Here is a 57671-nt window from a genome sequence, read left to right on the forward strand (position 1 = left end):
TTCATGACATCCAATACATCACCAATCATTTCTGGATCCAATGCTGACGTTGGCTCATCAAAAAGCAGCATCTCTGGTTTCATCGCAAGCCCTCTGGCAATTGCGACCCGCTGCTGTTGTCCGCCGGATAACATGGAAGGATAGGAATCTTTTTTATCTAACATCCCTACCCGATCAAGAAGTTTTTCCGCCAAATTGATGGCTTCTTGCTCATTTTGTTTTAATACTTTAATCGGTGCCAACGTAATATTTTCTAACACGGTTTTATTTGGATACAAGTTGAAATGTTGAAACACCATGCCGATGTTTTTTCTAATTTCTGTCATTTTGACATCTTTGTCAAACAAGTTCTTACCATTGACCAATAATTGACCACCTGAAATGGTTTCTAGACCATTAATCGTACGGAGCATTGTACTTTTACCAGATCCAGAAGGCCCGATAACAACAACGACCTCACCTTTTTCAAATTCAAGGTTGATGTTTTTTAATGCATGGAACTTTCCGTAATATTTCTCTACGTTCTTAAATTCGATCATTGCCATTGATTCACACTCCTAGCTTTTTTTAAAATTAAATGAGTAATTGGAAAGATTTGATTCATATTATAGCTCAATCTTTTTTCATTTGTAAAGGTTCTTTTCCAATGTTCCCCCCTTATTTCTGAAAAGACAAGTGCTATTTTACTTTGATGTGAGGTTTTTGTCCATGAAAATTTTTCTCACCCCATCAGATCACAAGGAGAACCGGTTGTTTCTTTTGCTAAAAAAAGGTAAGATAAACCATATAACAAAGGAAAAGGTGGAAAAAAAGTGAATACGATTTTAACTGGCGACCGCCCAACTGGCAAATTGCATCTTGGCCATTATGTGGGGTCTTTAAAAAAACGGGTCGAAATGCAAGCTGACCCTGAAAATCAGCTTTATATCATGGTCGCTGACATGCAGGCACTAACAGATAATGCGAAAACACCTGAGAAGGTCTCAGCGAATATTTTAGAAGTTGCTTTGGATTATTTAGCCGTTGGATTGGATCCAGCAAAAACAACGATGTTTATTCAATCGCAAATCCCTCAGCTCTCTGAATTGACGATGTATTATCTCAATCTAGTCAGTGTTGCTCGAGTACGACGCAATCCAACCGTTAAAGCCGAAATTGAACAAAAAAAATTTGGTGAAGGCGTTCCTTCTGGTTTCTTCATCTATCCTGTCTCTCAAGCAGCGGATATCACCGCTTTTAAAGCAAATTTAGTCCCAGTCGGCGAAGATCAAAAACCAATGCTGGAACAAACGCAAGAAATCGTGCATAGTTTTAATTCTACGTATAGTGAAGTATTAGTCGAACCAAAAGCGGTTTTACCGCCAAAAGGCATGGGACGTTTAGCGGGGATCGATGGGAACGGGAAAATGAGCAAATCATTGAACAACGGCATTTACTTAGCTGATCCAGCCGATGTATTACAAAAGAAAGTGATGAGCATGTACACGGACCCAAATCACATTCATGTCAACGACCCCGGACAAGTTGAAGGCAATATGGTCTTCACTTATCTTGATGTATTTGGTACCGAAAAAGAAAAAATTGCTGAATTAAAAGAACATTACACCCGTGGTGGATTAGGCGATGTCAAAATCAAACGCTATTTGATCGATGTTCTAGAAGCCGAATTTGCACCGATTCGTGAGCGCCGTGAAGCTTTTGCCAAAGATCCCGGTGAAGTGATGAACTTACTAAAACTTGGTAGTGAAAAAGCTGAACAAGTTGCCGCTCAGACGTTAGCTGAAGTCAAAAATGCAATGGGCATCAATTACTTTGCTTAAAAAAACAAGCCTTTACGGCTTGTTTTTTTGTTTACAAATCGGAATGAATTCTTTCATGCAAAACCTATGTACAAACTCTGTGTTAGATTTCACGAGAACACTTCCTCCCCAGACTGACACTTTGTGTATTTTGATTTGATGCTGTTTCTTGCGCAAAAACCAAGAGAGCTGTCCTAAAAAATAACTTCATAAAACGCTGATTAGAAAATGTATTTTTTCAGCCTAGCCAGTGTTTAAAAAAGGTTGTACCAAAAAAACTGGATTGCCTTCTATAGAGAAATCTTTTACGGCTTTCACTCAACTCCTAACATTCTTGTGTCATCTGAGCATCTATTATAATAGTAGAAAACGTTCCCCACCCAACTTCTTTGTATGGTGGAGAACGTTTTTCTACTTATTTGATTAGCGGATTTCTGCTTGAACGTTTTCTTCTAAGTTACGAGTAATTTTCGCTATTGCTTGATTGATCTCTTCATCCGTCAGGGTAGCTTCCGGATTGCTAAAGGTCAGACTGTACCCTAGAGATTTTTTACCTACTTCAATGTTTTTCCCTTGATAAACATCGAATAAACGAATATCACTTAAGAAGCGACCTGCACTTTCACGAATGATTTCCATCACGGATTGGTTATCGATCGTTTCATCGAGCAAGAGTGCCATATCTCGGGTCACTGATGGGAACTTAGAAACTGGTTGATAGACCAATTGTTCTGTTTTAGCTGCTAACAACTGATCTAAGTTCAATTCAGCAACATAGGTTTCACTCACTTCGTAGGCTTTGGCGATCGATGGGTGGACTTGTCCCAAGAAGCCGATTTCTAGGTCATCTAGCAAGATCATTGCCGTACGCCCAGGATGCATCTCTTTGATATCTGCCGTTTTTTGATAACGAATACGGTCGGTTAATGCCAACGAATCAAAAAGATTTTCTAAAATGCCTTTCAAATGGAAGAAATCAACTTTTTGAGCTTGAGTTTGCCAATCTTTCTCATGGATATTTCCTGTCAATGCTAGCCCTAAGTGATTGACTTCTGTTGGCAGTTCGTGTTTACTGTCGCCCGTTTGATAGAAGACGCGACCAATTTCATATAAAGCAACACGATTGTTTTTACGTGCCAAATTGTACGCAACGTCGTCTAACAAACCTGAAATCAGATTCAAGCGCAAGACGGCACGCTCTTCGGTCATTGGCCAATCCAATCGAGTCACTTGGCTCGATTTATCCGTAAATTGTTGCGCCTTCTCTTCCGTTGTCAAAGCATAGCTGATGGCTTCACTGACCCCGTTGCCTTCCAAAAGAGTCCGAACTTCTCTAGTCAGACGTTGCGCTTTGGTTAAATGACCGGCAACCGTTTCTCCTTGCGGTAAAGTCGATGGCAAACGATCATAACCGTAAATACGCGCCACTTCTTCAATGATATCTGCTTCGATCGTAATATCCCAACGACGAGGTGGGACTGAAACAATATAGCTGTCTGCTTCTTGACGATGACCAAAGCCTAATGCATCAAAGATTTCTTGCACTTCTTCATTAGTGATTTCTGTGCCTAAATAGCTATTGATCCGTGCTAAAGTAATCGCAACCTCCACAGGTTCTACTGCTACTTGGGAACCTATTACTGCCTCTTTCAAGACCGTTCCGCCAGCAAATTCCGCAATCAGTGCTGCTGCTGCATCACAAGCTTTTGCAACCGTTGCTTGGTTGATCCCTTTTTCAAAACGAGCGGATGATTCGCTTCTTAAATTGAATTTTTTCGAAGTCAAACGAATCGCTAATGGATCGAATAAGGCCGCTTCTAAAGCGACTGTGGTCGTCGTTTCCGTGATTTCAGAATCAAGACCTCCCATGACGCCTGCGAGCGCAACTGGTGTCGTTCCGTTGGTGATAACGATGTCTTCTGGGGAAAGCTGACGAGTTTCTCCATCTAAGGTAACCAGGCTTTCATTTTCTTTGCCGCGACGTACCAGTATTTCCTTGCTGTCTAGCTTTTGATAATCAAAAGCATGCAATGGTTGACCAAATAATAGTAAGATATAATTCGTCACGTCCACGACATTATTGATTGGACGAATGCCTTCATTCATCAAGCGATTTTGCAGCCATTGTGGACTTGGGGCGATCGTTACGCCATCAATGATTCGAATTTGGTAGGCGGGTGCATCCGTTGCTTCAGTGACCTTCACCTGAATTTTATCGGCAGCAGCTACTTCACTTTCGGTAAGCGCAATTTCAGGAAACTTCGGTGTTTGCCGATAGATTGCACCAACTTCATAAGCAACCCCCCGCATGCTCAACGCATCCGCACGATTCGGAGTGATCGATAATTCGATAATGTGATCATCCATATCAAGATAAGGAAAAACCGGTGATCCTGGTTCTGCTTCTGCTGGTAAATAATAAATTCCTTCTGCGTATTCTTTGGGAATCACGCTATCGGCATATCCCAACTCTTGCAACGAACAAATCATGCCGTTGGAAACTTCTCCCCGCATCTTGCCCTTTTTGATTTTTACGTTGCCCGCGATTCGAGAGCCTGGTAATGCCACGATGACTTTGATGCCGCTTTTGACATTCGGCGCACCACAAACGATCTGTGAGTCTTCATCCTCGCCAATATTTACTTGGCAAATTGATAGATGATCAGAATCTGGATGTGGTCGGCAGTCGGTCACTTCTCCGACAACGATTTTTTTTAAACCCTCTTCAGGCACGTCAATACCTTCGACTTCGATCCCCGTCACTGACATTTTATCCGCCAGCTCTTTGGGTGTGATCTCAGACAGATCAAGGTATTCATTTAACCATTTGTATGATACTAACATTTATTGTTCCCCCTTGAACTGGCGAATGAAACGCACATCATTTTGATAGAATTGGCGAATGTCGTTCACGCCGTAGCGCAGCATTGCCACTCGATCAGGACCTAAACCAAAAGCAAATCCTGAATATTGGGTTGGATCGATCCCTGACATTTCTAAGACGTTAGGATGCACCATTCCAGCACCGAGGATCTCGATCCAGCCAGTTTGTTTACAAACATTACAACCGGCACCACCGCACTTGAAGCAGCTGACATCGACTTCGACCGATGGTTCTGTGAAAGGGAAATAGCTTGGTCGCAAGCGAATTTGGCGATCTTCCCCAAACATTTTTTGCATCATGACTTCTAAGGTTCCTTTTAAGTCACCCATCGTAATATTCTTATCGATTACCAAACCTTCAATTTGATGGAATTGGTGGCTATGGGTCGCATCATCTGTGTCACGACGGAAAACTTTCCCGGGTGAGATCATCCGCAGCGGCCCTTTAGAAAAATCATGAGTCTCCATTGTTCTCGCTTGCACTGGTGACGTATGGGTTCGAATCAGCACTTCCTCTGAAATATAAAAAGTATCTTGCATGTCTCTGGCTGGATGATCCTTTGGCAGATTCATCCGTTCGAAGTTGTAATGATCTTTTTCCACTTCGTAACCTTCGACTACTTGGTAGCCCATACCAACAAAGATATCTTCGATTTCTTCCATGATTTGCGTTAGCACATGGCGTGTTCCTCGGTCCATCTTTTTACCAGGCAACGTCACGTCGATGGATTCTTCAGCAAGAGCTTTTTCCAAGTTTGCTGCTTCGATAGACGTCTTGGCTTCTTCGATCGCTTCTGTCAAGATATCACGAATCTCGTTGGCATAGCTCCCCACCTTCGGCCGTTCTTCCGCAGAAAGATCTTTCATTCCCCGCAGAACTTCTGTTATGGGACCTTTTTTTCCAAGCACTTCCACTCGAATCTGATTTAAGTCATTCATGGTTGGACTTTCTTTGATTTTAAGCAATGTCGTTTCCTTCAATGCTTCTAATTTCTCTTGTAAAGACATGTATTTCCTCCTTCTATGCTGTGAATAGTGTAAGAATAAAAAGACTGGATTGACTGAATAAAGTGAGTATCATTCGTATAAAGACAAAAAAAGACATCATCCCTTAAAAAGGAACGACGTCTCGTGTTACCATCCTCATTCGCGAAAAAAACCGCGCACTCACTTCGGCTAACGACAGCAAAACTGCCGACTGACTGTAATCAGCAAGCTCCAGAAGTGAAATTCATTTTTCGAATACAGGACTTGCTTTCAGTCTGTGACAAGTCTCCCTTTTTCTGATTCAGCCAAATTACTAGTTTCTATCAACGCTTTTTATCTATTCATTTAAGCTTAGTTTACCTAATTTCCGGTGAGAAATCAACTGCATTCTTCCTCACGCACCCAGGTTTCTGCCCAACGCTTCACACTCATCATACTCTTTTCAAGAGCAATACCTCTTGGCGTCAAGCAGTAAAGATTGTTTTCTTTGCAGACAATTTCTTCCCGCTCTAATTCTTTCAAGCGTTCGACTAACACCCGATCACTCACTTGAGGAATCTTGTTTGCTAACTCAACAAATCTTTGTTTGCCGTCTTCAAGAAGGACATCAATGATCAAGCCGTTCCACTTTTTGCCTAAAATAGAAAAAGCTTTTTCAAATTTAGGACAAAGGGCATAATCCGATTCTACTTTTATCATTCTCCATCACCTCTTTTACCTATTATAGCATATGACTTACGAATTGTAAGAAACTAGGATCGATCAGCTAGAATGCCACGATCATTTTAGGTTTTAACAGCACTAAATAGGTCTGTTTCACTTGTTTGCTCAATGCTTTCTCCAATGCTTGGCAGTAGAGTTTCAATTGACCATAATATCGTTCGCGCATTTTCTTTTCAATCTGAGCCTGACTGCCGAAAACATCATCTGTTTTAAAGTCATATAAAATGATTTCATCCGCCAATTCAATATAGCCGTCGATAATACCATGGATCAAAAGCGGCGCATCTGGTTCGTCAAACCCTTCAAAGATCGTATCAGCCTCTTTTAGCATCGAAAACGGCTGCTCCCGCTTCACCACATCAGAGGATCGGTTCAGCAGTTCACCTAGTTCAGTTTGATAAAACCACAAAATGCTCGATCGGTCAATTTTTTTGGCGATTTCTTCAGAAAAAAATTGCTTTTTCACGAGTTCAGCAATCAGGAGCTCCAAAGTATCTTGTGTTGGCGTCATTCCTAATGGGATCATTTGCAAAACCGTATGTGTTGCTGTCCCGATACTGCTGGCGAGAGGCTTCGTTTCTTGCAGAAATTTTGGTTTCGCCAATTCATCCTGTACGTAGCGATACTGCTGAGGATTCGTCTTCTCGGAAACCGACCGCCATTCCAACAAAGTGGTCTGTTGATCATCGGGATCGTTATAGAGTCTTTTCAATTCTGATACAGATTGATAACTAGTCGTTTGGGTCGCTTTTTGATAAGGATAGCGATATGCTAGGCGTTTCAAAAGATCATCGATATTGCTATCTGGCGCAAGCAATCGTTTAGACTCCTCGACTGGCGCAAGGGTCTCTTGGACTTGTTGCGTGATCGTTTCTTGATTCCACCATGACAGACGAAAATGAGCAGGATGATCGATCGTCCGCTTGCGCTCTGACGCTTCAGAGAATACTGCTTCCATATCTGGATGGCGCATCAGGGTCCGTCCGACCCAATCCATCAAGCTCCCCCGGGCAACAAGCCGTAATGCAGGATCAAGAACCATCTCGGCTTGTGTCAGGCCAGATTGCCAAGTCTTAAAGGCATCCGCTTGATTTTTATAGGAGCCCACTAAGAAAAGCTTCTGCTCTGCTCGTGTCAATGCTACGTATAATTTTCGCATTTCTTCTGACAAGGCTTTTTTCAAACGAACTTGCTTGATGGCTTGAAACGGCAGTGTCTCAAATTTAAGGTTTTCTGCTGGATTCACATATTGGATCCCAGCCCCCAGCTGTTCTTCAAAGATATAGCGTTTTTGAAAATCTTGGTAGTTAAAGAATTTTGTTGTATCCAGTAAGAACACAACAGGGAATTCCAAGCCTTTACTTGCATGGACGGTCATCACTCGAACGGCATCTTCTACAGGAGTAGCCACAGGCTCCGCCAAATCTTTGTTTTTTTCTTGCATTTTTTCGATGAAGCGAATGAATTGGTACAAACCACGGAAACTGCTCTTTTCGTATTTTTCGGCTCTGTGGATCAATGCCACTAAATTTGCATAACGCTGCTGTCCTGCAGGAAGTCCCACAACATAATCCAAGTAAGCAGTATCTTCATAGATTTGCCATAATAAGGTCGGGATCGGTAATCTGCGTGCTTCTTCGCGCCATTGATTTAGTTTGGCTAAAAACCCATCCACCGTTTGCCACAAGGGTGACTCTTCTTGTTGAACATGATAATCCAATACTGCATCATAGTAGTCGCTGGAACGATTTGCTAAACGGATCTCAGCCAATTGATCTTCTGTTAGGCCGACGATTGGCGAACGCAAGACCGCCACAAGAGGGATATCTTGGTACGGATTGTCAATGATTTGCAGCAAAGAAACGACGGTTTGGATTTCCGTTGCCTGAAAATAGTTTTGAGCATCATTCACCGCCATCGGAATCCCAAACTGCTTAAAGACATCTAAAATGACAAGATTGTTTTTACGTGTAGGGGTCAATAAGACGATATCGTTGTAAGTGATTGGTCGATTTGCTTTGGCTTTTTTGTCATAGATCATGAATTTTGATTCAATCAACTCTCGAATCTTCAATGCAGTAATCTGCATTTCACCCTCTGTTTTGTCATCGATCAATTGTTCTTCGGATTCATGCTCTTTTTCATATAACAAGAGCTCTGTGGCAAAGGCGTCGCTTTCTGGAAAATGAGGAAAACCGGTAATCAAGGCTGCCGCCTCATCATAAGGGATTTGTCCAACCCGTTCATCCATCAGCTGTTGAAAAACTAGATTCGTAAAATCCAATACGTCGGAGCGAGAACGGAAATTTTCTGCTAAGACGATTCTCCGCCCACCATTCTCCGTTTCAAATGCCAAGTATTTTTCGATAAATAGCGTCGGATCTGCTAGTCGAAACGAATAGATCGACTGCTTTACATCCCCCACCATAAACATGTTGCCGGGGTTATGATCGACTTGTCTCACCCAATATAAAATTGCCTCTTGCAGCCGATTGACGTCTTGATATTCATCGACTAAAACTTCTTCAAAGCGATCACGATAATAGGTCGACGCTTCACTTCCACTACCGTCTCCTTGTAAAATCTGCAAGGTGAAATGTTCCAAATCATTAAAGTCTAAACGGCCTTTTGAAAGTTTCCTTTCTTGGAATGCTTTCATAAACGCTTCGGTCATAGCTGCCATTTTTTCAACGACAGGTGCGGACCGATGAAGCAGCTCCATCATTTCAGCCGGTGGGTATGGAAAGGCCGCTTTCAATTGCTCAACCAATTTTTTCGCATCATCTCGCAAAGGTTTAATTTCTTGAGAGAGTTCCTTTTGTTCTGGTTTGCGAAAAGCTGGGTAGCGAGCAAAACGCAACACTTGGATTTGCTCATAGAAGCCATCAACATCGTCTGAATCAAGCAGAGCCTTTAAGGTTTCCACCATTCCTAATTCGGTATCGATCAATAGTGCCGCTTTTTCCATCGCTTCATCAGAGCGGGCATAGTCTTGCGCCGCCTGCAGCAAATGCGCCGCTGTCTTCAAGTTTTCTTGCAAAGTCGGCTTGATTTGCGATTGGTACAGGGTATTTTCAGCAAAGGTTTCTTTGCCGATATAGTGATCACTTAGATGAGCTAACCAGTTTACTGGATCCGGATTTGCTCGGGCAAAGTCATAAAGAGACAGGATCAGATCCCCGACGCCTTCATCAGAACGATCACTAGAAAAATTTTCTGTCAAACGAAAGAAGGCTTCATCATTGGCTTCATATTGTTGATCTCTCAGCTGTGTCCAGATTTCTTCTTTCATCAATAAAATTTCGGTTTCATCAGTCATCATGCGGAAATTTGGATCTAAATCGATCAAATAATAAAAACGCCGAATCACAGTTAAACAAAACGCATGCAAGGTAGAAATGTTAGCTGTCGGCAATAGCTGCAACTGACGGACGAAGTGCTGACGCTTTTGCTCGTCACTTTCTTGATTGATGGCCTGCTGCAATGCCGCTTGAATCCGTTCTTTCATTTCTCGAGCAGCTGCTTCGGTAAAGGTCACGATCAGTAAAGAATCGATCGTCGTTCCTGCTTTTAGCTTTTCAATCACTCGCCGAACCAAAACGGTGGTTTTGCCTGAACCCGCTGAAGCGGAAACGAGGATATTATCCCCTTTATCAAAAATGGCTTGCCATTGGGTATCCGTAAAGGTTTCATTTTGCGGTTTTAAAGGGATCTTACTCATCTTCTTCCTCCCTTAAGCGATGGATAATCTCATCTTTAGATAAGTTTTCTAAACGGTGGTACTCATTTTCTTTCAACAATACATCAAAGTCACAGATGCTGCGAAACGGACAAAACTCACACGCCCTTTTTTTGTCTTTTAATTTATAAGACGGGTTTAAGGCGATTTCACCGCTCAACAGCTTCTCACCACTTTGTTGCATATTTTTCCGATTGTGTTTTCTTAATAGTTCAAGCTCTTTTTCTGTATAAAACTTGTTTTTCGCCTGTGTTGTTTTTTGATAATTGCCGTTTTTGTCTTTCCGAACAGGAAATACCGGCGAATTTTTGCTGGCTTCAACTTCCTCATCGAGTAACGGGAAAACAGCCGGTTCGTCAATAAACAACCCGTCATACTTGAAACGTTTTAAACGTTCTTCTTCACTGGCTTCTTGTCCGTCCAAAAGCGGATTATGCACATGCAGATAATATGCCCCCGCTGGTCGAACCTTTGGCGAACCAACCAGTTGGACAGCATCCGTCAATGCGACGTCGAGATACGTGATCAACTGCATCGCAAGTCCGTAGTAGGCTTCAGAAAGGTCAAAATCTCGGCTGCTAGATTTATAGTCAACAACGGAAAGCCATTGTTCTTCTTCCGTTTTCGCCGTATCGACACGATCAATCTTCCCCCGCACATGTAGTTTCCCGCCAGAACTTAATGGTAATTCGATCCCGTTAATCCCATTTGAGCCAGCGATCTGGCCGAACAGCACCTCCGTCTTTTCAGGACTAAAATGCATTTTTTGTCCTTGTTTCGCTAATGCCCACGCTACTCGCTGAATCGTCTTGCCTAATTGATACCGAATAAAATTCATCCGAGCAGAACTCGTCAGTAAGCGATAACGGCTTTCGCCAAAAATTTCCTGCAAAACGACTTCCACAAATTGCACGCGTTGGTCAGCAGTTAACTGGGTCAAGGAAATATTTTCAGCAATTAGGACTTTGACAAAGCGGTCCAACGCATCATGGAAAAACTCACCGGTCATTGCTGGATTTAAGCCATAAACTTCCCGTTCTTTTAACCGTAATCCGTAGCTGACGAAATACTTGTATTCACACTGATAGAACGTCTCCATCTGAGAAATGGAGCTGTAGATCGACGGGCCATATAGCGCCGCAGCTTGTGCTTGAGACAAAGGAATCGGAATATTTTGATGGGTTTGGCTTTCAAATACTTGGGCAGCTAAATCTGTCCATTCCGAACGTAACAGCGCTTGTTTCAGTTGCTCCCACACTCGAGGCAAATTCTCTTTGTTTTTTTGCGCTTGCTGACTGAGATTATTGATTTGGTAGATCAGGCCACGATAACTGCCAACATAGTCTCTCGGGTCACTGACTAGCGTCAAGATCCCCCGCTCTTGCAGTGGTACATCCAAATGCTTGACCACGCGGTCTAAATAAGGCGACATCTTGATGTTTTGCTGTGTATCAAAATTAACGGCATAGGACAGTGATAAGTGCTCTGTCGCTGAAAGCAAGACAGAATAAAAGGCAAATGGTTCTTTGACACTGCCTTCCACCACTGTATCTCTAAGGTATTTTTCACCATTAAATAACTGATTGAAATGCTGACGTTCTTCATTCGTCAACAATGTTTTATTTTCCATTTTTCTTGGCAAAGCCGTTTCATTCAATCCCGGTGCAAATGTGATCTTCGCTTGTTTCGGACGTGCCAAATCAAGGCGGTTGATGTTGACTTGGTCGATCGCTGTTGGGATCTTTCCGAATGTGACATTTTCTAAGCCAGTCAATAAGACATCTTCAAAGAGCGCAAAATCAAAGGGCTCATCTCCATAGATCGTGGCATACTCATCCAGCAGATCCATTAAAGCTTGCCATGCTTGTTCATGATTGCGGGCTTGATCTAATTTTCCTTGTTGGATTGCCTGGTCTCGCCAATGCCTCAGCTGTTGCTCGACACCCGCATTCAGTAAAAAGCGATACAGCAGTTCTACGGCATCTCGATTTGTTCTAGCTGCTGTCAGCCAATCGAGTGTATCCACGACATCTTGCTTGAAAGCCCTGCGAAGCTGATTGGTGTACGCCGTCAAATCCACTTTGTCCACTGCTTCTTCTTCCGATTGTAAATACTCGATCAGTTCCCAATCTTCGTTTCTCGTCCAACTCGCTCCTTGGAAATCATGAGCCAGCGCTTTGTTCTCGGTAATATCCACCAACTTACGAAACTGGTCACGCCCAACAAGCCAATCTGCTTCGGAGCGATAGGCTGCCGGTAAGTAAAGTTCCGTTCTAAGCAACCGTAAAATATCATTTAAGCGAAAGCCATAGGATTGACAAGCAAAAAAAGCATTCAAAAACTCAACCAATGGATGTTGCGCCATCATCTGCTCTTCATCGATATAAAAAGGAATCTCAAACTCAGTAAAAATTTTAGGAATATACTGATGATAGACTTCTGGTTCGGCGATCAGTAATTGGATATCACGATACCGTAATGTTGGGTACCGTTTCTTATCACTCATCATCCCGCGGATCGACGCTGCGATTTGACGAATCTCTTCTTCGGGATTCCCAACTTTCCAGACAGCCAAGAAGTCTTTGACGGACGTTTGCTGATGATAATTGGCTTGTGATTGGGTCTGCCGCCAAAAAGTTTCTACTTCCTTGTATGCCTGCGGGATCGATCCCTCGTCTTCTTTGTCCACCTCTTGGTTGACGGAAAGTTTCTGATCTAAGTAAATGTTCACTTGATTGTCACGAGCAGAACTGATCAACTGATAATAGGTCCGTCCTGCTTCGTAAAATAAATTCAATGGCGTGGGCATCTCTTGTGGGTACCCGCGATCCAAAATAAGATCAATCACTACATGACTTCTCATCATCAGTACTTGAATCAACTGTTGCTCTTGTGTTGAAAAAGCGGAGAAACCGCTGATAATAAATAAGGCGTGGGAAAGATCTGGCGCTTTGTTCAAAGAAACAGTGGTTGGCATTGCATGATCCACCGAGGAATCGCCCAGCAAGGAACCTTCCAGAAAGCGTGTCAGTAAGGTGATCGGTTGTTCGACTTGCAAGGCACGCTCTAGAAGTTCTTGTTCAAATCGTTGAAAAATTATCGCTAATTCACTGTATTTTTTTTCTTCGTCTTGGGTTGCGCTTGGTGCAGCACCACCTGCTAATAAATCTTCGATCCCCAATCGACTTGTATGCATTTCTTGATAGAAAGCCAACAATTGTTGGATAAAACCCGCTTTGTTGATCTCACCACGGTATAAGACGAGTTCTTCTTCTAGTTCCAAAAGCAGCTTACGCATGATCATGGAGGCACCATTTTCAGTGATGGCATTTTGAGAAAGCAAGCCGGTTTGCTGCAGATAAAACCAAGCCAAACGGTGAAAACTATACACTTGCGCGCGAATAGAAGCAAAATCTTCTACGCGATCCTCTTTCAGTAATTGAAGGATCTCGCGCTCTCGTTCAAATTTGTTGTAGTTAGGTACCAGGAAAAATACTTCTTGATGGTCTTTTTCTAACCAGCTTTTTGCATTTTCTATCACTGCTTGATCATGACGACAACGGCCATCGCCAAGAATAAATCGTAAACTCATGAAAGGACTCCTTTTCTCCATCGTCTTTTAAAAAAATCCACTAAAAAATCAGCGACACGCTTTTTCGAATGCGTCTTTATTTTTAAGAGACTCTCCTTAAAAACAAAATAACAATCGCAGAATTTCATTCTTTGCCTACCATACCAAAATCGGCAATTGGCCAGAAAACAAATTTTACATCCCCCAAAATTGTTGATTCATCGATCAGACCTAATTGACGACTATCTTTGGAAATTCGACGGTTATCCCCTAACACTAAAATTTGACCTTCAGGAATGACTTCAACACCAAATAACCCCATATCAAAATCACTAGTCAACGGAAAGCCATCTGCGACAGCTGCTTTGAATTCATCCAAGTAGGGTTCATCATATGCTTGTCCATTGATATAAAGGGTATCGTTTTGATAGGAAACCTGGTCGCCAGGTAATCCGATTACGCGTTTGATATAGTTTTTGCCTGCTTCATCCGGTGCTTCAAACGTTATGATATCGAAACGTTCGATCTCGGTATTTTTCAAAGCAATCACCCGCTCACCATCATGTAATGTGGGGTCCATCGAATCTCCTTTTACGATCACAGGGGTAAAGACATACTGTCTTAATAACAAGAGGAATAAAGTAAAGATCACGACAAATCCTACTGTTTTTAAAAGCTCTTTTACTTGTTGCACGCGTCCCTCACTCCTTGAATGTTTTAACTATATTTTCCAAGAATCGAACAAACATTCTTATTTTTCTATTCTACCATAAAATGAAAGGAGCAGGACATCTCCTCTCTGGTTCTTTATGAAAATTTGGGGAATCATTGGACTTGCGTATGAATTGTCATCTTATCTAATCCGTGCTACGGTTGAAATAGAACCCATTATTGAAAGGAAGTGCCAAAATGAACCAACAGTTACCACAAGTGCCCACGAAGTTATTGATTGACGGAAAATGGCTTGAAGGAACAAAAGAGTCGGTTTCGGTTACCAATCCTGCCACTAATGAAGAACTGGTAAAAGTCAGCCAAGGAGGCATCGATGAAACAAAGCAAGCGATCGATGCCGCCGCGAAAGCCTTCACAGATTGGTCAAAACGTTCGCCTCGAGAACGAGCCGATTTGATGAACAAGATTGCTGATTTAATGGAACAAGAAAGCGACCGTTTGGCAAAAATTATGAGCATGGAACAAGGAAAACCATTAAAGGAGGCAGAGGCAGAAATCCAATCCAACGTAGACAATTTCCGTTGGAATGCCGCCGAAGCACAACGGGTCTACGGCGAAGTGATTCCAGCTCCTGCACACAATCATTGGCTGGTGCGAAAAGAAGCCATCGGTGTTGTTGGTGCGATCACGCCTTGGAACTTTCCTTCCAATATGATTGCTCGAAAAATCGCTCCTGCCATGGCAGTTGGCTGTACCCTTGTTATGAAACCATCTAAAGAAACACCCCTATCAGCATTGGCTTTAGGTGAACTTTTTCAACAAGCGGGCCTTCCTGACGGAGTCGTCAATATCGTCTTAGGGGATTCTTCTGAAATCGGGAAAGAGTTGACTGAGAACAAACAAGTTAAAAAAATCACCTTTACCGGCTCCACGAAAGTTGGGATGAAATTATACGAACAAGCTGCACCAACTCTGAAAAAAGTTTCATTGGAGTTAGGCGGCCATGCCCCGTTTCTTGTTTTTGCTGATGCTGATTTAGATTTAGCTGCTGAAAAATTAATTGCAGCAAAATTCCGCAACAACGGTCAGGTCTGTACATCCCCCAATCGAATTTTTGTCGAAGAATCCATCAAAGAAGCCTTTACTAAAAAGCTATTAGGGCAAATGGAAGCCGTAACTGTTGGTAATGGTTTAGAGAACCCCACCGTTGGTCCTTTGATCAATCAAGCAGGCGTTAAAAAAATCATCGACCAGCTGGAAGATGCGGTAAATAAAGGGGCTAAAGTCTTATTCGGTGGGAAGAAGCTTACTGAAGGTGAATACGAAAAAGGCAACTTCTTTGCACCAACGGTCATCGACGGCATCACTCCTGACATGACTATTTACTATGAAGAAACCTTTGGACCCGTGATTCCATTGATCTCATTTACGGATCGACAAGCAGTCATCGCTGCGGCAAATGATACGGAATTTGGATTAGCCTCTTACTTCTTTTCAACGAATCTGCAAACAATCTCGGATGTAGCCCAAAACCTCCAATATGGGATGGTTGGGGTCAATGACATTGCGATTTCAAACCCAGCGGCTCCCTTCGGCGGCGTCAAACATTCCGGTTTTGGTCGTGAAAACGGCAAATATGGTCCTGAAGAATACGTGACTGTCAAATTTATCGCCATTGATGCCCAGTAAGAAAAAAAGTCAGGCGCGTTTGCCTGACTTTTTTCTTACAAAGCATTTTGTTTTACTAACATTAAGTAAGAATGTATACTTCATTCTATGACAATAGAAAAGGTGGGAATACTATGACAAAATTTCTTGATACGATCAAACAGCGCCGTTCAATCTATGGATTAGGCAAAGATGTTTCACTCTCAGATACAGAAATCGAAGCCATCGTGAAAGAAGCAGTAAAAAACAGCCCAACTGCTTTTAACGCACAATCGCCACGTGCCGTGATTTTATTTGGCGATGCCCACGAAAAATTATGGACGTTAACGGAGGTTGCTTTAGAACCATTGACACCACCGGAGGCGTTTGAAGCAACGAAACAAAAACTTGCTGGCTTTAAAGCAGGTTATGGGACCGTTCTATTCTTTATTCACACAGATACCGTTAAGAACTTGCAAGACCAATTTGCCCTTTATGCAGATAACTTCCCGGTCTGGGCAGAACAATCGAATGGGATTGCCCAAGCGAATGTTTGGGTAGCTTTAGAAGAAGCCGGATTAGGCGCCAACTTACAACATTATAATCCAGTAATTGATGATGCTGTTGTAGCTGAATGGTCAATTCCTGAAAATTGGCAGCTGCGGGCCCAATTAGTTTTTGGTTCAAAACAAAGCGAACCAAATGAAAAAGAATTTTTAAATGATGACGAACGTTTCCGCGTTTTCCATTAAAAACGATTCCCGATTTTAAAAAAAAGACCCTTGATTACGGCCACATACGGCAGCAATCAAGGGTCTTTTAGTCATTTTTTCCTTGATCATGATCGACCAGAATATCGATCGGTGTTCCTTCATTCAAGTGCTCCGACAAAAAAACTACCAATTCAGCTAACGGTTGTTTGAATTTCATTAATGGTCCCCGCATCCCTTTTCGAAAATAGTTCATCTTGATGGGCTGCCCTTCCTTTTCTTGAAATAATACGACCCGATCAATGTCTTGGTACAGTACCCCTTTAATACTCATTGGATGGACAATAATTCGATCTAGGGCTAACCCGCGGCTGTCTAGCACAAAGCTTAAAAAGACAAAACCTGAAACGATTCCTCGCACCTGATTATCCAATTGGTCATCCATCATCAACATGGATAGGATAATCATTACTGAAAAGATCGTAATAGCGATTTTGCTTAGTTTGCGCTCAACAGCAATAAAGTGAATCTCTTTGCGTACCACCAATAAATAGAGGTACAAAACGATCGTAAAGGCACACATCAATAGCGTTAACCCACTCATAAAACTCTCCGTTCTGTTTTCTTTTCCCTATTTTACCAAAAAATGATCTGTTACAAAAGACTTAGCCTATTTCCTAGGTTTTTTGATATCTATTTTCACCAGAATTCGGTACAATAAGAAAAAAAGGAGGAATTATCATGAATGCATTTTTTGATAAATTACAACGCTATGACTTGCTTCGTGCCGTCGTATATATCGTCTTCGGCTTCATTATCTTGATTGCACCACGATCTGTTTTCAACACGATCGTTTATCTCGTTGCCGGATACATCGCATGTCTAGGGATTATCAGCTTGTATACGAGCTACAAAGAAAAACAAAAGGGCTATCGCAATGTGCAGTCGGTCTCCGGTATCTTACTGTTGATTGCTGCAGCTGCGATTTTAGTTTTTGCTAAAGGATTACTTGCCATCGTGCCATTTTTCTTAGGGATTATGATCACCATCAGCGGATGCACCCGCTTAATGGCAAGCTTTAACCAAAAACGCATTGGTTTACCTTACATCACGAGCTTAATCATCAGTCTTTTGATTATTGCTGCTGGACTCGTTCTCGTATTGAATCCATTCGCCACTTGGCTACTGTTCTTCCAAATTTTTGGCGGTATCTTGATTTTCATGGGGGCATCCGACGCTATTAATCATTTTCAACGAAAAAGAGCCTAATAAATGAGAATGTTTTAAAATTTTCTACGAATCTAACATCTACATGTAGACTTTTCCCGCTATTCCTTTTAAAATAGGAGATATCAAACAGTCAGTCCATTGAGAGGCGGGAGGTGCGACATGAAGAAAATTAAGCAAGAAGCAAAACATCCAAATGATGTGCCGGTAATTTTTTTGACCGATGCAACTGGCAAAGTCGTACGAAAAATCTCGATCAATGAGTGGCGTGCGTTAAAAGCGAATCCAGAACAAATCGAAGAACTCGATATCAAATTGTATCGTGAAGCGATCAGTTTCTATCTTCAAGAAGACTATGCGAAAGCAAAAGATCTCTTGCACTTCTTGATCAATAAAACGGACTATAGTCATTACGAATATGTTGAACGATTAGCCAATATCTATCGCATCGAAAATCGTCCTGCTAAAGAAAAAGTCCTATTGCTGACTGCTTATCATGCAATCAAACCGTTAGAATCCTCTGAAGGAATTCTAAGAAGGATCGAAAATCGATTACAAAAAATCGATGCCTTTGATTTTCCAACTTCGACACAATTCAGTCATTAAAAAAGCAGCTATCTTTCGATAGCCGCTTTTTTTATGCTTCTGGCAGTTTACGCAAAAGACGTAACCCGTTAAACAATACGATCAATGTACTGCCTTCATGGGCAAATACCCCCAACCCAATGTTCATCATGCCGAATAGATTCAAGCCGACTAATAACGCGACGATAAACATGGAGAAAAAAATATTTTGCCAAATGATCCGATCCATCTTCTTCGCTAAGCGATAGGCATATGCAAAACGCGAAAGATCATTCTTCATGATCACTGCGTCTCCTACTTCAATCGCAACATCTGACCCTTCCCCCATCGCAAAGCCGATGTCTGCTTGAACAAGTGCAGGGGCATCATTGATACCATCACCCACCATGGCGGTTTGTCCGTATGCTTCTTGGAGTGCTCGTACCGCTTCCGCTTTGTTCTCAGGCAAAACATTGGCAGCCACTTGGTCAACCTTTAAGCGCTGACCGATTGCTTCACCAGCAGAAGCACTGTCTCCGGTGATCATAACAGTATGGATACCTTCATTTTTCAAATAATGAATCACAGAAGCTGCCTGTTCGTTCGGCTCATCCATCAATGCGATGATCGCCGTAACCTTTTCGTTGATGGAAAACACGACCATTGTTTTTCCTTGCGCTTCCAATTGACGGTACTGTTGCTCCATCAAACCTGTTAACTGGGTGTTTTCGGTTCTTTTTCCTAATCGATAGGTTTTTGTTCCTGCGACGGCACCTAAACCGGAACCAATCTCGTTTGTGACAGTCAACTGTTCGATTTCTCGTATTTTCTCTGTCTTCTCGAAATAAGAAACGATCGCATCTGCTAATGGGTGGTTGGCTTGCTTTTCCATCGAAACGATGACCGCTGCTGCCTCTGCTCGATCGATCGTATCAGCGAAAACGGCTTCCGTGACTGTAGGTTTTCCGACGGTCAAAGTTCCCGTTTTGTCAAAAGCCACCGCTTTGATCTGAGCGAAATTGGTCAAGTAATTGCTCCCTTTAAAAAGAATCCCTTTTTTCGCTAGATTCGAGATCGCCGATAAACTAGCAGGGACGGCGCTTGCCGCTAAAGCACAAGGAGAAGCCGCAATCATCATTACGATCCCACGATAAAAACTTGTATACCAATCCCAACCAAAGAGAAACGGTGCAGTCAAAATGAACAAAGGGACTGCAACGAAAACAACTGTTACATAGATTGGTTCGATTTTTTTGATTCGTGTTTCGGTCGGTGATTGATTTGATTGCGCCGCTTCCACCACTGAAAGAATTTTTGCGAAGACTGTTTCAGAGCTGTCTTTCGTGACTTCCATCAAAAATGTGCCGTTTCCATTAATCGTACTCCCATAGACTTCGTCTCCTGTAGTCTTTTCTCGAGGAATACTTTCCCCATTGATCGAAGCTTCATTGATGGCACTCGTTCCAGAAAGGATTACGCCATCTGTTGCTAACTGATCACCAGGTAGCACTTGCAAAATATCTCCTTTTTTTATCTCAGAAGCGGCAATTTTTTTGGTTTTCCCATCCGGACCCATCAAACGGGCTTCCGTGGGATTCAATTTGAGAAGATTGGTGATTTCTCTTCGACTTTGTCCCTCGGCGTATTCTTCTAAGAAGTGAGCGCCTGCAAAAATCAAAATCAACAAAGCTGCTTCATTAAAATTTCCTATGACCATGGAACCAATCGCTGCCAACAACATCAAAAGATGTACATTCGGTGTGAATCGCCGATTGGCTCTGGTACTCTTTATGGTATCCTCGATTCCTTCCCACGAAATGTGATAACCTGCTAATAAAACCGCAGCAAAATAAAACCCATCTTTCACCCATTGGTTCGGAACAAAAAGTGTCAGTATAAAGAGCAGTAAGCCTACAAAATAAATGTTACGTGGGAGAGTCCCATGATCGTGAGTATGAGAATGCCCCTCCGTTTTTGTGTGATCATGTTGACAAGTATGTTCAGCCATCATTAAAACCTCCTCTAGTCCATCTTTCATATGAACGATCAATCATATTTATAGACTTATTATATATGAATAAACAATCATATGTCAACTGAAAGAAGTTTTTCTTGTGAAATGTAAGCGTTTTGGGTTTTGTGATTCCTTATGGCATGCTAGAATAAACTTAGGAGAGAAAGGAGTGTTGGTTATGAGAACATTTACTGGCGGTATTTCACTAAGTCCCCCATTAAAAATGTTAAAAGAAAAATTAATGATCGAACAAGATGAAATTCTTACCTTTTCACCCACGATGGTCTTTATCCCTTTAGCACAACATATTGGTGCTCCGGTGGAACCGATTGTTTCCGTTGGTGATTACGTCAAGCAAGGGCAAGTGATCGCTGAGTCTGATGCGTTTGTATCTGCCAAAATTCATGCATCTGTTTCGGGTAAAATCGTCGACATGGTCGATTGGCCGAATCAAAACAATGAAGAAGGAAAAACCATCATCATTGAAAATGATTATGCTTATCAAAATGATTTTTTGTCAGCCCCCTTCGACTGGCAATCTGCTGCTAACGAAACCATCCTCAACAAAATCCGTCAAGGCGGCGTCGCCGGCAAAGGCGGTGCAACGTTTCCCACCCATGTCAAATTCAGTATTGATGAAACCAAAAAAATCCATACTTTGATCTTAAATGGTTCTGAATGTGAACCGTTCTTACGCAGTGATGCTTTCTTAATGCAAAAAGAAGCCCAGAAAATCATTCACGGTGCAAAGATTGCCCAAAAGTTACTGGATGGTCCAAAAATCATAATAGGCATCGAAGATGACAAACCAAGAGCCATTTCAGCCATGCAAGCCGCAAGTGCAGAGGATGACACGATAGAAGTCGTTACTGTCCCAACTGTTTATCCAACCGGTGGTGAAAAGCAGTTAGTAGAGTTATTGACCGATCAAGAGGTGCCGTTAGGTGGTTTGACTGCCGATATCGGTATCGTCTTGATCAATGTTGCCACCAGCTTTGCCATCGCCGAAGCGGTCTGTTATGACAAACCGTTGATTGAACGCTATACAACCGTTACCGGCGATGTTCAAAATCCCTGCATCGTCAAAAATCCGTTAGGAACACTCGCAGGAGAATTGATCGACTTTGCCGGCGGATTTCAAGGAGCCCCCAGCAAATTGATTCTTGGTGGACCAATGATGGGAAAATCCGTCAAAACCTTGAAAGTTCCGGTCACCAAAGGCAGCAACGGCATCGTTGTTTTTAATGAAGAAACCGATTGGCTCTATGCCGAAAACCCCTGTATTCGCTGCAACAAATGTGTCGAAGCTTGTCCAATGCGCCTCATGCCAATGGAGATCGATCAGTTTTATCGAGCGGGGGATTATCAAAAGTGTGAAGAATTATTGGCAGAAGCATGTATCAATTGTGGTGCCTGTACCTTCGTCTGCCCAGCTAAACGTTCCTTAGCTGCCAATATCACTGCCGCAAAAGGCAAAGTTGCCCAGTTGCAAAAGGAGGCGAAGGAAAGTGCCTGATTATTACAAGGATTCCGATAGCGAACGTCTCTTTCAGCAAAGGAAAAATCAAGAAACACCCCCAAGCCCCCATATTTGCAGCAATGACGAGACCATTAAAATCATGGGGTGTGTGGTATTAGCCTTGCTGCCAGCAGTTTTATTCTCTGGCTATCTTTTTGGATTGAAAGTTTATGGCTTGTTTTTCATTGCACTAGCCACGGCGTTTTCTGCCGACGGACTTTGGTCCTATCTTGTCAAACGGCCGTTTCGCTTCGATTTAAGCATCGTCGTGACGGCCTTGCTTTTAACGATGAACCTCCCACCAACCGCACCTTGGTATTTTCCCGTGATTGGGGTGGCGTTTGCCGTAATCATCGTCAAAGAATTTTTTGGCGGTATTGGTTATAATTTTCTAAATCCAGCCCTCGGCGGTCGAGCCCTGTTGATTGGCTTGTTTTATAACCAAATGTTTCTAATCAGTTGGCCTGATCCACCTTTTGGCAGCATCGCACCTGATGTCGTTTCGCAGGCTACAGCGAACGATGTTGTTTCTGGTGCCACACCATTAGCTGTCATGAAAGCAGGAGAAACGTTGAGTGGCTCTGAACTAGTGGATGCCTTTTTAGGATTTACCGGAGGACGAATCGGTGAAACCAGTGCCTTACTTTTACTGTTGGGTGGGATTTTTCTCGTTTACAAGAAAATCATCTCCCCTCGTATCCCACTGATTATCTTTGCGACGATCGGGCTCTTTGCTTTTATCCTTGGTCCAGAAGGACTTTTTACTGGCAGTTGGCAAACGGTGATCGGGCATATCATCAGTGGTGGTGCCATGTTGGGTGCGATTTATATGGCGACTGATTATTCTTCGACACCAGGAACAAAAGCAGGAGAAAATCTTTTTGCCTTAGGCGTTGGCCTCCTCGTTGTGCTCTTCCGTTTCTTTGGTTTTACAAATGAAGGCATGAGCTATGCCATCTTGATCATGAATTGTTTCACCCCACTTATTGATCGCTTCTTACGCCTTCGCATATTAGGGGAAGGAAAAAAGACCCCGTTCAACCTTAAAATCATGAGCTAAATCGTAAAAAAGGAGGGTTCCTTATGATGATCGCCAATCGGCTAGTGGTCTTTCTAGTCATTCTACTCACAAATTACGCCTGTCAAAATTTGGCACCAACCGTCAAAGAGAAAAAACCGAACGTGACGACACGGGTGGTTTTCCTCTCAGGGATCATTGCGGTCGCTTACTTGTTCAGTGGGTTAAGCTTTTATCTTTTACTTCAAAATCGTTTCGTCTATGGCAATCAAGTGGTCACCAACTTGGTAAGTGCTGCCATCATTGCCTTGATTGCGGGGGGCTTGTGTTTACTGATCGTTCCTGCAAAAAAACGTTTCTTGACGAATGATCTAAAAAAGACGACCCTAGTCAGTGTCTTCTTGCTGACGATCGCCACCGTGACCCAATTTCCCTATACCGATTATTTAACCAATTTATTTGTTGCTGTAGGCATGTATTTCCTCTTTTCTTGTGCTTTGTCAGGGGTTCATACACGGAATCAAATTGCCACGATTCCGCCAATTCTAAAAGGTTTACCACTGGATATCGTAACACTTTTTCTATTCTATCTAAGCTTTTCCTTTCTCAATGGTGTCTTCTTCAATTATTTATTCTAAACAAAAAGCAAGTCCCGCTTTGGCAGCGGAACTTGCTTATTTTTTGCGGAATAACTCTCTGAAGGAACCGATCAAAAAACCAGTCGAAAAAGCATTTTGTGCTTTTTGCTCTTTTTCAGCAGCGATTTTTTGTCGGGTTCGCAGCCCCTTATTGGCATTTTTGGACTTCTTCCCTTCACGGAGTTCTTTCGAAGCCTTTTGAAACTCATTTGAGAAACGATTATACCCAACCATGTCGTTTCCCTCCTTTCTTTGTGCTTGACCTATAATAACGAGGATTTATTATAGGAATTGCCTTTCTGATGCAAATCAGGTAACATAACAGACAGAAAGATGATTTATCCCAGGTTTATCAGAAAGGAAGATCCCATGAACGAAACCCACACTGGATTGTTAGTCAATAGCCGCGTTTTTCAAGAAACGCCAATGATGCTGACAGGTATCCAACTTTTAGAAGACCACAAAATCGTAAATTGCATTATTAAGGATCGCTACTTAGCCAGCTATGTCTTACGCCTTCCATTAAATAAATACCAATTAGAAGTTGAAGGAAAATGGAACAAGCGGGAACAGTTAGTGATCAAACATATGAAGATCAAGAATATCGATGAATTTATTAAAATCGTCGGTACGCCAGAATAACAGGACTCACGAAAAGCAAGTGCAGACAACTGCCCTTGCTTTTTTTCTGAAAAAATCCAACTAATTTTCCCGCGTGTTCCTCCGATGTTTATCGCGACATTCTGGTAAACCGATCGATCAAGGCTTTTTGCTCCTCTTTGATACCGATCGCCAACGGTTTGATCATTAATTTGACAGTGGACGAAGGTGTCTGAATCTGAACTTTTTTATTTACCACACCGCCTAGTTGTAATTTTGTGATCTCATGGATCATAATTGTCTGCATCCCTTTTTCATGAAATTGCAGATCTAACTGAATCAAGTGGATTTTTTCTTCGTCAACCACCACGATAAAATACTTTGGTGTTGGCAGGGCAATCATTTTGGCTTCCTCGGCATAACCAGCCAGTTTTCCATGGAACTTCGCACGGTAGCTTTCTAAATCATCTTTTTTCACGATCCATTTCATCAAAAGCCACATCCTTCCTTAGATACCTTAAGGATACCTGCAGAAAACGCTTTTGCACAACAATATGCCTGCTTGTTTCCTCACATAGCCCCATTCAACACGTTTGATCATCAAAGACTTTTCCTCTAGACATAGACGTTTTTGTCACCACGACTGCTGAGTCAAGCAAAAAGACAGCGAGGCGCTTAGTGCCCTTCGCTGTCTTTATTTGGATAGTAGTGTTGGAAAAGTCGCAGAAAAATCGGTGCCAGCATCAAATAAAAGATGCCATTCCCCGCTGCATGCAACGCATCAAAGCTCACTCCTTGAAAATAGTAAGCCCAAAAGCTAGGAAACCCATAAAGCTTGACACTGATCCAAGATATCACAAAGCCATACGCAAAACCTGCAAATACACTATAAATGACTTGTAAATACAACTTTTTCATAAACAGTTTGCTTTTTGATAATAGATACATTCCAAAAATTACGACGGCATAGCTAATCAATTGGGCAATCGTCCATACCCCCATTCCCATGTAAAAATTGGTAATCAGCATCGAGAGCAGACAAACGATCAATCCACGACTAAGACCTAAATGGATGGTTACTAATAAAAAGATCACCGTCATTGGTTGAACATTGGGTAAAGGTTGAAAAAGTGTCCTGCCGACGACGGCTGCTGCTACAAGCAACCCTAAATAAGCAATTTCTTTTCCAGCAAATACAAGTGGTTTATTCGAATTTTTCATAGGTGAAAACCACTTTATCGTTGTTTCCTAAAAAGGTATCATCTGCCCCAGTCGTAATCATTTCATCATTGATCGTATATGTCCAATAATAGCCAGCTTTTTCATCTTGGGCTAAACCGTCGATGCTGGTGATCATCCCTTGATTTTCTTCCAAGTCAAAGTTCTCTTTCATGATAGTCATCAAAGAAACCCCTTCTTTAAAAGTGACCGTTTTGGTTTCGATCTCCTGGTCTTGCTCTTCACTTTTATTATTGAAGCTGATTTGGGCAGTGCGCTCTTCGGCATTTTGTTGGACTGACGAAGAGTCACTAGAGTAGTCACCCGCATCCATCGATGGTTTGGCACATCCGGCAAAAACCAGACTTAGTAAAAAAATATAACTAAAAATTACTGTTTTCTTCATAATAATGGCTCCTTTGATTTTTTTACAACACCTTATTGTACTAAAAATAAATAAAAAAGGCGAAATTTTTTTGTTCCCCTCTATAGAAAGCATTGTAAATCCATGTGACTATGGGTATACTAGCTTCAATCATTCGTAAGAAGAAATGAAGGAGTGTTGGAAAGATGGATAGAAAAAAAGCGTCCTGTACCACTTTACTAGTAGGAAAAAAAGCATCGATTGACGGCTCGACCATGATTGCCCGTAATGAAGATTCGGGGAGCGGTTCGGAACCGCAAAAATTCGTCGTCATCACCCCAGAACAGCAAGGAAATGAATTTAACGCCGTTTTAAGCGGCTGTCGAATCCGTTTACCTAAGGATCCCTTACGTTATACTTCGACACCTGAAGCAGATGAATCCCAAGGAGTCTGGGCAGCTTCAGGAATCAATGAAGTAAATATCGCCATGACTGCGACAGAAACGATTACGACCAATTCACGCGTTTTGGCCATTGATCCATATGTGGAAGATGGTATCGGGGAAGCTGATTTTGTCAGCATTGTACTGCCTTACATTCATTCCGCTAAAGAAGGTGTTCTTCGCCTAGGGGAACTCTTAGAAATCTATGGGACCTACGAAGCCAACGGGATCGCGTTTTCTGATGCCGAGGAAATTTGGTATATGGAAACCATCGGTGGACATCACTGGGCAGCTGTTCGCATACCAGATGATGCCTATGTCGTGGCACCCAATCGCTTAAACATTGATCACTTCGATTTCGCCTCAGAAATGACGTTGTGTTCGCAGGATCTCGAACAGTTGATTGAAGACTATCAATTAAATCCTGATTTTGAAGGCATTAATCTACGCCATATTTTTGGCAGCTCCTCAGAAAAAGATACCCGTTACAACAACCCGCGGGCATGGTACATTCAAAAACACTTTAGCGGAACAGTTGCTGAACCGATCGATCAAGAGCTCCCGTTTGTATGCTACCCAAAACAAAAGCTATCCGTGGAAGATGTAAAATGGGCATTAAGCTCCCACTTCCAAAATACGCCTTTTGACCCTTACGGTACAGGGACCGAGACACAAAAAACACAATTTCGATCGATTGCTCTCAATCGCAACCAGCAAGTCCATATTTTGCAGATCCGCAACCACGTGCCTGCAGCAATCGCTGGCATTCATTGGCTCGCCTTTGGCCCCAATACCTTCAACGGCGTTGTGCCCTTTTATGCAGCTATCACTAAGACCCCACTTGGCTATTGTGATACGACAAAGACCTACGATCCAACAAATAGCTATTGGTTAGGACGCACCTTGGCGTTGATTGGAGACAGCGACTACGATCGCTATAGTGATCTTGCCAACCGTTTTGAAATGGAAACGATGGCGGCTTGTCGCCGCATCCAACAAGAAACTGATCGTAAATCTTCCGCTGAAAAGGAGCCTACTCGTCTGCTTGAAGAAGCCAACGCTGAGATGGCCGAACTGTATTTAAAAAATGCAACAACGTTACTAGGAAAAATGGTGGAGTCTGGCAGTAATAAAATGGCCTTGCGTTTTTCTTTAGCCGATTAGTCAATCGTTGAAAATAAAAGGATTAACAAAAACTTTACATGGAATTGCAGCAATCTAAACATTGCTCTCCTATACTAAAGATACCAATTCGTTTTCTTTTTCCTTGCTGGTACAAATCAAGCAATTGATTTGTACTGGTCCCCCTATTGAAGACCAGTTGGGAAAAAACGTTGGGAGGAATGAGCATGACTGCAAGTATTTATCGGACTGTCACCAACGAAATTGTTAAAGGTGAAATCATCAAGAGCCAGAGTCAGCAAGATATGCTGATCATTCAAGACAAAAAAGGCTATTTCCATGTCGTTGAACCAATCCCCGCTACTACTACATCAACTCCCCACAGGACCAAAGACTAAAAAATCCACTGGCGATCAGAAAGAATACAGGATCTTTCTGATTGCTCAGTGGGTTCTTTTTTGTTATGTCAAACTCAATGTGAATCGGTTCAATCCATCAATGAGTTTTTCTCGCGAACAGCCAACGTTTAGGCGTAAAAAATTTCTCCCTTCATTCCCATAGATTTCCCCTGACATAATCGCGACTTTTCCCTTACGAATCATTCGTTGCTGCAATTCCACCATCGTTAAATCCAGTGCTGTACAATCAATCCACATAAGATACGTGGCTTCGCTTTTCGTGACCACGAGTTCTGGATGATATTCCTGTAAATAAGCAATCACATAAGCAATGTTATCATCCAGATAGTCATTGAGCTGATCCACCCACTTACTTTCACTATCGTAGGCAGCAATCGTTGCGGTCATGCCAAAAATACTGGTGGAGCTCAACCCATCGGCTTCTTTCAACTGAGTTAAGAAGCGATCACGCAACTTGGAATCAGGAATAATTCCATAAGAATAAATCAACCCTGGGAAATTAAACGTTTTGCTACCCGAAGTAACAAGGGCTACTTTTTTTTGCAACAAATCAATGATTGGTTGATGCCTTTGTCCTTTTCTTACAATATCCATATGAATCTCATCAGAGATGATAAATACATCATGGGTTTTCGCCAATTCGATCATTCGTTGCAACTCATCTTTTTGCCAGACTCTCCCAGTTGGGTTATGAGGACTACATAAGAGAAGAACTTTGTTTTCAGGCTGTGCCATCAATCTTGTTAGCTCTTCAAAATCAATGCGATACGAGTTGGCATCATAGATGAGTGCATTAGGTACGATTTTTCTTTTGTTCTCTTTGATCATTTTATAAAACGCATCATACGCTGGCGTCTGAATAATGATCCCATCTCCTGGATTGCTGAGTAAGGTGACGAGTAGTTTGATGCTATACATGACGGAAGGACTGTAGACCAGCCAATCGCTGTCGATCCTACTTTTAAAGCGTTCAGAATACCATTTGCAGACCGCTTGCTTGAATTCATTATGATTCCAACGTGTATACCCAAATACCGGGTGCTGCATCCGCTTGATAAGTGCCGCTTCAACTGCAGCTGGCACCTTGAAATCCGTATCGGAAATCGTAAATGGCAACAAGTTTTTTTCACCAAAACGGTCTTCCACATAATCCCACTGGGTACAATGGGTTCCTTTACGATTGATTGGCTCATCAAAAAACATTTTCTTCACTCCTACTACTTGACAATTTTGCTAAAGAATCGCATCAAGTTGATTTCTGACTGTTGTTACTTTCGTTCCAATGATTACTTGAACGTTCGTATCATCTAAGTGAACGACCCCAAGCGCACCTAGTTTTTTTAGCCGTTCATCATCAACCAATGTACCATCGTTTAGAACGAGGCGTAGCCGTGTAATGCAATTGTCTAAAGAATCAATATTGCTTGCTCCCCCTAAAGCTGCCAAAATACCATGGGCATCGTAGCCACTCTTTCCAGAATAGGTCATTTCCTCTTCCAACTCATTCGTTTGATCGTTGTTCTCTTCTCTACCAGGTGTCTTCAAGTTCTTGCGAAGGATCACTGTTTTAAAAACAAAGTAATACAGGGCAAACCAGCAAGCTCCTACGATCAGAACGAGCCACCATTTTGTATATGCGCCTTGCATCACGCCAAAGATAAGAAAATCAAGCACGCCCCCATCGGTATTTCCAATCGTGACACCCAATAGACTCATTACCATAAATCCAGCACCTGTCATGATGACATGAAAAATCCATAATAAAGGGCTGATGAATAAGAATAAAAATTCGATTGGTTCAGTAATTCCTGTCACAAAAGTTGCAATGACGCCTGAAATCAACAAGCCTTTTATCTTTGAACGATTCTCAGGTTTTGCTGTCTGGTACATAGCTAATGCTGCTGCCGGTAAGCCAAACATAAAGGTTGGCATTTTCCCTTGAGACAAGAACGCCGTTGCACTTGGTGAGATGCTTAAACCGTTTTGTAATTCCGCATAAAAAATATTTAACGCCCCAAAGACTTGCTGACCATCGATCAGCTTACTTCCCCCTGCTTCGGTAAAGCGAATCATGGAAACCAAAATATGGTGTAACCCAAATGGCAGTAATAAGCGCTCACCTGAACCAAATAAGAACGGACCGAAAGGACCAGCTTGTTGGATCAAATGTCCGATTCCTGTGATGATCATAGCAAACAATGGCCAAATCATCGGAATGATCACCCCGACCACAGCTAAAGTAAGCGAGGTGATGATTGGAACAAACCGGGCTCCTGAAAAGAAGGCAAAACTATCTGGCAATTGAAAATGGTAGAAGCGCGTATGCAATTTATAAACGATCAATCCTGCGATAATACCACCTAGAACACCCATTGATAATGTTTGAATGCCAAAAACGATCTCTTGTCCTGCTTCTCGAAGTTGATCTGCAGTAGCTAATTGATTCGTTTCTTGTAAATAAAAATTGATGGATAAATGCATCACGACATAGCCCACAAAGCCTGAAAATGCCGCAACTCCCTTCTCTTTTCGTGCTAGACCTAAAGGAATCGCCATCGCAAACATGACGGGTAAGTAACTAAAGGCAAACCCACCGATCGTTGACATGAAACGAAAAACCACTTGAAGCCAAGAGGCACCTAAAAATGGGAAAACGTCGATCGTTGAAGAAGATGAAAATGAACTACCAATCCCTAAAAATAAACCCATGAATGCGAGTAAAGCGACTGGCAACATAAATGTTTTCCCAAGTCCTTGAAAAATTTCCATCCAGCTTGCTTTCTTTCCTTTTTGCATATCATTTCCTCCTAACACTTTTATCTCTTAAAATGTAAACGATATCAAGAAGGCTTACAATACAGTTACCAAAACAAGAATGACCATTCACAAAATGGAATGGTCATTCAGGATCAAGTCCTGGTTCGATTTGATTGGCGTATTGAATAATTAAAATATCCAGTAACGCTGCTAAAGAGATCCGTGGGCTCAAATCGACTTCATGATGATAAATCGTTGTCATTTCAACAGAAAAAGAGAAGGTGGCAAGCTTTTCCAACGTGCTTGTTGATTGACCAATACAGGCTAAAATCGGCACACCTCTTTGTTTCAACCGGTTAGCATAATTTAGCATCCCGATTGTTTCCCCACTATGACTAATAAAAATAGCCATATCTTTTTTTGATAGTTGATTAGCGATGGTTGTCAATTCATCCCAATCCGTTGAAGCGCCAACCGTTTTTCCTAAGAACCGCAACTTTCGACTCGCAGATAATGCAACCGGCGCACTTTGCCCTAAAGCAAAAAATTCGATTCGTTGTGCTTGCTGCAACATTTCCACGGCACGCTGAAAGTCAGCCTCTTCAATCATTGATAAGGATGTCGTCAGCTGGTCAATCATTTGCTTGATCAGTGGGGATAAGCCAAGAGAAGCTTGAGTAGATGATTTTCTTTCAAGAGTTTGATAATTCTTCAGTGAAAATTTGAATTCTTGAAAACCGGTAAAGCCAAGCTTTTTTGCCATTCTGCTGATCGTCGCTTGACTGGTGTACGTTTGGGAAGCTAACTCATCGGCCGTCATTTCTGAAACTTTCTCGGGCGCCCTTAAACAATAGTTAAGGACCGTTCTTTCTACTCGGTTCAGCTCTGGAATTTTGTATTGGATTCGTTTATATAAATGATTCATCACCTGCTTCTCCTCCCTACTATTGCTTCATTCTTCCGTCTCCACTATGCTTCATTTACTCATTATACCTTCCCTCAACAAAAGTACAAACTGATGATGAATGGCTTGAAATAAAAAAAGGACTCACCCTTTGAGGAGTGAGCCATCTTTGTTATTTTCTTTGCATCGGTCATCTGTAGACAGTCACTTCAGTAAACTCTTGCCCGTTGCCGTAATCATTTTCTTTCGTTTGACGCTTTCCATCAATTCGTTGTTTGCAACTGGCAAGTCCATTTTCGACATAGTTCACTGTATTTGCAACGATCCTTATTATAGTTGCTAGACCTTTCATCAAGGGATCATTTGATTCCATCCTCTATTCCCCCATTTCTATCACGCTTAAGCCGCTACTGGCTTTTTCTTATAACAAGTATAAAAGAAGTACCTTAAACGAAACTAAAAGAGAAGAACTTCGACAAAAAGAAAAGCAGACTAGTTTCTCTTTTTGGTAAAATATGGTAAATGTAATAGGAAAGGATGATCAGTCTCATGATAAAAACTTTAGTGGTAGCCAGCCATCCGGATTTCCACAATTCGCTTTCCCAACGATTCTTTAGTGAAAGTGCCAAGCTTCCTAACGTCACCATGCATTTCCTTGATGATCTTTCTGATTTTTCTCTCGCCAATGAACGGATGCTGTTGCAAACATGCGATCGTTTGATTCTACAATTCCCCCTATATTGGTACAGCGTTCCAGCAAAAATGAAAGCTTGGATCGATACGGTTTGGGAAAAATGTGCCCCTGCATTGGTGGGCAAGGAAATCAGTTTCGCCGTTTCTACCGGCGTTGCCGCCAAAGAATTTCAGCTAGGCGGCCGAGAAAATACGACCTTCAATGAAATTTTGCACCCACTGGTACTCATGGCAAAAAAACACCAAATGACGGTACTCCCCATCGTTGTCCTCGATCAACTGATGTATAAATCAGAACAAGAGAAACGAGCCTTTGTCATTGCCTATCAGCAACTTTTATCAATGCCGGCTCCCTTTACATTTGATCAAAAGCAACAATGGTTTAGCGAAAAGCTGGCGCGTTTGGTTTCTGAAAAACCGCAGCTTGCTCCTTTGCTATCCTTGTTGCAGGAAAACCATGAAACGTTGATCGAATTAGATGACGCTTTAACTGAGTTGGAGGTGCTGTGATGGATCACGAATGGCTGAAGCCACTGATAGAGCAGTCAATAAAAGAAACAGCTGACTATCACGAAAAAGCATTTTTGCAAGAACTAGAGAAGTTGCTTCATCAGCAAGAAATTCGAATCGAATTGAAACAAGGAGAACTTGACGGAAAATTGTGGAATCCTAGTGAATGGTAAAATCTGCACTTGTATCCAAGAAAAAACTTTGGTCCACCTAGCTATAAAACATGCTGGGTGGGCCAAAGTTTTTTTGAATCGTTTCTTTTGCTTGTTAACTAGGATTCGCACATACTCTTTGTAGCAGCGATATAGGCTGCTTGCAAACGTTTCGTGATCGAACCCAATGTACCATTGCCAACTGATTTCCCATCTACTTTGACGATAGGCACAATTTCCCAGACAGAATTGGTCAAAAAACATTCTTGCGCGTTGTTTAGTACCTCAACAGGGACAGGTTCTTCTCGATAAGGAATTTCTAATTGCTGACACAACTGTAGCACCTTCATTTTCGTGATACCTGGTAATACCAAGCGTCCATCCGGATGTGTATAGACGATACCATCAATGACAAACCAGAGATTTGATGCCGAAGCTTCCGTGAAACATCCATCTCGTTGCAGGAGTGCATCATCGAACCCCGCTTCGATCGCTTGATCTAGCGCTAACAGATTTCCTAACAAGCTCAATGATTTGATATCACAATGCAACCAACGCTCATCTGGAAGAACGGTCGCAGATAGCCCTGCATGCTGCATTTCCAGAGTTCGTTCAAAGGGGATCACATTTGCGGTCACGACTCCTTTGACTGCTCCAGCAGACGGAAACTCGTGATTGCGGGGAGAGGCGATTCCTCTGGTGATTTGAAGATAGATCTCTCCTTCTGTGATTCCTTCGGTTTTAACCAGTAACTTAAGGTTTTCAGTTAATTGGGGAATTGTATAAGGCAACGTCAGTTTAATTTTTTGCGCACTACTTTCTAAGCGAGTCATATGCTCCCCTAACATAAAGCAGCGACCATTATAGATTCGAATCACTTCATAGATTCCGTCACCATACTGATAACCGCGATCTTCAATGTCAATTTTCACCGCTTCTCGATCAACGATTTGATCGTTCCATAAAACCTTCATTTCCTCACTCCTATCGTCCTTCTCGTTTCAATAAGTATAGCATTTGTCTTGAGGCCTTGCTACGTAGTGCTTAAAAACAAAAAAACCTGCTGATGGAGACCGCTCCAACAGCAAGGTAGAACATTTTCGTTATAATGAATCTTTATCAATTACAGATCGTTCTAATTTTCGTTCTTGAAAAAAACGCAACAATGTACCAGACATTGCCATCACGATCGAATACACTGGCAGTGCCACGATCATGCCTACAAATCCAAGCAAGTTGCCGGCAATCAATAAAAAGAAAACCGCAATGATTGGATGGATATGCAATACTTTTTTCATCACTAATGGTGAAACAAGATACGATTCACCTAACTGAATGATCGTGATTCCGACAATCAGAAAAATAGCTGTTCGAATGTCTTGACTTAACGCAAATAAAAAGGCTGGTGCTGCTCCGATAAAGGGGCCGAAATAAGGAATAATGTCCAGAACGCCGCAAATTAATCCTAATAGTAAGGCATTTTGTAAGCCTAGCAAAGAAAAAATGAAATAGCTTGAAACCGCAACATAAGAACAAACCAGCAATTTCCCACCGATGTACGCTGACGCTGCTTGATGAAAATCACTACAAAGTTGTCGCATTAAGCCTTGATAGTTTTTCGGTGTCTTACTTGCCAAAAAATCAGGAACTTTCTCACCGTCTTTAAACATATACACTAATAACAGTGGGATCGTAAACAAGACGATCGCTGAATGAGAAACGATGGAGATCAAACTCGTCAGACTATTGGTTGCCCCGGTAATAAACTGTAAGGCAAAGTTGCTAGCTTGGGAAATATCAATCGAATCAATAAAAGGACCAAATAATTCTTCTAAATAAGAATGATCAATAGTATCGATCACCAAATTGATGATGATGGGAATTTGATTGATAAAACGCCCCATCTCATAGGCTAATGCTGGTCCAATCACCTGAACGATCAAATACGCTGCAAAAACGATCAGCAGCAATGTCGAATATAGCGCAATGCTTTTCTTTTTCGTTCTTTTTTTTACCCAATTAAAGAAAGGTAAAAAGATGTAAAAAATAAAAATTGAAATCAATACTGGTAAAAAGACACTAGAAAAGATGGCTTCCAGTGGTCGAAAGACAAACAGTATATTTGAATAGATCCAGACCGCGATCCCTAAGAGACAGACGATCACTAGACCTGCAAAAATTTTTGATTTTTTAAGAAACTCCAATAATAAATCCTCCTGATTCTAGAAAGTAATTCAACTTCTTTCAGTTTAGCATAATTTTAAAAACGAAGGATGATTTCAAGAAGAATTTTTCAAAAATCCATGTTTTTCATAGCAAACTTTCAATTAATTTAATTTTTTTCATCTCTATATCTCGAATCTAATCAATTTTGATGAGCTGAAAACGGCAATGGAATATGCAACCGTCTGACAAAGTAGACTGCTGAAGCAAACTGGAGCAACCCTAGCAAAAAGAAAATCACATGCAAGACATTCCATTCTCGTAATAAGATGACCTGCACGATGATCCAGACAACTAAACTCATGCCTAAAAGCATTACCCCGTGGTACCCTTTGTTAAGCCGCAAGAGGAAAACAACAATCAGATTACCCAAACCTAAGATAGCGAACAAAAACAAGCCGGGAATTAAGAAGGTCGTGAAGGGTGTTCCTTGCAGCATGGCCGCTTCCAAACCAGCAAATGTCTCCCCTTTGCTTAACGGCTCAATGCTTTTAAACGCCAATAGACTTCCTCCACAAGCGCCAACACCAATAAAGAGACACAAAAAAAGTAACGCAAAGCGCATCTTCATTTTTCTCCACTCCTTCATCAAACCCAACGCAACTAAAAAAATATTCTCAGTGACACATCGATTTTCTTATTCCTTATTCGCTTTTTGCTGAATAGATGAATGCGGCAATTTGCTGCTCTTCCACAGAGGAAAAGCCACACGCCTCATAAAAATGACGCGTTTTTTCTGTGTTGTCCGTAATCAAAACCTTTTGCCGTATTGATGGATGATTCGCCAGCATTTTTTTGAGTAATCGCTGACCAATTTTTTGACCTTGGAACTCGGATGCTACTAATAGATCTTGAATATAAAGAATGGTTTGTCCATCGGTTATGCAACGGATAAGCCCCACTAGCTGCTCTTCAACATAGGCCGTGATCACCTCTGAGTGGGCTAACGCTTTTAAAAGACGCTCGGGATCTTTAGTATAGGCGCTCCAGCCAACTCCCTCATACAAAGCGAGTACTTGATTTGAATCAGATGGTAATTGGTCTTTAAAGACGATCTTCATACTTTTCCTCCTTGTAATAACTTAGCGACAGGGTGGAACAATAGAAATAGAGATGACAGCTCTTTTCCAAACAAACTCTTGTTATTAAGCCGTAATGCATTGCTTGACTAAAGAGTATCCTGAGGAAAAGCGACTGTCAACTCTAATTACGAAATACTTGAAGAACAAAATTGAACTGGTTCTGTTTCTAAGCCAGGACGTTAATCAATCAACAACTCATTTTTTAAACGTTGGCTCGTCGTCTGTTGCTCTTCAGGCGTTACTTCTTGATAGGAAATTCCATATTCTCCTCTGAAGCCATCGCCGGTGAACCCACTGCCAGCCATTTGGTAAGACTCGACAGTCCCTAATGCTGATTGATATTGGATAAATAATTGACTCATTTGCGAAAAAGTTAGATCGGTTTCGCCATTTTCTCCAATGATCGTTAGCAGATCCTGAATCCGCATCACGCTGGAAAGTGAAACTAACTCTTTTGCCAGAATCTCAGTCACTTCTCTCTGACGGCGCTGACGGCCATAGTCACCTTCTGGATCATCCTTTCGCATACGAGTATACTGAAGCGCCTCCCAGCCATCTAAATCGAGGACCCCCTCTGGGTAATCGATTTTCTCAGCAGTAAAAGCAAATTCATTTTCAACCGTGATGCCACCAATTGCATCAACAAGATCTGCCATCCCATCCATGTTTAAGGAGAAATAATGATGGATCGGTATATCAAGATATTGTTCGACGGTTTCAATCATCATCTTTGCTCCACCAAAAGAATGGGCATGATTGATTTTATCGTGGTACCCTTGTCCCACGATCTCCACATAAGCATCTCTAGGAATACTCGTGAGGGTGGTTTTTCTTGTGGCAGGGTTCAACGTTGCCACCATGATGGTGTTGGCGCGAAAATCGGTTTTGCGGCGGGAGTCATTGGCGATCCCTAACAAAAGAAGGCTTAGTGGCTCGGCATTTTCGATGACTTCCGCCTCTTCTCGTCCTTCGATTGGACGATGGATCGAGTGAGCAACATCCTCTACTTGAAAATACACCCTAACCGCATAAACGGTTCCTGCTGAGATAATTCCCGTCAGCAATACCATAAAAATGATTATTAGTTTTTTTGCTGTACCCAATTTATCTCCCCCTAAGTACATGTTTTTTGATTGAAAAGACGGAAGCATAGGTGATATAACTGATCCCACTTGCCAATAAAATACTTGCTAGCAAGTCGCTGGGATAGTGAACCCCGAATAGCAACCGACTCATCATAATCAGCAACAAATAGATCAATCCTAGAAATAGTGCCATGTTTTGGATAAAGTGACGCTTGCCTCTTTTGGCAGGAACTGTTTGCCCTAAGAAAAAGAGAAGAGAAATAATCAAAGTGGTCGCTAATAATGTATGTCCACTCGGAAAACTTGCTGATGCCCGTTCCATACTGTCAGCAAAATCCGGTCTCGGTCGATCAACTACTTTCTTGATCACTTGACCAACACCACTGATCACAATCATATTCCCCATCAACCAAAGACTTTCTAACCGCTGCTTGCGCATAAATAAAAAACTTGCTAACAGGAAATGAACGAAAGCTATGGGAATGATCGTGGCCGTACTGGCAAGTGGGAGAAAAAGCGATTCCACAGCAGGTGTCCGCCATTGAGGCAACTGGGAAAAAAGGTTGTCGATACTTTGGAACCAGCGTGGTTCTAATGCAACGAGGAAAAACAGCCATGCAAAACAGCTGCAGAGTATTCCGCCTATCACTCCTTTTTTTGCTGTTTTACTCATGTTAAGCCCCTACTTTCTTTTAATGTATACGACCTATTTTTGGCTTTTATCGGAAATTTGTCTAACCCAAAGATAATTCCCATAGCAATGCTGATCGCAATCAGAGAGGTTCCTCCTTGACTTAAGAATGGTAAGGGAATGCCGGTTAAAGGCAGCAAACCGATCGCCGCTCCGATGTTTTCAAAAATTTGAAAAACCAAACCAAACACATAGGTAATCGCAATATAGACCGATGCTTTGTTATTTGTTTTTAAAGCAGCAAAAATGATTTGATAGATCAGATAGAAATAAAGGAAGATGACTAAAGTACTTCCTAAAAAGCCATACGTTTCTCCAATGACTGTAAAGATCATATCTGACTCCCGAACCGGCACATACACCGTTGTATGGGTATCAGGTGCCCCCAATAAGCCGCCAGAACCAATCGCCCACATACTGCGGACTTGTTGGAAAGCGATGGAATCTTGGTACGCGAGTGGATCTGCCCAGGCTCTCACCCGATCCAATTGATATTGTGAAAAGTGAAGGCGAAACAACACACGATTGCCCCATTCCGTGAATACGAGTAGCAACAAAATAGCACCAAGAGCGGCAATCAAACCGATCACGACGGTCAGTATTTTCCAATGAACACCGGAAATGATGAATAAGGCACCTAACATCACGATAAACACCAAACTCGTTCCAAAGTCCCGCTGCATAAACATCAATAAAAATGTGGGTAAGCTGTATAGCAGGATCTTAGTAACATAGATCAAATCGGATTTGATTGTTCGTTCTGCTTTACGTTTCTCATAGACTAAAGTGAGATAGACCATAAAGAGCATAAAGGCCACTTTCATAAACTCAGAAGGCTGAATCGTAAACGCACCAAATCTGATCCACCGTTTGGTGTGCGTTTGTTCAAACATCGTTTGATCGTAAAACCAATGAAGAGAGGCCATCAAACCAAGTGATAGTAAGTACAAAAGACCAGAAAAGCGGAGGAGTAAATTCGTAGGAATCAAACTCGTTACAAAAAGAGCAATCGCCGAAAGGATACAAAAGAGGATCTGCCGAAAAACAATCCCTGAAGGATCATTGCCATCCATCACAGAAGCCTGATGTTGTACCCAGATACTTAACAAAAACAGCAGGAAAATCGGCAGCAATAAAGCATAGTTTGCTTCATGTCGTTTGAGGAACTTCATTAAGTATACCCTCCTCTCGTTCTAGTTTCAGGCATAAACTGAAGGCAAATGAAAGAATAAAGTAACTGGAGCCACCATAACTAATGAATGGCAAAGGTACCCCCGTCATCGGCATCAACCCTAAAATACTGGCAATATTGATACTTGTTTGTAATAACAGCAACGTGCTGGTTCCCAATAATATTAAGCCAATCTGAGGATTTGCGATTGCCGCTGATCGTATAAACAGACGTAAAATGATTACGAATAATAAAGCGATGACAAAAATGCCGAAAATCAACCCTAATTCCTCTACTAAAACGGAGAAAATAAAATCAGTCTCTGCTACTGGTAAAAAGCCTTTCTTGGTGATGCTATTTCCTAAACCAAGGCCCGTAAGACCACCATTGAACAAAGCATAGTAGGAATGGATCATTTGGAATCCTTGATTATATGGGTCGGAAAATGGATCTCCCACTAATCGAATTCGGTTATACACATGCATAAACATGTGGGGCAATAAATCATTGTTTCCTAAAAAGAGGATCAACATAGCAACCAAGAACAGACTGATTAATAACCCGCCAAACAAAAGAGCCGTGAGTTTAACGGGTACCTGAACCGTGGTAATCATGATAAAAGCCAAGAAAAGTAAAATCATCACGCCGGCTACTTTTGGTTGAATGAGGATCAACACACAGCACAAAAATAAAACGAAAAGCGGACGTTTCATTTCCTGCAAGGTAGTTTTTGCTGATTGAAAGTAATGAGCAAGGTATAAGACCATGCCCACATTCACGATCTCTGAGGGCTGAAATTGTATCCCTACAATCGAGACCCATCGTTGCGCTCCATTGACAGAAACACCGAAAAACGGCAAACGTGCCAATAGTAAAGTAAAGACGCCAAATGCCAACAGACCGATCGCTAAATATTTACTGAGCAGAATCTCACGCCGTGTTCGCTGAATAATGAAAAGGAGCACCCAGCTGAGTAACAGAAAGACAAGCTGACGCATAAATAAGCTTGCTGGCGGCTGATCTCTCGTTAATAAACGATAAGAACTTGCACTATAAATCATTAAAAGACCGATAAGGCTCAATAGCAAATAAGCTATGATCAGCAGCCAATCGATCTTCTTTTTTTCTATCATTGCTTCCACTCCTCTTGCCTTGGAGTAGGTGTTCAGACGGTACCAGTTATTATGCCCTTTGAGCTTAGTCATCCATCAAAGAGAAAAGCAAAAAAGTCTCACTTCTCTTAGGACGTCAGACTTTGCTAGCAATCTCATCGTCCGAGTTTTAGCACTATACAACGTAAAGAAAGTTGTTCCCTTTCTTAGCTATTTTATGAAAAGCCTTAATCCGACAATTCCTGTTTTACACATTGGCGTCTTTCGACGTTTCTGCGCAATAGCTTATGTTTGTATAGGAGCCTCACCTAACAAGGTTATATGTTATTTTCAATCCACTATGAATGGTACCCTTCCTCGTATAAAGATACAACCCATTCTTTGTTATTTTTATTTTTCTTTAACTTTTCTTAAAGAATTTAGATATTTCGAGTAATTTCCGATATTTAAAGAAAAATCAATGGAAATCATTCGACCATCACTGGATTCCCTTCGATCATACACGTTATTAAAAAACGGTCATTTTCAAAAAAAGACAGCTCTTTTTCTAAAACTCGAAAAAGAGCTGCTTTCTTGATTTTATACTCCCGCTCTAAATATATCTGTGCCGATCAATCCAATGATCGTTTGGCCTGACGCTCTTGCGCTGCTTTTCGTAACTGCTTTTGCGCTTTTTTAGACCCACGTTCAATATCTCGGGTAAATTTACGTTGGTCAAAATCGGAAAATAATTGATCTAGATCATAGCCGGCTGGATAGAGTGCTTCTCGTTTGGTGAGCAGTTGCAATCGCCGAGCAGCAACAACGAAACATTGTTTCTCAATATAAATCTTCGCTTGTCCCTGTTCCAAGTATTCATAAAAAACTCCCCGTTTTTCATGCTCTGCTGAAAAGACCTGGTCTCCCTTTTGAAAAATGTGCTCAGACTTTGTTTCCTGAGGATCGGTTCGTTTTCTGGATGTCTCAAAAGGCTGCTTCTCAAAAGAATAAGATTTATTCTTTAAATAGTCCTTTGCCGTTTGCACGACCTCAGCAGGAATCGCCATTTTTTCGGCGATCCAAAACGCATTACTTTCACCGACCGCATTGGTCAACAAGCGGTATTTCGGCGTCAGGGTCTTGGCATCAAAAGCCATCGCCGCTGTTTCAAAATCTTGGTGATCAAGAGCAAACTGCTTGATTTCACCATAATGAGTCGTGGCGATCATTAACGCCCCCGATCGATAGATCGATTCCATAATGGCGATCGCTAAAGCTGCCCCTTCATTTGGTTCAGTCCCGCTGCCAATTTCATCTAACAAAACGATACTGTTCCGGCTGGCATTCGTCATGATCTGTGCAATATTCGACATGTGTCCAGAAAAGGTACTTAAAGAATTTTCTAGACTTTGCTGATCCCCGATATCCATCCAAAGACTTTTTAAAAACGGCACGCTGCTGTTGCCATTATGCGCTGGAAACAAGCCGTAATGTGCCATCGCACAAACGAGTCCGACGGTTTTTAAGACAACCGTCTTACCACCAGCATTCGGACCTGTGATGACCATACATCGGTTCTCTTCTCCTAGTTTTAAAGATAGAGGAACAGCATCAGTGCCCAGTAAAGGATGCCGGACTTGATCAAGAAGCAAAACTTCTTCTTCAATAATTGCTATCGGTTGACCATTGATTTCCCGACAATACTTTCCACGAGCAAAAATAATATCTAGTACCACTAAAATATCAAGACAGGCAAATACTGCATTCATTTGTTCGGCGATTGCCCCGGTCAATTCTGATAAAACTTGGTATTGGGCGGCCGTTTCTTCCGCCTGTGCCAAAATCAATCGATCATTCAGACGGGCAGCTGCCTCTGGTTCAATAAAAACAGTCGCGCGTTTATTAGAACGTTCGATGATCGTCCCTTTAATTTGCTGTTGAAATTCAGCACGTACCGGCAGCGTATAACGGTCGTTCTTTTTGATCACACGGTTTTCTTGCAGATAGCGACTTTCTTTAAAAAACTTTGCAAAAACTTTTTTTAAATCGGCCTCATATTTCTCGATTGTGCCACGAATTTTCCGTAATTCTCGGCTGGCGTTACTATCTACCTGACCATTGCGAATTTTTTGGAAAATCATTTCGGCGATTTCAGAAAAGTCGGCCAACCCCTGAGCATAGTGATGCAATCTTGGGGCAATTGATTGATTTTTTTCAAACAATTGACGGATGATTCGAAAAGACCGTAAAAAGTCTCCGTATTCAATCAATTCCTGCGGCTCCAATACAAAGCCTTTTTCAATCTTCTCCGTATGATGTAAGACATGCTGCAGCCCCATGAAAGGGACTTGACGTCCGGCGTCTAATAGCGCCATCGCTTCAGTTGTCTCAGACACTCGTTTTTGGGCGGAATGGATCGTAGCTGCTGGTTTTTCATTGGCAAAACGTGCTTTACCATAATCGCTGATTATTTTTTTACTTACTTGTTCTTTAATTTGTTCAAATTCAGTTGCTTGAGGTATCTTCATGAGTGATCCTTTCTTGTGCCTGAGGATCCCGGTAACATCCCCGTCCAAAAAAGTGTACAAAAAAAGCGATAGTCTCCCATCACCTGATTCATCAATAACGATTTTTATCGGTATCTACAGGCACAACAAATAAACAGTCTGTTTTTGCTTATTTGTTTTAATTAGCTGATTAGATACCTACGACACTCATTAATATACCTCTTTCTTTTTTGAACGAGTTTTTTTCATTGTAATATAGAAACTGTCCTTCTGTCAACTTCCTTCAAATCTCCTTCCCCTCAAAGAAAAAACGTCTCAGAAGCTGCTAGAAGCTCCTGAGACGTTTCTGATCTAGATCAAATAATAAGCTACTTACCTACTTACGAGCGAATCAGGTAATCAAACGCACCTAATGCAGCAGTGGCACCTGAACCCATTGAAGTGATGATCTGTTTGTATACACTATCGGTACAATCTCCCGCTGCAAAGACCCCTTCAATGTTGGTTGCGCCATGTTTGTCCACCACGATCTCATTGCGTTCATTTAAGACGACACGATCTTTTAACCATTCAGTATTCGGCATCAAGCCAATCAAAATGAAGACACCCTCCACAGCTAAAGTGAATTCACCATTCGTTTCACGATCAACGTAGGTCAATTGTTCGACATGATCGGATCCAACAATTTCCTTCGTTGCCGCATTCGTAATAACAGTCACATTATCTAACGTGTTCAAACGGTTTTGTAGCACAAGGTCCGCTTTTAGTTCTGGTAAAAATTCAAGAACATAGACATGTTTCGCCATGCCAGCTAAATCGATTGCTGCTTCGATCCCAGAGTTTCCGCCACCAATGACGGCAACTTCTTTCCCAGCAAATAACGGACCGTCACAATGCGGACAATAGGCAACACCTTTATTTTTGAATTCTTTTTCTCCCGGAACATTGATGTTGCGCCAGCGAGCGCCAGTTGCTAAAATGGCCGTTTTGGTTTTTAATACTGCACCATTTTCTAATTCAACTTCGATGACGTCATTGCGGCGAATATCTTTCGCACGCTGACCTTTCATCACGTCTACATTGTATTCGTTGATATGCTCTTCTACCTGACGCATTAATTTTGGACCTTCGGTATAAGGGGTACCGATCATATTTTCGATCCCCAGGGTTTCCATTACTTGTCCACCCATTGTTTCGACGACCATCCCAGTATTGATACCTTTACGCGCTGCATAAATCGCTGCGCTTCCGCCTGCAGGTCCGCCACCGACAACTAATACATCGAAAAGCTCTTTTTCAGCAAAGTCATCTTTACTCGTCGGACCAGCTGCTTTTTCCAACAACTGCTCGATCGTTTGTCGGCCGCTTGCAAATTCTTCACCGTCTAAAAAGACGGTTGGCACAGCCATAATTTTTTTCTTGTCAATTTCTTCTTTGAACATCCCACCTTCAATCATGGTGTGGCTGATGGAAGGATTTAGCACTGCCATGATATTTATCGCTTGAACAACATCAGGACAGTTATGGCAGGTCAAACTGACATAGGTTTCAAAATGTAATGGCTTATCGATCGCTTTGATACGCTTTTGTAGTGCTTCATCAATTTTCGGCGGACGACCGCTTACTTGAAGCAACGCTAAAATAAATGAAGTGAACTCATGTCCTAACGGTAAACCAGCAAAAGCGATGCCGCTTTCTTCACCGGGACGATTGATCGAAAAGCTTGGTGTCCGTTCACTTGCTACAGCTTGAATCGTGATTTTTGACGACATTTCTGCGATTTCTTCTAAGAATTCACGTACTTTCGTTGAAGAATCATCCTCACCTAAAGTCGCCGCAAAAACAACCTCTGATTCTAGCATCGCTAGATATTGCGTCAGTTGGTCTTTGATTGCCTTATCTAATGCCATGAGAGCCTCCTAAATCTTGCCTACAAGGTCTAAGCTTGGCGTTAAAGTTTCTTCGCCTTCTTTCCATTTTGCAGGACATACTTCACCTGGATGGGTACGGACATATTGTGCGGCACGGATTTTATCGATCAAACCACTAGCATCACGACCGATACCATCCGCATTGATTTCAACCGTTTGTACCACACCATCCGGATCGATGATAAATGTACCACGTTGAGACAAACCTGATGCTTCGTCTAATACATCAAAGATTTCTGAGATCACATGAGAAGGATCAGCAATCATGATATATTCGATTTTATTGATGGCATCAGAGTGGTCATGCCACGCTTTATGTGTGTAGTGGGTGTCAGTTGATACAGAATAAACTTCTGCGCCTAATTCTTTTAATGATGCATATTGGTCTTGCAAATCCTCAAGTTCTGTCGGACAAACAAATGAGAAATCTGCAGGATAAAAACAAACAACGTTCCATTTTCCTTTAAAATCTTCTGATGAAACATCGATAAATTTTCCATTGTGGTAAGCTTTCGCTTCGAATGAACCAATCTCTTTTCCAATTAATGACATATCATTTCCTCCAATTAGAATAATTATTTGAGAATAATCTCTATTAATTATTAGTATATCTAACTACAAAATGCAATAGTTTATTCAGAAATAGTCAAAAAAAATGTTATCATCCTCAGAAATGAGCATATTTATTTTTTATCGAAAGCAAATGGAGTATAGTAATAAGTTTGGCTAATCATTTCTAAGCAAAGTTCCTACCTGTTAGATTCTCAATTACATCTCTTATTCTCAATTAAACAAAAAAAGATTGCCTCTTCCTATGATTCCTCACAATGGAAAGTGAGTCATAAAAAAAGACAATTTTTTTATTTAGTATTGAAATAGTTGAACAATCCACCGATCGTTCGCTCCTTCAATGTAATCCGCTTGCCGTCTAGAAAAACTTCTTCGACTGGGTAATGATCTTGAAAAGGTGGAACTTCCAAGTATTGACTTGCGAGAAAGCGCTCTGGGGATTCAATTGTTGTTATTTCTTTGCTACCATTTTTCAGATAATGAATTTCTAACATATCCATTGCCTCTTTTCTTGTATTCTGAACTTTTGAAAAAGCATTGAGAGGATCTTATTTCTCGCTGTTCTTTTTGCTTGGTTCAGTTACAAGCCGTATTATAGTCTTCCTTTTTTTAAAAGTAAAGAAACCACTCTCGGTTGAAACATCTCTTATTTTTTGGCTTTTGTCTGACCGATAAAGTAGTCCTCTAAGACACCACCAATCACAAAAATGACCCAAGAGTATGCCCATGCATGAAACATGAAGGACCAAAGCATATAAACGACCAAAATCACTGGCCAGTAGACTGTTCGAAAAAAGGTAACTCTACCAGCGGATTCGCCATATTTATGACGTGTTGCTCGATCACCAAGATTCTCTTCGTCACGAATAAAATACGTCTCAGTTGCCAGCTTCGCAAAGCCTGTACGAATAATACTTACATAAATAATAAAGAACACACCCACTGCAACTGTCAAGAAAAACAAGGAAATACCAAACTCAACAGAATAATAAAACAATTCACTTAAAAGTACAGGCGCAATTGATAAAATACAGGCACCAATTCCTAAAACAAGACCAATACGAAAACTTTTTTCATAATTTGCTAGTTGCTGAGCGGCTTCTCGTTTGGCATCCCTTTTGATTGGTCGATCATCTAACTGCTTACGAGCACCGGAAAAGTGCAAACTGCTAGAGATGATAAAACCAACCCCGATGGCGATGAAAAGAAACATCACCATTATTCCAAAGGTCTCAGCATAAACACTAACAAAGAGCATTAGGGCTGCTAGGGAGGCGATACAAAAGCCGATTCCTATCGACAACGAAAAAGCAAAGTGCCGCACAGTTCCCCAATAATCAAACGCATCGTCTTCTGTGATGGCATCGGACCAATCATCAATCGGCTCTTCTTCTTTTGAAACATCTAACTCTTGCAGCAGTTCATCCACCGAACCAAACTCGCTGATCACCGCACCGATGGCTTCATGCTCACTTTTCCCTTGGTGAATCAGTTCCAAGTAATGGTCTTCCATAATCGCTAAAAGATCTTCTTTTGCCTTCTTCGTTTCCGGTGTGATGGGTACTGATAAAAATAAGCTGTCTAGATAGTCATGAATGGTTTTCATTTGTCTCCTCCTTGTAAGAACTGGTCAACGACGATCTTCGTCTGCTGCCACTCCAATAGTTTCTCCGAAAGGCTTGCTTTTCCGTCTGCAGTTATCTGGTAATAGGTCCGCTTTTTGCCATGTGTCACTTCTCCGGGATACGAACGGATCAATCCTTGTTTTTCTAACCGAGTAAAAGCGGAATACAACGTCGTTTCTTTGATCACATATAAAGCATCTGTTCCTTCACGAATACGCTTGGATATTTCATATCCATAAGAGTCTTCTTTCGAAAGAATGGATAAAATGATTGCGTCGTTATAGCCGCGAATTCCGTCACTCGAGATCACGCAATCGCCTCCTAAATTACTTCATCTGTCGTACTAATTATAAATCAATTACTACGACAGGTAAAGTAAAGCTGGATAACTTGTCAAAAATCAGTCGCAGGTCCTAGAAACAGTTTGAATAAAAAGACACGCTTTCTCAGTAAACTGATAAGCGTGTCCCTTATTACTTAATTTTTTTCACCTATTTATTCAACGGCTGGCTTGACATCATCCATCATCAATTGGATCGACTCCAATCCGGAACCAGCTAAATACCAAACCGCAGCATCCAATTCAATCACTTGATCGTTTTGCCCTGCATTTGTTTCTTGAACAATTTCATTTGCAACAAATTCACTTTCGCTTTCATTGCCACCGATCGCTTTTGTCCGGTCGATCACGAAAATGACATCAGGATTTTTTTCAAGCAAGTACTCATAAGAAATACTTTGTCCATGTGTCGACGCCTCTAATTCCTCATCTACTGCTGGGAAACCAAACGTGTCATACAAGATACTGTAACGAGAACCTGGACCAAAAGCAGAAAGATTGCCTTCATTTACCATAACAACCAAGGCTTTCTCGTCAGCATTTTGCGCTTTCTCCTTCAAGGTATCAATCTGACCTTGTAACGATGCTAGTTGTTCTTGCGCTTCCTCTTCCTTACCAAAAATTTGACCAATGGTCGTAATGTTGGCTTCGATCGATGCCCAAGTATCACTATTGTCAACGCTTAAGAAAACGGTTGGCGCGATTGCAGACAATTCCTCTTGGAAATCACGTTGTCGACCAGAAATAATGATTAGGTCTGGCTGCAGTTGATTGATTTTTTCTAAATCAGGCTCTTTGATTCCCCCTGCTGATTCAACATCCGCATACGCTGATAAATAATCTGGCAAATTGCTTGTTGCGGCAGCAACGATTCGATCCCCAAGGCCAAGTGCATCCATCGTATCTAATGCACTGTTGTCAAAGACAACAACTTTTTCCGGCGCATAAGGAACAGTGACAGTCCCATTGCTGTCCGTAATCTCGACTTCTGTCGGCGTTTGTGTACTTTCTTCTACTTGGGTTTGAGCTGCACCCGTTGAATCTGTTGTCCCTGTATTATTCGAGCCGCAAGCGGTCAACCCCGCTAATACGAAAATACTCATAAAACTTACTGCTATTTTTTTCATTTTTTCCTCCTTTGAAACATATTTTTTATTGGAAGGTGTAGCAAAATTGCCGCCCATCCACTTGTACCAGTTTGATTGGAATCTCATACAATGATTCTAATAGTTGTTCTTGAATCACTGCCTCTGTGTCAGCCGCTTTAAAAATCTGACCATCTTTCATCGCGACGATGTGATCGGCATACCGTGCTGCAAAATTAATGTCGTGCAAAACGATCACAACAGTTTTCTGATAGTCTTCCACCAAGGTTGTCAATAGCTTCATCAGCTGGTTGGCGTGTTTTAAATCTAAATTGTTTAACGGTTCGTCCAAGAGTAGATAATCTGTATCTTGGGCTAAAATCATCGCCAAGTAAACTCGTTGTAACTGACCACCAGAAAGTTCATGAATCGATTGATCACTATATTCGGTTAGAGATAACTTAGACAAAGCGTCATCAATGATCCCATCATCTGCTGCCGATTGTCGCCCCCGGTTATACGGATAGCGACCAAATGCCACCAGCTCTCTTACAGTCAGATTGACGGCATAGCGATTGCTTTGCTGCAAAAAAGCCATTTTTTTTGCTAGCTCTTTGGACTTCCATTGACGAATCTCCGTTCCATCCAGATAAATATCACCGGTGCGTTGATCCAACATCCGACTGACTAAAGAAAGCAAGGTACTTTTTCCGGCACCATTGGGCCCGATGAAGGCAATCATTTTCTGTTCCGGCAACGCTATGGAACATTCCGTCAAAACTTGTGTTTTTGCATAATTCTTGGATACATTTTTGGTTTCGATCATGATTTTTTCCTTTCCAGCAGCAATTTGCTTATAAAGAAGATACCGCCTAATAATTGGATCACGGTGCCGATGGTCGTTTGCCATTGAAAGACCTGTTCCACTAGGAATTGACCTCCTACCAACAGGAGAAAACCAATCAAACTCCCACCGAAAAACAACCAGCCGTGACGATAAGTTGGGAAAAGCTGATAGGTGATCGTTGCCACCACAAAGCCTAGAAAAACTGCTGGACCAACTAAAGCAGTGGCGGTGCCTGTCAGTAAAGCAATCAAAAATAAAACACCTTTATGAAGCCATTGAACAGATACACCTAAACTTTTGGCTTGCCCACTTCCTAAATGGAGCAAATTCAATTCTGGAATCAGCAGAACCAGACAGATACTCCCTAGCAAAATGATCGCGGCAGCAATCAGTAGATGCTGGGTATTGATATTGCCAAAGCTGGCAAACAAACGACCTTGTAGTAAATCATATTCATTTGGATCCATCAACACTTGCAGAAAGGTGCTGAGACTACCGAACATCGTGCCACAGACCATCCCTGCCATCAATAACAAAAACAACCCAGCGACTGCTTTTTGATAGAAAAAGCCAATTAAGAAGCTACCTAGAACGGCAGTTAAGCCGACAGAAAACAAAAACATCGTTGCTGTTTCTTGGCTCAGCATCTGAATTCCGCCGATAAAAAAGAAACAAAGGGTTTGAACAAGAACATACAGTTGGTCCAAGCCTAAAATTCCAGGGGTCAGATAGCGATTGCTTGTCAGTGTCTGTAAGGTGATGGTACTAAAGGAGATGGCGATTGCAACTAAGGCAAAAGCCAAGATTCGGCGTCCCCTTAATGCAAAAGCAAATGACCAGTTTCCATAGGTGTTATAGGTCAGATAGGCACCACATGCACAAAGGATCAGAAACAACAAAAGAAAGAGTTTTTTCTTCATCGAAATTTCCTCCCCAGAAGCAAAATCAAGAAACAGCAGCCACCCAGTACGCCGGCAACAACACTGACCGGCATTTCATAAGGTGCGATGACGATTCTCGCCAATACATCACACAATAGCAAGAACGAGCTTCCGGCAAAGCTGATCAAAAGCAGATTGTTTTTCAAATGATCCCCAAAAACCATGCCGATCATATTTGGGATAACGATCCCTAAAAAAGGAATTTGCCCCACAGTCAATAAAACGATACTGCTAGCAAACGCCACCAGCGCAAATACAGCAAAACGCAAGAACAAGTAATTGATTCCCAGACTCTTAGCCGCACTTTCTCCTAAACCGGCGATCGTGATCTCATAAGCCAAGAAATACAATAGACCGAAAACGGGAATCGTCAAATACAAAAGTTCATACTGTCCAACCATAATGGTGGCAAAATTTCCTTGCAGCCAAGAAGAAACGTTTTGAACCAATTGGAAGCGATAGGCTAAGAAGCTACTGATAGCCCCGATGATATTACCGAACATCACCCCTGTTAAAGGCAGCATCATTGGATCTTTCTTTGGTAGAAATTGGCTTAAAAATAAAAAGAACAACACACCTGCGTAGGCAAACACAAATGCTGCTGTAGTGCGAATCAAATTTGAGGCATTTGGTAGAAAGAGCATAACCAGCAAAATTCCTAAACGGGCGCTATCCGTCAGTCCAATCGACTCCGAGGCCACAAATTTATTTTGCATCATGTGTTGCATAATTTTTCCACAGATACTAATGATCCCACCTGCAATGATCAAACTGATCGTCCGTGGAAGCCTAACTTTTACCAAAACAAGCCAATGATTCGGATCACCCTGCTGTAAACCTGATAAAGACAATTCATGGGTGCCTGCCAACAAGGAGCAACCCACTAGAAGAACAAAGATCAGCAGTAATCCGATTTTTTTAAACATGCCCCGCCCTCCTTATTGAGAATGATTCTCACTCTCTTTAATAGGGTAACGTATTTCACTTAAAATCACAAGAATTTTTTTAAAAAATCCCTTTCCTATCGCAATTTCGAAAAAATGAGTGTGTAAAGAAAAGGATTATGTGATGTTTTTCTCTTATATCCTTGCGAGAAAACTTATTTTTATCTCAATATTGTCTATTTTATTGCTTTAATTATAAAATGCTCGCTCATACTATATTCATTTTATGAGGATCATTCAATAACAGATCACTTAGATTTGCAATTATTTTCATCTATTGAAACCCTTGTAAAGCCAGCACTTACTGATGCAATGGTGATGTAACTTTTCAGATAAAAGCAAATGACGCGCCGTCTCCTCCACCTAAACACCATTCGTCTATCGATAAGAAATTGTGAGTAAAAACAGTTTAGTCGTGGAACGAGTTTTATAGTTTTCGTTTTGAGTTTCTTCTTCCAAAAAATCATGATACCAGTTGAATTCAATCTCCGACAAAAGCCTACCTGTTTTCAATACGCGATACCAGTCACTGATTGTAATCGATAGTCTTTCCCGATTATCTGTAATTAAAAAAAATAAACCTACGATCATCGCAGGTTTATCAAGAGTTATTATTTTACTTTAACAAGCCATCAAGGGCTAATTGATTCAAAAAGTGCAAAGGGAAAGAAATGGTTGGATTGAAAAAGTAATCCATTGTCGCTAGTTGGTGCAAGGTCGTCTTGCTATTGATCAAGGTTGAGATCGTATTGATGATCTCCAAACTTCCACGATCACTCGTAATGATTTGTCCCCCCATAATCACTTTCGTTTGCTGATCAAAAATCAGTTTTAACGTTACTTCAAAATCCTCATCTGTCGCGAAAAATGTCCGAGAATGAAATGTCTGCGTCACTGAATCTACTTCAAAGCCGTAATACGGTGCCTCGGTCTCATTAATACCTGAACTGCTGACGAAATAGCCAAACAGTTTACTAACGACGGTCCGTTGCATTTTTGGAAAAGGAATTTTCGTCGTTCCCCGTTCATTTGCCAATAAATTGGTGGCAGCTACGATCCCCGTCCGATAAGCATTAGTCACTAAAGGGATATACAAAGAGCTATCCGAATGATTGAAAGGAATCGAAACCAGGTCACCAATTGCATAAATCGCTGGGTCAGACGTTTGTAAATATTCATTTGTAAATACCGTGCCATCGAGATTTAGTTTTAAAAAGTCTTCAACCAATGCGACATTTGGACGTGGATTGACAGCATAAACGACCACGTCAGCTTGAATCTTCGTTCCATTTGACAGCTCAATTCCTTGATATTCACCCTTCTCGTCTTTGATCGTATGGGCGACATTGCTGTTAAGATAGATTTGTAAGTTCTCTGGAAAGCGCGCCATCAAAATTTCAGCAATTTCTTGATCAAAATAACGGAACAAAAGGGTATCCATTCGATCAATCAAATGAACGGCTTTTTGCTGGCCACTTAAAGATTCCGCCAATTCAAACCCAATCAGACCCGCGCCAACGATCGCCACGGTTTGCGCACTTTCGATTTTTTCTAACGCTTGCTTTGATTGACCAATGGTTTTGTAGGTCGTTATATGTGCTTCGACATCTGAGGCAAACTCCGAACGGAAAGTACTCGATCCCATCGCCAAAATCAAGCCATCATAACTCACTTCGTCTTCTTGCTGATAAGATTCCGTTGATGTGACAAAATGAACCGTTTGTTCTTGCGGAAAGATTTTTGTGACTTCACTGTTTAACATCACATTGATTCCTTCAGAAAGAAGCTCACTCGCAGTTGCCGTTCGGGAATCTTCCAATCGTTGAATGTAGCCTTCCAGCACTAAATTCAAACTGCTAGCAACATAACCCAGAACGCTTGATTTTTCAATAATTATCACATCGACTTTTGGGTCAACTTTTTTTAAATGACGGGCAGCAGCAATTCCTGCATGAGAGCCTCCAATAATCACTATTCTCATATCTTTTCCAACTCGCTTTCAAGGTTCTCATTGCGTATTTCATCCACGATTTGATGAAGCCGCTCTTCTTCAAATGGGGTTGCCCCACCTGTTAAAATCAATCGTTTTTTATAACGATAGCCTTCCGAGATCTCAGAATGATCAACGATCAATAAATCATAATCCTTCTCCTTCGTCCCCTCAAAATGAATATTCGGATAGCCAGCCAATTCTTTGATCAAAAAACGCCGCAAAAAGCCACTGCGTAATCGTGATTGAGTCAACAAAATGCCGACCGTAAATGCTTTTTCCTGTTTTACTTGAATCCATTGACGGATCAAAAGCAATTCATTGGTCAAATGCTGCTTTTTCTCAAGAGAAAAGGACTGGTTTACGTTTTTCTCCAACTGTTCGATTGCTTGCTGTGCCACTTCAATCAAGCTCTCATTCGCAACACTTTGCGGCTGAAATTCAGCAAAGGCAATAATGCCGCCATGAATATACAACGCTTGGATCGTCACACTCGTCAAGAAGACGCATAATTCCGTAGAAGTTTCTGTAGTCTTTCTCTCACTATCACCAATTGCCTGCAGCAGCTCCCCATTTAACGCATCGATCTCTTGGAAGAAAAGTGATTTTTGCAAGGAGTCATCCAGTGAAGGGCGAATCAAGCCTTCAGCTAATAAAAATAAATAGAAATAAACCGTTTCATAATCGCTCCAGGATACGGCAAAACGACTGAGATAGCGTCCTAATATATTCCGCAAAAGCTGGAACATCGCTTCATTTTCCAATGACTTCAACAATGGATACGATGCTTCATGCTGCTGCGAGCCACGATAATCAAAACGGGCTTCCATAATACCTAACCACAGCCCGACTTTCCAGCGTTCGGATTGACTAAACGTTGTCTGTAGCTGTTTTTCGATTACTCGAATCAAATTGTTGATGGCTGGTGCATTCAAGCGAGCGATCAATTCTTCATTGGGATAACTTTGTGAAAAAAACTGATAATAGAAAAAGCGAATCTGTTTTTCATCCCCAAGCAATTTTTTATTTTTTAATTGGATGTCGAATTCTTTCAATAACTGATTGATGGCTTTGAATCGACGAAACAATGAAGCTTCACTCAACATCAGTTCTAACATCATTTTCGTCGTTGACTCATCTCGATGAAAAAACAAATACGACAATATCTGAAAATCGATTGCTTCTGAAAGATACGCATAAAAGAATTTTTTTAGTGAGAAATCAAGCGGAAGTGTTAACTGTACTTGATCATTTTCTAAATAAGTCAATGCCGCATCCTCATGGAAAGCGACTAAATTTTGATGAAGATTTTGAAGTTCTTTTTGCAAAGTGGGTGCGGAAATGGATAATGTTTTTGCAAGTTTCTTGTAAGAGATTTCTGAGCCGTTCTGAAAAAAAACAGCTAAAATTTGAAAATGAACCTGCTGATTTTTTTCAAGCAGCTGCATAACATTCATTTTTGAACCTCCTTCACCTTTCACATACTAATTTCCCAATTAATGGGTCGTTTGTCAACTATAAAAATTGCCTGAATGCCTTTGAGTTATATGGAAAAAGCGTTATTTATTGTTCCTAAAGCGCGGGAATGGTAAAATTCTTGAGAAGAAAGGTGGTGAACTATGGGAAAACGAATGTTAGCATTTTTTCGAACGGATCGATTATTTTCGATTTCCCTGTTACTAGCACTCATTGCGTGTTTTTTCGGCACCTTCCGTTTGTCATTTATTGACTTTAAAGTGATTTTATCACTGTTTGGGTTGATGTTAGTAATCAATGGGTTAGAAGAAGCTGGTCTTTTACGAGCATTTGGACAAAAATTAGTGGAAAAAAGTCGCAATCTGCGTGACTTGATCCGTTCAATCGTCTTGCTAAGCTTCTTCAGTTCGATGTTTTTAACAAACGACGTGGCTATCTTAACATTATTGCCCATCTACTTACTCTTAACGAGGAAAGAACAACAGCGCACCAGTGTCTTATTAGGCGCTGTCTATTTGATTGTGGCAGCCAATTTAGGAAGCAGCCTGTTTCCATTTGGAAATCCGCAAAATCTATTTTTATTTTCTTACTATCAGATTTCGCTGCCACAATTCATGTGGACTACCGGCACCTTTGTGGGACTTTCTTTGCTATTACTCCTTGTTTCGATCCAGCTCATCCCAAAGACTCTATTGGAAATCGCCCTGCAAGAAGAGCCCTTTGAAAAAAAGCCAGCGCTGCTCAATGCAGGATTATTTGTCCTTATGATTCTTGGTATTTTTAGTGTTCTCCCTATTTCAATCGCCGTGCTTGTCGTCGCAGCCGTGGTTTGGTTTAGCAACAAACGATTATTCGCAAAAGTTGATTATCGGTTACTACTTACCTTCCTCTGCTTCTTCTTGATCGTTGGGAATATTCAAGACCAATCTCTGGTCACCGATCTCATTCGACCGTATTTTCAAGAAACGCATCGCGCTTTTTTAGGTAGTATTTTACTCTCCCAAGGAATATCTAACGTTCCAGCAGCAATTTTGATTGCTCCTTTCACCGATTTAGAAAAAGCCGTTCTTTTGGGCGTCAATGTGGGTGGTTTGGGTACATTGATTGCTTCTTTGGCGAATTTGATTGGGTACAAATTATTGAAACAAGCCAGACCCAAAGAAGCGGGAACATTTCAAAAGCTGTTTTTTATCGTCAATGTCATTTTTTTACTGTTATTAGGCAGCATCGTCTACCTTTTATTGTAGCAAACTCTCTTTAAAACGAGATTCCAGCATAAGATGTTTCCAGTCAGCAGTCAACAGAAGCTTACCTGCTGTCCTGTTTCTTGATCTTATGTCAGAATCTCGTTTTTTGATGTCCTTTGTGTGATTTCTCCTAGGCTAAGAGAAGCTCAAAGGTGATTTTCGTTTGGCTTTCGACAGTCAATGCCTCACCAAAGACATGTTGAACCATTTCTTGCCGCTGTTCCAATGAATAATCCTCCTCAAAATAAAGATGAAATAATTCTTGATCGATCTCTTCCTTCAAAATATACTCGAATTGCCGACTCTGCCAATCGATCGCTTCTTCTGTAAACCACTTCTTGTAACAAGTATTTAGGTTCAGATCGTTCTTCGCTGAATGATTTTTTTCATAAGGCTGAAACACGTTCTCTTCTTCTGCGATCATTCTTAGAATAATTAATTGATGGGCCTTTCTTTGAAACTGAAGCAAGGTTTCTTTGTCTCTGACTGCTGGATTCATTGCCATAAAAATACAGGGCCAGTGCTGGTCTGCAGATAAAAAGTCTTTTTGGCTCTGCTGAACCAGATGGAGCTTGCTCATCGGATCTTCCATCGTTTCTTCGATGATTTTTAACATTTCTTTTGAAAAATCAATTGCGTAATACTCATCTACATAAGGATAAAAAGCTGAAATGTAGCGACCAGTGCCCGCAGCAAAGTCAACGAAGGTCGATATCGGAAACACTTTCTGCTCCACCAAAAAAGCTGCTGCCTCTTCGGCGATTTTCAATTGGGATTCTCTTTGAATTTGCGCATATTCTTGCGCGAATTCATCCCAAAACAGCATCGCTTCCTCTTCTTCCATTTAGCGGACGCCTCCAGTGATCACTGTCTTTCCTTTCGTTCCTTGCTCAACCGCTTTTGTAGCGTGCTTTAAGGTCTCGATGGTAATTCCTCCATCAAACGTTTGGACCGCAGTCGTATGGATCTTTTTGTCAGCGAGCAACGAGGCGATCCGTTGCAAAATGCCCCCTTGTGTTTCAATCATCAACTGAGCATCTGTTTTTGTGAACATATACTCCCAATAAAAATCGATGCCGAGGTTTTTAAATGGATTTAAATCTAGCGCTTCTTTCGTATTCACGATCATTCCGACTTTGCCAAATGGCAAGATTGCTTTTGTTAATTGTGGCAAATAGGCAGAGGCGTCATAAAAAAGTGCAACGGCTGAAAAAGGTTCAGTGATTTGTTCAGCTAACGGCAAGCGGTGATTCAGTACCTGATCCACTTGATTGTCTTTAAGCCACTGATCGTTCTTAGGACTCGCAGTGCCATAGACTGTCAATCCTGCCCATTTTGCTAGTTGCGCCGCAATCGAGCCAACACCACCGCTGGCATTGACCAATAAAATTGATCCTTCATTCGCGTTCTCTTCAGGCACATACCCAAATTTTTCAAAAAGCAATTCCCATGCCGTAATACTCGTTAATGGCATAGCTGCAAGATCACCGTCAGAAAAGCCGGCTGGCGCCTTTGCTGCGATTCGAAAATCAACGACTTGAAACCTTTGATTCGCACCAGGTCGTTGTGTGGTTCCAGCATAAAACACCCGATCACCAACGGCAAAGCCATTAACTGCTGAACCAATTTCCTGTACTATACCTACTGCATCATATCCCTGGATATGGAATTTCTCACTTAAAGTGGTTGTTTGGCGGCGTTTCGTGTCAATTGGATTCACAGAAACAGCTTGCACTTCCACCAATAGATCGTTTGCCTGACAAGTTGGCATTGGAAATTCCTTTTCAATAAATACTTCTGGATCATCTAAAGATCGTCCTTCATAAAAACCTAGTGCTTTATTTATCATCATACTGCTCCTTCCAAAAAAAGTGCTGAATAGTTATAAAAACCATTCTAGCACTTTTAACCAATTTAGAACATTTATTCTTC

54 protein-coding genes and 1 riboswitch (2 of these 55 only partly in view) are annotated in these 57671 nt (G+C 41.5%); of the genes, 14 read left to right on the forward strand and 40 right to left on the reverse strand.

Translation table 11 applies throughout. The annotated features are described in order from the left end of the window. Positions 1-545: the 5' portion of an amino acid ABC transporter ATP-binding protein gene (locus tag IGI88_RS16515; protein ID WP_008381909.1), read on the reverse strand. 193 nt of this gene lie to the left of the window's left edge; only the first 545 of its 738 coding nucleotides appear in the window; the start codon lies at positions 543-545; its stop codon lies beyond the left edge, outside the window. Between the two features lie 267 nt (positions 546-812). Between IGI88_RS16515 and trpS the strand changes: the two genes are divergently transcribed. Then, complete coding sequence (gene trpS, locus IGI88_RS16520) at positions 813-1820, forward strand: tryptophan--tRNA ligase (RefSeq protein WP_005236112.1); 1008 nt, start codon at positions 813-815, stop codon at positions 1818-1820. Between the two features lie 402 nt (positions 1821-2222). Here the strand turns inward: trpS and pheT are convergent, their stop codons facing one another. The 6 genes from pheT to lepB all read right to left on the reverse strand — a co-directional run bounded on the left by pheT (position 2223) and on the right by lepB (position 14396). Then, positions 2223-4643 (reverse strand): phenylalanine--tRNA ligase subunit beta, encoded by a 2421-nt coding sequence (pheT, locus tag IGI88_RS16525; protein WP_429960811.1) that lies wholly within the window; start codon positions 4641-4643, stop codon positions 2223-2225. Continuing rightward, complete coding sequence (gene pheS, locus IGI88_RS16530) at positions 4644-5690, reverse strand: phenylalanine--tRNA ligase subunit alpha (RefSeq protein ID WP_005236117.1); 1047 nt, start codon at positions 5688-5690, stop codon at positions 4644-4646. It lies immediately after the preceding gene. Between the two features lie 357 nt (positions 5691-6047). Next, positions 6048-6368: a winged helix-turn-helix transcriptional regulator gene (locus IGI88_RS16535; protein WP_005226192.1), complete on the reverse strand. Its 321-nt coding sequence runs from the start codon at positions 6366-6368 to the stop codon at positions 6048-6050. Between the two features lie 67 nt (positions 6369-6435). Further along, positions 6436-10113, reverse strand: coding sequence for a helicase-exonuclease AddAB subunit AddA (addA, locus tag IGI88_RS16540; protein ID WP_429960812.1), 3678 nt, complete (start codon positions 10111-10113; stop codon positions 6436-6438). After that, a complete protein-coding gene (locus IGI88_RS16545; RefSeq protein WP_429960813.1) occupies positions 10106-13723 on the reverse strand; it encodes a PD-(D/E)XK nuclease family protein in 3618 nt (1205 codons plus the stop codon). The genes addA and IGI88_RS16545 overlap by 8 nt, the downstream gene beginning before the upstream one ends. Positions 13724-13847: 124 nt before the next feature. Continuing rightward, positions 13848-14396: a signal peptidase I gene (lepB, locus tag IGI88_RS16550; RefSeq protein WP_005236123.1), complete on the reverse strand. Its 549-nt coding sequence runs from the start codon at positions 14394-14396 to the stop codon at positions 13848-13850. A 215-nt stretch (positions 14397-14611) separates the two neighbouring features. On the opposite strand from lepB, the gene IGI88_RS16555 reads away from it, so the two are divergent. After that, a complete protein-coding gene (locus tag IGI88_RS16555; protein WP_005236125.1) occupies positions 14612-16063 on the forward strand; it encodes an NAD-dependent succinate-semialdehyde dehydrogenase in 1452 nt (483 codons plus the stop codon). 113 nt (positions 16064-16176) lie between these two features. Continuing rightward, positions 16177-16773, forward strand: coding sequence for a nitroreductase family protein (locus IGI88_RS16560; protein ID WP_008381927.1), 597 nt, complete (start codon positions 16177-16179; stop codon positions 16771-16773). A 67-nt stretch (positions 16774-16840) separates the two neighbouring features. On the opposite strand, the gene IGI88_RS16565 is transcribed toward IGI88_RS16560, so the two are convergent. Further along, positions 16841-17335, reverse strand: a complete 495-nt coding sequence (locus tag IGI88_RS16565; protein ID WP_005236128.1) for a hypothetical protein — start codon at positions 17333-17335, stop codon at positions 16841-16843. Between the two features lie 137 nt (positions 17336-17472). On the opposite strand from IGI88_RS16565, the gene IGI88_RS16570 reads away from it, so the two are divergent. Together IGI88_RS16570 and IGI88_RS16575 are read left to right on the forward strand one after the other, a co-directional pair. Then, positions 17473-18000 carry an HdeD family acid-resistance protein gene (locus IGI88_RS16570; RefSeq protein WP_008381929.1) on the forward strand — a complete coding sequence of 176 codons (528 nt, stop codon included), beginning with the start codon at positions 17473-17475 and terminating at the stop codon, positions 17998-18000. Between the two features lie 120 nt (positions 18001-18120). Further along, the gene (locus IGI88_RS16575; RefSeq protein ID WP_008381931.1) at positions 18121-18564 is read left to right on the forward strand and encodes a hypothetical protein; all 444 of its coding nucleotides are present in this window, start codon (positions 18121-18123) and stop codon (positions 18562-18564) included. A 31-nt stretch (positions 18565-18595) separates the two neighbouring features. On the opposite strand, the gene IGI88_RS16580 is transcribed toward IGI88_RS16575, so the two are convergent. After that, positions 18596-20530, reverse strand: a complete 1935-nt coding sequence (locus tag IGI88_RS16580; RefSeq protein ID WP_429960858.1) for a heavy metal translocating P-type ATPase — start codon at positions 20528-20530, stop codon at positions 18596-18598. A gap of 184 nt (positions 20531-20714) precedes the next feature. Between IGI88_RS16580 and rsxC the strand changes: the two genes are divergently transcribed. From rsxC to IGI88_RS16595, 3 genes are read left to right on the forward strand one after another with little or no spacing between them, the layout of a single operon-like run. Beyond that, a complete protein-coding gene (gene rsxC, locus IGI88_RS16585) occupies positions 20715-22052 on the forward strand; it encodes an electron transport complex subunit RsxC (RefSeq protein ID WP_042890379.1) in 1338 nt (445 codons plus the stop codon). Beyond that, positions 22045-23115, forward strand: coding sequence for an RnfABCDGE type electron transport complex subunit D (locus IGI88_RS16590; RefSeq protein ID WP_429960814.1), 1071 nt, complete (start codon positions 22045-22047; stop codon positions 23113-23115). The genes rsxC and IGI88_RS16590 overlap by 8 nt, the downstream gene beginning before the upstream one ends. A gap of 23 nt (positions 23116-23138) precedes the next feature. Next, positions 23139-23711 (forward strand): hypothetical protein, encoded by a 573-nt coding sequence (locus tag IGI88_RS16595; RefSeq protein ID WP_005236140.1) that lies wholly within the window; start codon positions 23139-23141, stop codon positions 23709-23711. A 36-nt stretch (positions 23712-23747) separates the two neighbouring features. On the opposite strand, the gene IGI88_RS16600 is transcribed toward IGI88_RS16595, so the two are convergent. Then, positions 23748-23945: a hypothetical protein gene (locus tag IGI88_RS16600; protein WP_005236143.1), complete on the reverse strand. Its 198-nt coding sequence runs from the start codon at positions 23943-23945 to the stop codon at positions 23748-23750. Positions 23946-24080: 135 nt separating this feature from the next. Between IGI88_RS16600 and IGI88_RS16605 the strand changes: the two genes are divergently transcribed. Beyond that, a complete protein-coding gene (locus IGI88_RS16605) occupies positions 24081-24353 on the forward strand; it encodes a hypothetical protein (RefSeq protein WP_005226206.1) in 273 nt (90 codons plus the stop codon). 88 nt (positions 24354-24441) lie between these two features. On the opposite strand, the gene IGI88_RS16610 is transcribed toward IGI88_RS16605, so the two are convergent. The 3 genes from IGI88_RS16610 to IGI88_RS16620 form a co-directional block, all read right to left on the reverse strand. Continuing rightward, positions 24442-24813, reverse strand: coding sequence for a hypothetical protein (locus IGI88_RS16610; protein WP_005236147.1), 372 nt, complete (start codon positions 24811-24813; stop codon positions 24442-24444). A gap of 173 nt (positions 24814-24986) precedes the next feature. Then, the gene (locus IGI88_RS16615; RefSeq protein WP_016612116.1) at positions 24987-25532 is read right to left on the reverse strand and encodes an ECF transporter S component; all 546 of its coding nucleotides are present in this window, start codon (positions 25530-25532) and stop codon (positions 24987-24989) included. After that, positions 25516-25935 (reverse strand): DUF4430 domain-containing protein, encoded by a 420-nt coding sequence (locus IGI88_RS16620; RefSeq protein WP_042890380.1) that lies wholly within the window; start codon positions 25933-25935, stop codon positions 25516-25518. The genes IGI88_RS16615 and IGI88_RS16620 overlap by 17 nt, the downstream gene beginning before the upstream one ends. Before the next feature lie 164 nt (positions 25936-26099). Between IGI88_RS16620 and IGI88_RS16625 the strand changes: the two genes are divergently transcribed. Both IGI88_RS16625 and IGI88_RS16630 read left to right on the forward strand, forming a co-directional pair. Then, entirely contained in the window at positions 26100-27500 is a 1401-nt protein-coding gene (locus IGI88_RS16625; RefSeq protein WP_016619963.1) for a C69 family dipeptidase, read from the forward strand. A 185-nt stretch (positions 27501-27685) separates the two neighbouring features. Continuing rightward, positions 27686-27856: a hypothetical protein gene (locus tag IGI88_RS16630; RefSeq protein WP_005236154.1), complete on the forward strand. Its 171-nt coding sequence runs from the start codon at positions 27686-27688 to the stop codon at positions 27854-27856. 63 nt (positions 27857-27919) lie between these two features. On the opposite strand, the gene IGI88_RS16635 is transcribed toward IGI88_RS16630, so the two are convergent. The 4 genes from IGI88_RS16635 to IGI88_RS16650 form a co-directional block, all read right to left on the reverse strand. Further along, positions 27920-29080, reverse strand: a complete 1161-nt coding sequence (locus IGI88_RS16635; protein WP_429960815.1) for a MalY/PatB family protein — start codon at positions 29078-29080, stop codon at positions 27920-27922. 30 nt (positions 29081-29110) lie between these two features. Continuing rightward, entirely contained in the window at positions 29111-30673 is a 1563-nt protein-coding gene (gene malX / locus IGI88_RS16640) for a maltose/glucose-specific PTS transporter subunit IIBC (RefSeq protein WP_429960816.1), read from the reverse strand. A gap of 103 nt (positions 30674-30776) precedes the next feature. Further along, entirely contained in the window at positions 30777-31559 is a 783-nt protein-coding gene (locus IGI88_RS16645) for a MurR/RpiR family transcriptional regulator (RefSeq protein ID WP_005236161.1), read from the reverse strand. Between the two features lie 169 nt (positions 31560-31728). After that, the gene (locus IGI88_RS16650; protein WP_008381949.1) at positions 31729-31911 is read right to left on the reverse strand and encodes a hypothetical protein; all 183 of its coding nucleotides are present in this window, start codon (positions 31909-31911) and stop codon (positions 31729-31731) included. 164 nt (positions 31912-32075) lie between these two features. Between IGI88_RS16650 and IGI88_RS16655 the strand changes: the two genes are divergently transcribed. Further along, positions 32076-32741, forward strand: a complete 666-nt coding sequence (locus IGI88_RS16655; RefSeq protein WP_016612106.1) for an NAD(P)H-dependent oxidoreductase — start codon at positions 32076-32078, stop codon at positions 32739-32741. Further along, positions 32741-32914 (forward strand): hypothetical protein, encoded by a 174-nt coding sequence (locus IGI88_RS16660; protein ID WP_005236169.1) that lies wholly within the window; start codon positions 32741-32743, stop codon positions 32912-32914. The genes IGI88_RS16655 and IGI88_RS16660 overlap by 1 nt, the downstream gene beginning before the upstream one ends. Positions 32915-33012: 98 nt before the next feature. Here IGI88_RS16660 and dat read toward each other — a convergent pair whose 3' ends face one another. From dat to IGI88_RS16760, 20 genes are all read right to left on the reverse strand, one after another. Further along, positions 33013-33867: a D-amino-acid transaminase gene (gene dat / locus IGI88_RS16665; RefSeq protein WP_429960817.1), complete on the reverse strand. Its 855-nt coding sequence runs from the start codon at positions 33865-33867 to the stop codon at positions 33013-33015. A gap of 129 nt (positions 33868-33996) precedes the next feature. Then, complete coding sequence (locus IGI88_RS16670; protein WP_429960818.1) at positions 33997-35097, reverse strand: AI-2E family transporter; 1101 nt, start codon at positions 35095-35097, stop codon at positions 33997-33999. Between the two features lie 161 nt (positions 35098-35258). Further along, positions 35259-35687 carry a hypothetical protein gene (locus IGI88_RS16675; RefSeq protein ID WP_244733605.1) on the reverse strand — a complete coding sequence of 143 codons (429 nt, stop codon included), beginning with the start codon at positions 35685-35687 and terminating at the stop codon, positions 35259-35261. Positions 35688-35760: 73 nt separating this feature from the next. Continuing rightward, a complete protein-coding gene (locus IGI88_RS16680; RefSeq protein ID WP_005236183.1) occupies positions 35761-36177 on the reverse strand; it encodes a GNAT family N-acetyltransferase in 417 nt (138 codons plus the stop codon). Between the two features lie 200 nt (positions 36178-36377). Then, a complete protein-coding gene (locus IGI88_RS16685) occupies positions 36378-37322 on the reverse strand; it encodes an LCP family protein (RefSeq protein WP_429960819.1) in 945 nt (314 codons plus the stop codon). After that, positions 37303-37956, reverse strand: coding sequence for a phosphatase PAP2 family protein (locus IGI88_RS16690; RefSeq protein ID WP_429960820.1), 654 nt, complete (start codon positions 37954-37956; stop codon positions 37303-37305). The genes IGI88_RS16685 and IGI88_RS16690 overlap by 20 nt, the downstream gene beginning before the upstream one ends. Next, the gene (locus tag IGI88_RS16695; protein WP_008381962.1) at positions 37953-39146 is read right to left on the reverse strand and encodes an FtsW/RodA/SpoVE family cell cycle protein; all 1194 of its coding nucleotides are present in this window, start codon (positions 39144-39146) and stop codon (positions 37953-37955) included. Before IGI88_RS16695 ends, IGI88_RS16690 begins: the two co-directional genes overlap by 4 nt. Continuing rightward, positions 39124-40278 (reverse strand): FtsW/RodA/SpoVE family cell cycle protein, encoded by a 1155-nt coding sequence (locus tag IGI88_RS16700; protein ID WP_008381965.1) that lies wholly within the window; start codon positions 40276-40278, stop codon positions 39124-39126. Before IGI88_RS16700 ends, IGI88_RS16695 begins: the two co-directional genes overlap by 23 nt. A 126-nt stretch (positions 40279-40404) precedes the next feature. Further along, positions 40405-40580: riboswitch (M-box (ykoK) riboswitch) on the reverse strand. 288 nt (positions 40581-40868) lie between these two features. Continuing rightward, on the reverse strand, positions 40869-42764 hold the full coding sequence (locus IGI88_RS16705; RefSeq protein ID WP_429960821.1) for an endonuclease MutS2: 1896 nt from the start codon (positions 42762-42764) through the stop codon (positions 40869-40871). Positions 42765-43123: 359 nt separating this feature from the next. Beyond that, positions 43124-44653 carry an alkyl hydroperoxide reductase subunit F gene (gene ahpF, locus IGI88_RS16710; RefSeq protein ID WP_086317371.1) on the reverse strand — a complete coding sequence of 510 codons (1530 nt, stop codon included), beginning with the start codon at positions 44651-44653 and terminating at the stop codon, positions 43124-43126. 9 nt (positions 44654-44662) lie between these two features. Beyond that, positions 44663-45226: an alkyl hydroperoxide reductase subunit C gene (gene ahpC, locus IGI88_RS16715; protein WP_005226227.1), complete on the reverse strand. Its 564-nt coding sequence runs from the start codon at positions 45224-45226 to the stop codon at positions 44663-44665. 308 nt (positions 45227-45534) lie between these two features. Further along, positions 45535-45738 (reverse strand): hypothetical protein, encoded by a 204-nt coding sequence (locus IGI88_RS16720; RefSeq protein WP_008381972.1) that lies wholly within the window; start codon positions 45736-45738, stop codon positions 45535-45537. Between the two features lie 152 nt (positions 45739-45890). Then, positions 45891-46850 carry a permease prefix domain 1-containing protein gene (locus IGI88_RS16725; protein WP_008381974.1) on the reverse strand — a complete coding sequence of 320 codons (960 nt, stop codon included), beginning with the start codon at positions 46848-46850 and terminating at the stop codon, positions 45891-45893. Then, on the reverse strand, positions 46847-47179 hold the full coding sequence (locus IGI88_RS16730) for a PadR family transcriptional regulator (RefSeq protein ID WP_016612097.1): 333 nt from the start codon (positions 47177-47179) through the stop codon (positions 46847-46849). Before IGI88_RS16730 ends, IGI88_RS16725 begins: the two co-directional genes overlap by 4 nt. A 185-nt stretch (positions 47180-47364) precedes the next feature. After that, positions 47365-48336: a siderophore ABC transporter substrate-binding protein gene (locus IGI88_RS16735; RefSeq protein ID WP_429960822.1), complete on the reverse strand. Its 972-nt coding sequence runs from the start codon at positions 48334-48336 to the stop codon at positions 47365-47367. A gap of 25 nt (positions 48337-48361) precedes the next feature. Beyond that, positions 48362-49120, reverse strand: a complete 759-nt coding sequence (locus IGI88_RS16740) for an ABC transporter ATP-binding protein (RefSeq protein WP_008381979.1) — start codon at positions 49118-49120, stop codon at positions 48362-48364. Next, complete coding sequence (locus tag IGI88_RS16745; protein ID WP_086317367.1) at positions 49117-50061, reverse strand: iron chelate uptake ABC transporter family permease subunit; 945 nt, start codon at positions 50059-50061, stop codon at positions 49117-49119. Before IGI88_RS16745 ends, IGI88_RS16740 begins: the two co-directional genes overlap by 4 nt. After that, positions 50058-51008, reverse strand: a complete 951-nt coding sequence (locus IGI88_RS16750; RefSeq protein WP_429960823.1) for an ABC transporter permease — start codon at positions 51006-51008, stop codon at positions 50058-50060. Before IGI88_RS16750 ends, IGI88_RS16745 begins: the two co-directional genes overlap by 4 nt. 634 nt (positions 51009-51642) lie before the next feature. Then, positions 51643-53007: an FAD-dependent oxidoreductase gene (locus tag IGI88_RS16755; RefSeq protein WP_429960824.1), complete on the reverse strand. Its 1365-nt coding sequence runs from the start codon at positions 53005-53007 to the stop codon at positions 51643-51645. Then, on the reverse strand, positions 53004-54473 hold the full coding sequence (locus tag IGI88_RS16760; RefSeq protein ID WP_008381983.1) for a helix-turn-helix domain-containing protein: 1470 nt from the start codon (positions 54471-54473) through the stop codon (positions 53004-53006). Before IGI88_RS16760 ends, IGI88_RS16755 begins: the two co-directional genes overlap by 4 nt. A 162-nt stretch (positions 54474-54635) precedes the next feature. Between IGI88_RS16760 and IGI88_RS16765 the strand changes: the two genes are divergently transcribed. Beyond that, positions 54636-55739 (forward strand): SLC13 family permease, encoded by a 1104-nt coding sequence (locus tag IGI88_RS16765; RefSeq protein WP_429960825.1) that lies wholly within the window; start codon positions 54636-54638, stop codon positions 55737-55739. A 130-nt stretch (positions 55740-55869) separates the two neighbouring features. On the opposite strand, the gene IGI88_RS16770 is transcribed toward IGI88_RS16765, so the two are convergent. From IGI88_RS16770 to IGI88_RS16780, 3 genes are all read right to left on the reverse strand, one after another. Beyond that, positions 55870-56583, reverse strand: a complete 714-nt coding sequence (locus IGI88_RS16770; RefSeq protein WP_429960826.1) for a class I SAM-dependent methyltransferase — start codon at positions 56581-56583, stop codon at positions 55870-55872. After that, complete coding sequence (locus IGI88_RS16775; protein ID WP_429960827.1) at positions 56584-57591, reverse strand: zinc-binding alcohol dehydrogenase family protein; 1008 nt, start codon at positions 57589-57591, stop codon at positions 56584-56586. 71 nt (positions 57592-57662) lie between these two features. Further along, a protein-coding gene (locus tag IGI88_RS16780) for a hypothetical protein (RefSeq protein WP_429960828.1) crosses the window boundary here: on the reverse strand, positions 57663-57671 show its end. Its footprint extends 1053 nt past the window's final position; 9 of the gene's 1062 nt are visible here — the last part of the coding sequence; its start codon lies beyond the right edge, outside the window — the gene reads right to left on this strand; the stop codon is at positions 57663-57665.

The sequence above is a fragment of the Enterococcus sp. AZ179 genome (assembly GCF_050498885.1).
GTDB classification, from domain to species: domain Bacteria; phylum Bacillota; class Bacilli; order Lactobacillales; family Enterococcaceae; genus Enterococcus_D; species Enterococcus_D entomosocium.

Bases quoted from the DNA above. Each gene is read 5' to 3' on its own strand.
- pheT (WP_429960811.1), bottom strand. From the start codon at position 4,643: ATGTTAGTATCATACAAATGGTTAAATGAATACCTTGATCTGTCTGAG.
- pheS (WP_005236117.1), bottom strand. From the start codon at position 5,690: ATGTCTTTACAAGAGAAATTAGAAGCATTGAAGGAAACGACATTGCTT.
- IGI88_RS16535 (WP_005226192.1), bottom strand. From the start codon at position 6,368: ATGATAAAAGTAGAATCGGATTATGCCCTTTGTCCTAAATTTGAAAAA.
- addA (WP_429960812.1), bottom strand. From the start codon at position 10,113: ATGAGTAAGATCCCTTTAAAACCGCAAAATGAAACCTTTACGGATACC.
- IGI88_RS16545 (WP_429960813.1), bottom strand. From the start codon at position 13,723: ATGAGTTTACGATTTATTCTTGGCGATGGCCGTTGTCGTCATGATCAA.
- IGI88_RS16555 (WP_005236125.1), top strand. From the start codon at position 14,612: ATGAACCAACAGTTACCACAAGTGCCCACGAAGTTATTGATTGACGGA.
- IGI88_RS16560 (WP_008381927.1), top strand. From the start codon at position 16,177: ATGACAAAATTTCTTGATACGATCAAACAGCGCCGTTCAATCTATGGA.
- IGI88_RS16565 (WP_005236128.1), bottom strand. From the start codon at position 17,335: ATGAGTGGGTTAACGCTATTGATGTGTGCCTTTACGATCGTTTTGTAC.
- IGI88_RS16570 (WP_008381929.1), top strand. From the start codon at position 17,473: ATGAATGCATTTTTTGATAAATTACAACGCTATGACTTGCTTCGTGCC.
- IGI88_RS16575 (WP_008381931.1), top strand. From the start codon at position 18,121: ATGAAGAAAATTAAGCAAGAAGCAAAACATCCAAATGATGTGCCGGTA.
- IGI88_RS16580 (WP_429960858.1), bottom strand. From the start codon at position 20,530: ATGGCTGAACATACTTGTCAACATGATCACACAAAAACGGAGGGGCAT.
- rsxC (WP_042890379.1), top strand. From the start codon at position 20,715: ATGAGAACATTTACTGGCGGTATTTCACTAAGTCCCCCATTAAAAATG.
- IGI88_RS16595 (WP_005236140.1), top strand. From the start codon at position 23,139: ATGATGATCGCCAATCGGCTAGTGGTCTTTCTAGTCATTCTACTCACA.
- IGI88_RS16600 (WP_005236143.1), bottom strand. From the start codon at position 23,945: ATGGTTGGGTATAATCGTTTCTCAAATGAGTTTCAAAAGGCTTCGAAA.
- IGI88_RS16605 (WP_005226206.1), top strand. From the start codon at position 24,081: ATGAACGAAACCCACACTGGATTGTTAGTCAATAGCCGCGTTTTTCAA.
- IGI88_RS16610 (WP_005236147.1), bottom strand. From the start codon at position 24,813: ATGTGGCTTTTGATGAAATGGATCGTGAAAAAAGATGATTTAGAAAGC.
- IGI88_RS16615 (WP_016612116.1), bottom strand. From the start codon at position 25,532: ATGAAAAATTCGAATAAACCACTTGTATTTGCTGGAAAAGAAATTGCT.
- IGI88_RS16620 (WP_042890380.1), bottom strand. From the start codon at position 25,935: ATGAAGAAAACAGTAATTTTTAGTTATATTTTTTTACTAAGTCTGGTT.
- IGI88_RS16625 (WP_016619963.1), top strand. From the start codon at position 26,100: ATGGATAGAAAAAAAGCGTCCTGTACCACTTTACTAGTAGGAAAAAAA.
- IGI88_RS16630 (WP_005236154.1), top strand. From the start codon at position 27,686: ATGACTGCAAGTATTTATCGGACTGTCACCAACGAAATTGTTAAAGGT.
- IGI88_RS16635 (WP_429960815.1), bottom strand. From the start codon at position 29,080: ATGTTTTTTGATGAGCCAATCAATCGTAAAGGAACCCATTGTACCCAG.
- malX (WP_429960816.1), bottom strand. From the start codon at position 30,673: ATGCAAAAAGGAAAGAAAGCAAGCTGGATGGAAATTTTTCAAGGACTT.
- IGI88_RS16645 (WP_005236161.1), bottom strand. From the start codon at position 31,559: ATGAATCATTTATATAAACGAATCCAATACAAAATTCCAGAGCTGAAC.
- IGI88_RS16650 (WP_008381949.1), bottom strand. From the start codon at position 31,911: ATGGAATCAAATGATCCCTTGATGAAAGGTCTAGCAACTATAATAAGG.
- IGI88_RS16655 (WP_016612106.1), top strand. From the start codon at position 32,076: ATGATCAGTCTCATGATAAAAACTTTAGTGGTAGCCAGCCATCCGGAT.
- IGI88_RS16660 (WP_005236169.1), top strand. From the start codon at position 32,741: ATGGATCACGAATGGCTGAAGCCACTGATAGAGCAGTCAATAAAAGAA.
- dat (WP_429960817.1), bottom strand. From the start codon at position 33,867: ATGAAGGTTTTATGGAACGATCAAATCGTTGATCGAGAAGCGGTGAAA.
- IGI88_RS16675 (WP_244733605.1), bottom strand. From the start codon at position 35,687: ATGAAGATGCGCTTTGCGTTACTTTTTTTGTGTCTCTTTATTGGTGTT.
- IGI88_RS16680 (WP_005236183.1), bottom strand. From the start codon at position 36,177: ATGAAGATCGTCTTTAAAGACCAATTACCATCTGATTCAAATCAAGTA.
- IGI88_RS16685 (WP_429960819.1), bottom strand. From the start codon at position 37,322: ATGTACTTAGGGGGAGATAAATTGGGTACAGCAAAAAAACTAATAATC.
- IGI88_RS16690 (WP_429960820.1), bottom strand. From the start codon at position 37,956: ATGAGTAAAACAGCAAAAAAAGGAGTGATAGGCGGAATACTCTGCAGC.
- IGI88_RS16695 (WP_008381962.1), bottom strand. From the start codon at position 39,146: ATGAAGTTCCTCAAACGACATGAAGCAAACTATGCTTTATTGCTGCCG.
- IGI88_RS16700 (WP_008381965.1), bottom strand. From the start codon at position 40,278: ATGATAGAAAAAAAGAAGATCGATTGGCTGCTGATCATAGCTTATTTG.
- IGI88_RS16705 (WP_429960821.1), bottom strand. From the start codon at position 42,764: ATGAAGATACCTCAAGCAACTGAATTTGAACAAATTAAAGAACAAGTA.
- ahpF (WP_086317371.1), bottom strand. From the start codon at position 44,653: ATGGCATTAGATAAGGCAATCAAAGACCAACTGACGCAATATCTAGCG.
- ahpC (WP_005226227.1), bottom strand. From the start codon at position 45,226: ATGTCATTAATTGGAAAAGAGATTGGTTCATTCGAAGCGAAAGCTTAC.
- IGI88_RS16720 (WP_008381972.1), bottom strand. From the start codon at position 45,738: ATGTTAGAAATTCATTATCTGAAAAATGGTAGCAAAGAAATAACAACA.
- IGI88_RS16725 (WP_008381974.1), bottom strand. From the start codon at position 46,850: ATGAAAACCATTCATGACTATCTAGACAGCTTATTTTTATCAGTACCC.
- IGI88_RS16735 (WP_429960822.1), bottom strand. From the start codon at position 48,336: ATGAAAAAAATAGCAGTAAGTTTTATGAGTATTTTCGTATTAGCGGGG.
- IGI88_RS16740 (WP_008381979.1), bottom strand. From the start codon at position 49,120: ATGATCGAAACCAAAAATGTATCCAAGAATTATGCAAAAACACAAGTT.
- IGI88_RS16745 (WP_086317367.1), bottom strand. From the start codon at position 50,061: ATGAAGAAAAAACTCTTTCTTTTGTTGTTTCTGATCCTTTGTGCATGT.
- IGI88_RS16750 (WP_429960823.1), bottom strand. From the start codon at position 51,008: ATGTTTAAAAAAATCGGATTACTGCTGATCTTTGTTCTTCTAGTGGGT.
- IGI88_RS16755 (WP_429960824.1), bottom strand. From the start codon at position 53,007: ATGAGAATAGTGATTATTGGAGGCTCTCATGCAGGAATTGCTGCTGCC.
- IGI88_RS16760 (WP_008381983.1), bottom strand. From the start codon at position 54,473: ATGAATGTTATGCAGCTGCTTGAAAAAAATCAGCAGGTTCATTTTCAA.
- IGI88_RS16765 (WP_429960825.1), top strand. From the start codon at position 54,636: ATGGGAAAACGAATGTTAGCATTTTTTCGAACGGATCGATTATTTTCG.
- IGI88_RS16770 (WP_429960826.1), bottom strand. From the start codon at position 56,583: ATGGAAGAAGAGGAAGCGATGCTGTTTTGGGATGAATTCGCGCAAGAA.
- IGI88_RS16775 (WP_429960827.1), bottom strand. From the start codon at position 57,591: ATGATGATAAATAAAGCACTAGGTTTTTATGAAGGACGATCTTTAGAT.